The sequence below is a fragment of the Pseudomonas sp. NPDC087690 genome (genome assembly GCF_044743175.1).
Classification (GTDB): Bacteria; Pseudomonadota; Gammaproteobacteria; order Pseudomonadales; family Pseudomonadaceae; genus Aquipseudomonas.
Genome location: NZ_JBIUVX010000001.1, coordinates 852,639 through 910,309 on the forward strand (window position 1 = coordinate 852,639; position 57,671 = coordinate 910,309).

28 protein-coding genes and 1 pseudogene (2 of these 29 cut by a window edge) are annotated in these 57,671 nt (G+C 61.1%); 12 read left to right on the forward strand and 17 right to left on the reverse strand.

Features of this window, described 5'->3' with window-relative positions; genetic code table 11:
- The 3 genes from ACIPIZ_RS03915 to ACIPIZ_RS03925 all read right to left on the reverse strand — a co-directional run.
- On the reverse strand, positions 1–10,109 hold the 5' portion of the coding sequence (locus ACIPIZ_RS03915; RefSeq protein ID WP_401164117.1) for a non-ribosomal peptide synthase/polyketide synthase. The gene continues 7,735 nt to the left of window position 1, outside the view; the window shows 10,109 of its 17,844 coding nt (coding positions 1–10,109); it begins with the start codon at positions 10,107–10,109; its stop codon lies off the left edge, out of view.
- Positions 10,106–23,122 (reverse strand): amino acid adenylation domain-containing protein, encoded by a 13,017-nt coding sequence (locus ACIPIZ_RS03920; protein ID WP_401164120.1) that lies wholly within the window; start codon positions 23,120–23,122, stop codon positions 10,106–10,108. Before ACIPIZ_RS03920 ends, ACIPIZ_RS03915 begins: the two co-directional genes overlap by 4 nt.
- A gap of 257 nt (positions 23,123–23,379) precedes the next feature.
- Positions 23,380–29,790: an amino acid adenylation domain-containing protein gene (locus ACIPIZ_RS03925; RefSeq protein WP_401164123.1), complete on the reverse strand. Its 6,411-nt coding sequence runs from the start codon at positions 29,788–29,790 to the stop codon at positions 23,380–23,382.
- 487 nt (positions 29,791–30,277) lie between these two features.
- On the opposite strand from ACIPIZ_RS03925, the gene ACIPIZ_RS03930 reads away from it, so the two are divergent.
- The 7 genes and pseudogenes from ACIPIZ_RS03930 to ACIPIZ_RS03960 all read left to right on the forward strand — a co-directional run.
- A complete protein-coding gene (locus tag ACIPIZ_RS03930) occupies positions 30,278–31,072 on the forward strand; it encodes a helix-turn-helix transcriptional regulator (protein ID WP_064390462.1) in 795 nt (264 codons plus the stop codon).
- A 188-nt stretch (positions 31,073–31,260) separates the two neighbouring features.
- A complete protein-coding gene (locus ACIPIZ_RS03935) occupies positions 31,261–32,655 on the forward strand; it encodes an efflux transporter outer membrane subunit (RefSeq protein WP_105707775.1) in 1,395 nt (464 codons plus the stop codon).
- Between the two features lie 156 nt (positions 32,656–32,811).
- Entirely contained in the window at positions 32,812–33,417 is a 606-nt protein-coding gene (locus ACIPIZ_RS03940; RefSeq protein WP_008079652.1) for an SCO family protein, read from the forward strand.
- Positions 33,417–33,896, forward strand: a complete 480-nt coding sequence (locus tag ACIPIZ_RS03945; RefSeq protein WP_064390464.1) for a copper chaperone PCu(A)C — start codon at positions 33,417–33,419, stop codon at positions 33,894–33,896. The genes ACIPIZ_RS03940 and ACIPIZ_RS03945 overlap by 1 nt, the downstream gene beginning before the upstream one ends.
- Positions 33,897–34,036: 140 nt before the next feature.
- Entirely contained in the window at positions 34,037–34,411 is a 375-nt protein-coding gene (locus ACIPIZ_RS03950) for a hypothetical protein (protein ID WP_064390465.1), read from the forward strand.
- Complete coding sequence (locus tag ACIPIZ_RS03955) at positions 34,408–34,605, forward strand: helix-turn-helix transcriptional regulator (RefSeq protein WP_064390466.1); 198 nt, start codon at positions 34,408–34,410, stop codon at positions 34,603–34,605. The genes ACIPIZ_RS03950 and ACIPIZ_RS03955 overlap by 4 nt, the downstream gene beginning before the upstream one ends.
- A gap of 173 nt (positions 34,606–34,778) precedes the next feature.
- A pseudogene (locus tag ACIPIZ_RS03960) lies at positions 34,779–35,036 on the forward strand (MaoC/PaaZ C-terminal domain-containing protein); the annotation flags it as partial.
- 78 nt (positions 35,037–35,114) lie between these two features.
- Here ACIPIZ_RS03960 and ACIPIZ_RS03965 read toward each other — a convergent pair.
- The 4 genes from ACIPIZ_RS03965 to ACIPIZ_RS03980 all read right to left on the reverse strand — a co-directional run bounded on the left by ACIPIZ_RS03965 (position 35,115) and on the right by ACIPIZ_RS03980 (position 38,597).
- Positions 35,115–36,239: a hypothetical protein gene (locus tag ACIPIZ_RS03965; RefSeq protein ID WP_401164129.1), complete on the reverse strand. Its 1,125-nt coding sequence runs from the start codon at positions 36,237–36,239 to the stop codon at positions 35,115–35,117.
- Between the two features lie 56 nt (positions 36,240–36,295).
- Positions 36,296–36,823, reverse strand: coding sequence for a DUF2846 domain-containing protein (locus ACIPIZ_RS03970; RefSeq protein ID WP_401164132.1), 528 nt, complete (start codon positions 36,821–36,823; stop codon positions 36,296–36,298).
- A 40-nt stretch (positions 36,824–36,863) separates the two neighbouring features.
- On the reverse strand, positions 36,864–37,400 hold the full coding sequence (locus tag ACIPIZ_RS03975) for a hypothetical protein (RefSeq protein WP_224790846.1): 537 nt from the start codon (positions 37,398–37,400) through the stop codon (positions 36,864–36,866).
- Between the two features lie 180 nt (positions 37,401–37,580).
- A complete protein-coding gene (locus ACIPIZ_RS03980) occupies positions 37,581–38,597 on the reverse strand; it encodes an ABC transporter substrate-binding protein (protein ID WP_105707791.1) in 1,017 nt (338 codons plus the stop codon).
- Between the two features lie 408 nt (positions 38,598–39,005).
- On the opposite strand from ACIPIZ_RS03980, the gene ACIPIZ_RS03985 reads away from it, so the two are divergent.
- Positions 39,006–41,216, forward strand: coding sequence for an LTA synthase family protein (locus ACIPIZ_RS03985; RefSeq protein ID WP_401164136.1), 2,211 nt, complete (start codon positions 39,006–39,008; stop codon positions 41,214–41,216).
- A 67-nt stretch (positions 41,217–41,283) separates the two neighbouring features.
- Here the strand turns inward: ACIPIZ_RS03985 and ACIPIZ_RS03990 are convergent, their stop codons facing one another.
- Positions 41,284–43,320, reverse strand: a complete 2,037-nt coding sequence (locus ACIPIZ_RS03990) for a TonB-dependent receptor (RefSeq protein WP_401164139.1) — start codon at positions 43,318–43,320, stop codon at positions 41,284–41,286.
- A 334-nt stretch (positions 43,321–43,654) separates the two neighbouring features.
- On the opposite strand from ACIPIZ_RS03990, the gene katG reads away from it, so the two are divergent.
- Complete coding sequence (gene katG / locus ACIPIZ_RS03995) at positions 43,655–45,925, forward strand: catalase/peroxidase HPI (protein WP_401164142.1); 2,271 nt, start codon at positions 43,655–43,657, stop codon at positions 45,923–45,925.
- Positions 45,926–46,178: 253 nt separating this feature from the next.
- On the opposite strand, the gene pepN is transcribed toward katG, so the two are convergent.
- From pepN to ACIPIZ_RS04025, 6 genes are read right to left on the reverse strand one after another with little or no spacing between them, the layout of a single operon-like run.
- On the reverse strand, positions 46,179–48,836 hold the full coding sequence (pepN, locus tag ACIPIZ_RS04000) for an aminopeptidase N (RefSeq protein WP_122660371.1): 2,658 nt from the start codon (positions 48,834–48,836) through the stop codon (positions 46,179–46,181).
- A gap of 10 nt (positions 48,837–48,846) precedes the next feature.
- Entirely contained in the window at positions 48,847–49,677 is an 831-nt protein-coding gene (locus ACIPIZ_RS04005; RefSeq protein ID WP_007919231.1) for a DUF2797 domain-containing protein, read from the reverse strand.
- Positions 49,674–49,934: a YeaC family protein gene (locus tag ACIPIZ_RS04010; protein ID WP_007919229.1), complete on the reverse strand. Its 261-nt coding sequence runs from the start codon at positions 49,932–49,934 to the stop codon at positions 49,674–49,676. The genes ACIPIZ_RS04005 and ACIPIZ_RS04010 overlap by 4 nt, the downstream gene beginning before the upstream one ends.
- 32 nt (positions 49,935–49,966) lie before the next feature.
- Positions 49,967–50,836 (reverse strand): rhomboid family intramembrane serine protease, encoded by an 870-nt coding sequence (locus ACIPIZ_RS04015; protein ID WP_401164147.1) that lies wholly within the window; start codon positions 50,834–50,836, stop codon positions 49,967–49,969.
- Positions 50,833–51,804: a metallophosphoesterase gene (locus tag ACIPIZ_RS04020; protein WP_064390476.1), complete on the reverse strand. Its 972-nt coding sequence runs from the start codon at positions 51,802–51,804 to the stop codon at positions 50,833–50,835. Before ACIPIZ_RS04020 ends, ACIPIZ_RS04015 begins: the two co-directional genes overlap by 4 nt.
- Complete coding sequence (locus ACIPIZ_RS04025) at positions 51,804–52,694, reverse strand: NAD(+) kinase (RefSeq protein WP_003224174.1); 891 nt, start codon at positions 52,692–52,694, stop codon at positions 51,804–51,806. The genes ACIPIZ_RS04020 and ACIPIZ_RS04025 overlap by 1 nt, the downstream gene beginning before the upstream one ends.
- A gap of 115 nt (positions 52,695–52,809) precedes the next feature.
- On the opposite strand from ACIPIZ_RS04025, the gene ACIPIZ_RS04030 reads away from it, so the two are divergent.
- Positions 52,810–53,760 carry a DUF1853 family protein gene (locus tag ACIPIZ_RS04030; protein WP_401164149.1) on the forward strand — a complete coding sequence of 317 codons (951 nt, stop codon included), beginning with the start codon at positions 52,810–52,812 and terminating at the stop codon, positions 53,758–53,760.
- A 103-nt stretch (positions 53,761–53,863) separates the two neighbouring features.
- On the opposite strand, the gene ACIPIZ_RS04035 is transcribed toward ACIPIZ_RS04030, so the two are convergent.
- Positions 53,864–55,147 (reverse strand): arsenic transporter, encoded by a 1,284-nt coding sequence (locus ACIPIZ_RS04035; protein WP_401164151.1) that lies wholly within the window; start codon positions 55,145–55,147, stop codon positions 53,864–53,866.
- 169 nt (positions 55,148–55,316) lie between these two features.
- The gene (locus ACIPIZ_RS04040) at positions 55,317–55,874 is read right to left on the reverse strand and encodes an NADPH-dependent FMN reductase (protein WP_064390479.1); all 558 of its coding nucleotides are present in this window, start codon (positions 55,872–55,874) and stop codon (positions 55,317–55,319) included.
- A 183-nt stretch (positions 55,875–56,057) separates the two neighbouring features.
- Between ACIPIZ_RS04040 and ACIPIZ_RS04045 the strand changes: the two genes are divergently transcribed.
- Both ACIPIZ_RS04045 and ACIPIZ_RS04050 read left to right on the forward strand, forming a co-directional pair.
- Complete coding sequence (locus ACIPIZ_RS04045) at positions 56,058–56,288, forward strand: hypothetical protein (protein ID WP_064390480.1); 231 nt, start codon at positions 56,058–56,060, stop codon at positions 56,286–56,288.
- Between the two features lie 85 nt (positions 56,289–56,373).
- On the forward strand, positions 56,374–57,267 hold the full coding sequence (locus ACIPIZ_RS04050) for a LysR family transcriptional regulator (protein WP_122854512.1): 894 nt from the start codon (positions 56,374–56,376) through the stop codon (positions 57,265–57,267).
- On the opposite strand, the gene ACIPIZ_RS04055 is transcribed toward ACIPIZ_RS04050, so the two are convergent.
- On the reverse strand, positions 57,233–57,671 hold the 3' portion of the coding sequence (locus tag ACIPIZ_RS04055; protein WP_064390482.1) for a GNAT family N-acetyltransferase. It continues 176 nt past the right edge of the window; only the last 439 of its 615 coding nucleotides appear in the window; the start codon falls outside the window, past its right edge; its stop codon occupies positions 57,233–57,235. The two genes, ACIPIZ_RS04050 and ACIPIZ_RS04055, sit on opposite strands and share 35 nt — an antisense overlap.

A 57,671-nucleotide genomic window follows, 5' to 3' on the forward strand; every position in this document is an offset into this window, starting at 1 on the left:
TGCAAGTCTTGGTACAGGTCTTCAACGCGCAAGAGCAAACCGCTGTCGACCGGGGCAATCGACACCTGCGCGGTGTCGTCGACGGGGATGAAACGGCTGCGCAGGGTTTCGTGACGGGCCACGATCTGCGCCAGCGCCTTTTGCAAGGCATCGACGTCGAGGTGACCGCGCAAGCGCAAGGCGACAGGGATGTTGTACGCCGAGTTGCCACCGGCCATCTGCGCCAGGAACCACAGGCGTTGTTGGGCGAAGGACATCGGCAGCGCTTGATCACGCGGTGCCGGCACAATGTCCGGTAGCGCGCTGCGCCCGGCGCGGCTCAATACTTCGGCGACTGCGCTCAATTGCGCGTCGGCAAACAGCTCACTCAGCGCCAGTTCGACGCCGAGGCGCTGACGGATCAGCGAGACCATGCGCATCGCCAACAGCGAATGGCCACCGAGTTCGAAGAAGTGATCGTAACGGCCGACCTGTCCGACTTGCAGCACTTCGGCCCAGATCTGCGCCAGTGCGGTTTCCAGCTCGCCTTGCGGCACCACGTATTCGCGGGTGGGCAGTGCGGCCAGATCCGGTTTCGGCAACGCCTTGCGGTCGACCTTGCCATTGGCGGTCAGCGGCAAAGCTTCGAGCCGGACAAACGCCGTCGGCACCATGTAGTCCGGCAACTGCGTCAACAGCTGTGCGCGCAATTGGCTCACCGCCAGCGGTTCGATCTCGGCCTGCTCGGTGAAATACGCCACCAGTCGCGGCTGACCGGGTAGGTCCTCGCGGGCCAGCAGCACTGCTTCGTTGATCCCGGTGAGCTGATTGAGGCGGGTCTCGATTTCACCCAATTCAATGCGCATGCCACGGATTTTCACTTGGTCGTCGTTACGTCCCAAGTAGTCGAGCGAGCCGTCTTCGCGCCAGCGGGCAAGGTCACCGGTGCGGTACATGCGTGCATTCGGCGTGCGGCTGAACGGGTCGCGCAGGAAACGTTCGGCCGTCAGCTCGGCGCGGTTCAGATAACCCCGCGCCACGCCCGCGCCACCGACGTACAACTCGCCCATCACGCCCATTGGCACCGGGCGTTGCTGCTCATCGAGCAAGTAAATCGCCGCGTTCGCCACCGGTTGGCCGATGTGCAACGCCGCACCGACGTCGATACGCCCGGAAGTCGCGACCACGGTGGCCTCGGTCGGGCCGTAGTTGTTGATCACAGCAAAGCGCTGCTGACGGCTGAACTGACGCAAGCGATCGCCACCGATCAGCAAGGTGCGCAAGGTCGGGTGATCGAGGTTCTGGCTGAACGCATATTCGGCGACCGGGGTCGGCAAAAAGCTCACGTCCAGCGGCTGCGCACGCCACCAGTCGAGCAGTCCATCGATGTCTTCAGCGCCGTCGTGAGTCGGTGCCAGGTGCAAGGTCGCGCCCGCACACAGGGCCGGCCAGACTTCCCACGCCATCGCATCGAACCCAAACCCGGCAAGGCTTGAGGTGTGGCTGCCGGCGTGCAAGTCGAATGCTTCACAGTGCCAGTCGATCAGGTTGGACAGCGTCTGATGCTCGACCATGACCCCTTTGGGGAGCCCCGTCGAACCGGAGGTGTAGATCACGTACGCCAAGTGCGCAGCGCTCAAGTTCGGCAACGCCGGGTTGTGCTGCGCCTGCGCCGGCCATGCGCACAGGTCGACATCAATCACTGGCACGCTCAGCACCGGCAGTCGCTCGTGCAGATCGCTTTGCGTGAGCACCGCAACCGGCGCGCTGTCACTCAACAAATAGCTGATCCGCTCGGCGGGATGCGCCGGATCGATCGGCACATAGCCGGCGCCGGCCTTGAGAATGGCCACCAGCCCGACCAGTGTGTCCAGACCGCGACGGGCGACAATGGCCACGCGGTCATCGGCTGTCACCCCGATGGCGATCAAGTGATGCGCCAACGCATTGGCCTGACGATTGAGCTGCAAGTAAGTCAGCGGCTGCCCGGCAAACACCGCTGCCACCGCTTGCGGACGCTCGGCGACCTGCGATTCGAAGCGCTGGGCAATCGTCAGCCCGCGCGGGTAGTCAGCTTCGGTCGCATTGAAATCCACCAGCAACTGTTCGCGCTCTGCTGCCGGCAGGATCGACAACCGATCAAAACCCACATGCGGCGTTTGCTCCAGCGCATCAAGCAACGCGCTTAACGCACCCTGCATGTACCCGCAGATGCGCTGCGCATCAATGCCGGCCCCGGCCAATACCTTCAGGCGGAAGTCTTCGCCGAGGTCGTCAACGCTGAGGGTCAGGCGATAGTTGCTGTGCTCTTCGGCCTCGAGCAATTGCATACCGTGCCACGCCGCTTGCACCTCGGCAGATATCGGCCCGACCGGGGTGCTGTGACGATAATTGAGCAATGTGCTGAACAGCGACGTGCCCGCCGGCATCGCGCTGCATTGCTGCACCTGCGCCAGTTGCGCATGTTCATGGGCCAGCAATTGGCTCAGGCGTTGGTGGGTCGCCAGTGCGGCGCCTTTGACGCTATGAGTGTTCAGCTCGATGCACAGCGGCAAGGTGTTGATGAACACGCCGAGCGCGCGCTCCGAGCCTTCACCGCCCTGCAATCGGCCGAGCAATACCGTGCCAAACACCACGGCATCGCGCCCGGACAATTGCCCCAGCACCTGCGCCCAGGCGAGGTGCATCAGGCTGGCGGCGCTGACACCCAAGCGCCGTGCCTGTTGCCGGACGCTGTGGCTGAGTGTGTTTTCCAGCGTCAACTGCGCTTCTTGCGCGGGACCGTCATGGGCAAGATTTTGACCGTAGGGCAAGGTCGGTTCATCGATTGCGCCGAGCATTTCGCGGAAGAAGCTTTGGTGCTCTTGCTCACTCAGACCGGCCTGGGTGTGCGCCACGTAATTGCGATACGGCACCGGCTCGCTCAGTTGCCCGGCGTTGCCCAGCAGAAACGCCTGCATTTCGTACTGCAACACCTCGAGCGCCACGTGATCCATCACCAGATGATGGAACAGCAACAACGCCACCACACGCTGATTGGACACATCACGGCTGTACACCACGCGCATCAGCGGTGCCTCGGCGACCGGCATGCGATAGTTATCGATGGTGAATCGGCCACGCAACTGGCTCAGCACATCGCCCGCTTCGGCATCCGGCGCCAAGGCCTCGCAGCTCAACGAAGCCTGACGCCAGACCACTTGCACCGGCTCTTCAAGGCCTTCCCAGAACAGCGACGTGCGCAGAATGTCGTGGCGCTCGATCACCCGTTGCAGTGCTTCGGTGAAGGCGTGCAATCGCTGTTCATCGGCGAAGGCAAACTGCGCTTGCAGCACATACGGATCACCTTGAGCGGACGACAAATGATGGAACAGGATGCCCGTCTGCAGCGGCGCCAGCGGGTAGATATCCTGCACGTTGCGCGCGCCGCCGGGGACACTCGCGACGACTCGGTCGATGGTCGCTTGATCCAGCGCCACCAGCGGCAGCAGTTCTGGCGTGATGCGCGGGCAATCGGCCGGAATCAGGTTTGCCGGCACCACCGCTTCAGGCTCCCCGCCCACGGCCGCTGCCAAAGCGGCCAGCGTCGGTTGGCCGAACAGCACGCGAATATCCGCCGACAGGCCGGCGCGGCGCATGCGCGCGACCAGATTGACCGCCAGCAACGAATGGCCGCCCAGCTCGAAAAAGTGATCAAAGCGCCCTACCCGTTCGACCTTCAGCAACTCGGCCCAGATACCGGCAATGACGGTTTCGACTTCACCGAGCGGGGCTTCGTAGGCGCGGGTCAGCAGCGCCGACGGGTCAGGGGCCGGCAAGGCCTGGCGATCCAGTTTGCCGTTGGGACTCAGTGGCAAGGCCGGCAGATGCACAAACACGGCAGGCGCCATGTAGTCCGGCAAGTGCTTGAGCAGTTCGCTGCGCAGTTGATCGATGTCCAACGGCTCGCCGCTGTAGTACGCGATCAGGCGCTGATCACCCGGCACGTCTTCACGGGCCAGCACCGCCGCTTCGCGCACACCATCGACGTGCGCCAGATGTGCCTGAATCTCGCCCAGTTCGATGCGCAGACCACGGATCTTGACCTGATCGTCGTTGCGCCCCAGGTACTCGATGTTGCCATCGGCCAGATACCGTGCGACGTCGCCGGTGCGGTACAAACGCGCGCCTGGCTGATCGCTGAACGGATCGTCGAGGAAGCGTTCGGCCGTCAGCTCAGGTCGATTCAGATAGCCCCGCGCCACCTGTACACCGCCCAGATAGATCTCGCCGACCACGCCGAATGGCACCGGTTGCTGATGAGCGTCGAGGACATACACGCGGGTATTGCACAACGGTTTACCAATCGGCGGCGTGCTTTCCAGAACCGGCGAATCAGGCTCCAGCGTCCACACCGTGCTGTCGACGGTGGCTTCGGTCGGGCCATAAACGTTGTGCAGGCGCACCTGCGGCAGACGCTCGCGGACGCTGCGCACCAACGCACCAGTCAGCTCACCGCCGCCGCAGAACACATCGCTAAGGCTACGGCACTCGCCGACCTCCTCCACTTCAAGGAATTGCTGCAACAGCGCCGGTACGAACTGGATGACATTGATTTGTTGCTGACGAATCAGCTGCACCAGCGCGGCGGGATCACGATGATCGTCCGGGCCGGCGAGGACCAGGCGCATGCCGCAGGTCAACGGCCAGAACAGCTCCCAGACGGAAGCATCGAAACTCAACGGGGTTTTCTGCAACAGCGCAGCGCCGGTCGCCAGCGGACACAGGCTGGCGCTCCAGTGCAGCAAATTGCCCAGGTTGCGGTGCTCGACCATCACGCCTTTCGGGGTGCCGGTGGAACCGGAGGTGTAAATCACATAAGCCAGGTTCGCGGCACTCAGACCCGGTACCTGCGGATTGCTTTGCGCAAGGTCTCGCCAGGTGCACTGGTCGAAATCGACCAACACGCCGGCCCACTCGCCGATCAGCGCACGCGTCGGTGCATGCACCAGCACCGACACGGGCGCGCTGTCCTCGAGCATGTAAGCCAGACGCTCGGCGGGATATCCCGGGTCCAGCGGCACATAAGCGCCGCCAGCCTTGAGAATCGCCAGCAGACCGACCAGCAGCTCAGGCCCGCGCTCGACGCAGATTGCCACCCGCGAATCGCAGCCCACGCCGCACTGGCGCAAGTGATGCGCGAGGCGGTTGGCGCGGCGGTTCAACTCGGCGTAGCTCAAACGCTGCTGACCGGCCACCACAGCGTCAGCGTCGGGCGTGCGCAAGACCTGCGCTTCGAAGCGGCCGTGAACGGTCTGCTCAAGATCGTGTTTGACGGCGCTTGCGTTCAGATCAACCAGCAGATGCTGACGTTCGTCGTCGTCCAGCAATGCCACCTGCTCCAGTACCGCTTGATCGTTGCTGACCATGGCCTGCAACAGTCGCTGGAAGTAGCCGACGTAACGCTGAATCGTCGACTCATCGAACAGGGCAATCGCGTACTCCAGCACACCACGAATCCCGCCCGGCGCGTCTGCCAGCGTCAGCGACAGATCGAATTTGGCGAAGTGGCTCGGTTCGGCGACGCTTTGCAGGGTCAGGTCGCCGAGACTCAGACTGGCGCCATGGCCGCTGTCCCAACTGAACATCACCTGAAACAACGGACTGTGCGCCATGCTCCGCGCAGGCTTGGTGATTTCCACCACTTGTTCGAACGGCAGGTCCTGGTGCGCCTGCGCATCCAGCGTCCGCGCTTTGACCTGCGCCAGTAGCGCTTCGCTGCTCAACTCGCCCGAGGTATCGATACGCAAGGCCAGCGTGTTGACGAACATGCCGATCAGGCCTTCGATCTCGGCCCGCGTGCGGTTGGCCACCGGCGAACCGATGACCACCTCGGATTGTCCGGACAAACGACTCAACAGACTCGCCCAGGCACTGAGCATGAGCATGTACATGGTCACGCCGTGACGCTGGGCCAAGGCCTTGAGCCCGGCACTCAAGCGTTCGTCGAGCACCACGTCGACGGTACTGCCGGCGTAATCCTGCTGCGCCGGGCGCACGCGGTCAGTCGGCAACGTCAACAGCGCCGGCGCGCCGGCCAGGGTCTGGTGCCAGTATTCACTTTGGCGCTGCAGCACCTCACCGCTGAGCCAGCGCCGCTGCCACACCGCGTAATCGCTGTATTGCAGCGCCAGCGGCGGTAGCGGATCAGGCTGGCCGTGGCTGAAGGCCTGATACAGCGCCATCAGCTCACGGGTCAAAATCCCCATCGACCAGCCATCGGAGATGATGTGATGGAGGGTCAGCAACAGCACATGATGATCGTCGGCCAGCCGCACCAGCCGTCCGCGAATCAGCGCATCGTCCTGTAAATCGAACGGCCCCGAGGCTTCACCCTGAATCAGTGCCGCTAAGGTCTCGTCGGCTTGCGGGAGCTGGCGCAGGTCTTCAACGCGCAGCAGCAGACCGCTGTCGACCGGGGCGATCAGCACTTGCGCTGCATCGTTGTACTGGGCGAAACGGCTGCGCAGGGTTTCATGCCGCGCGACAATGCGCGCCAAGGCTTGTTGCAGCGCTTGTTCATTCAATTGCCCACGCAGACGCAGGCCGATGGGAATGTTGTACGCAGTATTGGCGCCTTCCATTTGTGCGAGAAACCATAAGCGCTGCTGAGCGAACGACAGCGGCAAGGCGCCGTCTCGGGCCACCGCGACAATCTCCGGTTGCGTGCTGCGCCCGGCCTGTGCCACGGCCTCGGCGACCGCTGCCAGTTCGGCGTTGGCAAACAGATCGCTCAGCGCCAGTTCCACGCCCAGACGCTGGCGAACCTGGGACACCATGCGCATCGCCAACAGTGAATGGCCGCCAAGTTCGAAGAAGTGATCCTGACGCCCTACTCGCTCGACGTGCAGCACCTGTGCCCAGATCTGCGCCAAGGCGCTTTCCAGCTCGTTGTGCGGTGCTTCGTATTCGCGGGTAAACAACGCCGCGCGCTCGGGTTTTGGCAGGGCCTTGCGGTCGACCTTGCCATTGGCGGTCAACGGCAGTGCGTCTAGTTTGACGAAGGCCATCGGCACCATGTAGTCCGGCAACTGGGTCAACAGATGCGCGCGCAGCTCGGCCACGGCCAGCGGTTCGACCTGGCTCTGCTCGGTGAAATACGCCACCAGTCGCGGCTGGCCCGGTTCATCTTCACGCGCCAGCAACACGGCTTCCTGAATGCCGGGCAACTGATTGAGGCGGGTTTCGATTTCGCCAAGCTCGATGCGTACGCCGCGGATTTTCACCTGATCGTCGTTACGCCCCAGGTAGTCAATCGTGCCGTCGGCGCGCCAGCGTGCGAGGTCGCCGGTGCGATACATGCGCGCATTCAGCGAAGTGCTGAACGGGTCATGAAGGAAGCGTTCGGCGCTCAGCTCGGCGCGATTCAAATAACCACGCGCGACCCCGGCGCCTCCCACGTACAACTCACCCATGACGCCAATCGGCACCGGACGCTGCTGTTCATCGAGCAGGTACACCGTGGCATTGGCCACCGGTTTGCCGATATGCAAAGCGTCACCCGCCTCGATTCGCCCGGAGGTCGCGACCACGGTGGCTTCGGTCGGGCCGTAGTTGTTGATCACGTCGAACTGCTGGTTGCGGCTGAACTGGCGCAAGCGGTCGCCACCAATCAGCAGTGTGCGCAGCGTCGAGTGTTCGAGGTTCTGGCTGAAGGCGTATTCGGCCACGGGCGTCGGCAGAAAACTCACGTCCAGTGGCTGCGCGCGCCACCAGTCGAGCAATGCATCGATATCTTCGCTGCCTTCGTGAGTCGGTGCCAGGTGCAGGGTCGCGCCAGCGCACAATGCCGGCCAGACCTCCCAGGCCATGGCGTCGAAACCGAAGCCGGCAAGGCTTGAAGTGTGGCGACCGGCGCACAGATCAAATGCACTGCAATGCCAATCGACCAGATTCGACAAGGTGCGGTGTTCGACCATCACGCCTTTGGGCAGGCCGGTGGAGCCGGAGGTGTAGATCACGTAGGCCAGATGGGCGGCGGTCAGGCCCGGCACCTGCGGGTCAAGGGTCTCGCTGAGCGGCCAGGTCAACGGGTCGAGATCGATCACCGGCACCGTCAGCGCCGGCAGACGCTCACGCAAAGTGTTCTGAATCAGCACGGCGACAGGGGCGCTATCGCTGAGCAAATAGTGCAGACGCTCGGCCGGGTGCGCCGGGTCGACCGGCACATAACCGGCGCCCGCCTTGAGAATCGCCACCAGCCCGACCAGCGTATCGAGGCCTCGGCGGGCGACGATGGCGACGCGATCGTCGGGCTTCACCCCGAGCGCGATCAAATGATGGGCCAGCGCGTTGGCATGCCGGTTGAGTTCGGCATAGCTCAGTTGCTCACCGAGGTATTGCGCGGCCACGGCTTCCGGCCGCTGCGCCACTTGCGCCTCGAAGCGTTGGGCAATGGTCAACGTTGCCGGGAAGTCGGCGTGGCTGGCATTGAATGCCCGCAGCACCTGCTCGCGCTCTGCTGCCGGCAGAATCGGCAGTTGATTGAGCGCGGTGTCCGGCGCCTGTTCCAGCGCGAGTACCAGACTTTCCAGGGCGCAGTGCAGGTAACCGCAGAGGCGCTGTGGTTCGACCTCGGTAGTGGCCAGTAATGTCAGGCTGAACGCATCGCCGAAATCATCGACGCTCAGGGTCAGTGGGTAGTTGGTGCGTTCTTCGGAGCTGATCGTGCTGATGCCTTCCCAGGCAGCCAGGGTCTCGGCACTCGCGGTCGCCGCCGTGTGGCTGTGACGGTAATTGAGCAAGGCACTGAACAACGGCGTCGGCGCGACCACGCCGCTGCAACGCTGGGCCAGTGCCAGCGGCGCGTGTTCGTGACGCATCAGCGTGGTCAGGCGTTTGTGGGTCGCCTCCACCGCCGCGCGCACGCCTTGCGCATCGACATCGACCCGCAGCGGCAAGGTGTTGATGAAGATCCCCAGCGCCCGTTCGGTGGCTTCGGCGCCTTGCATGCGCCCCATTAGTACCGTACCGAAGACCACATTCTGCTTGCCGGTGACCACCGCCAACACCTGCGCCCAGCCCAGATGGAACAAGCTCGCGGCACTCACGCCAAGCTGCCGAGCCTGCGCGCGCAGACGCTGGCCGAGCAGCGGATCGACCGGCAGGCTCAGCTCGGCGATACCGAGGCCGTCGCCCTGCACATCCTGCAAGCCATAGGGCAACGTCGGCTCGGCAATGTCCGCGAGCATCTCGCGGAAAAACGCCTCGTGCTCGGCTTCGCTGATGCCCAGCCGTGCTTGCGCGACGTAATTGCGAAATGGCACCGGCCGTCCTAGCAATTCGTCCTGACCGGTGAGGCAGGCGAACAGTTCGTGACGCACCACGTCGAGCGCCGAGTGGTCCAGGGCCATGTGATGGAAGAGTAATGTTGCGACTACGCGCTGACCGGCCTCATCCCATGCATAGGCCAGACGCATCATCGGTGCGTGCTTGACGTCGAGACGGAAATGCCGCGCATCGAAGCGCTCGTGCAATTGCTGCAGCACAGCGCTTTCGCCGTCTTGCACCACAACTTCTTCCATTGGCAGCTGCGCTTGGCGCCAGACCACTTGCAGCGGCACGTCCAGCCCTTCCCAATGCACCGCCGTGCGCAGGATGTCGTGGCGATCGATGACCTTTTGCAAGGCTTGAGCGAAATCCTGCAAACGCTCACGGCTGCTGAACGCGAAGTACGATTGCATGACGTACGGATCGCCCTGCTCGTTGCTCGCATGGTGATAGAGAATGCCTTCCTGCAATGGCGCCAGCGGGTAGATGTCCTGGACATTGGCGGCGCCACCCGGTACGTCGGCGATCAAGCGGTCGAGGGTTGGCTGATCGACTTCAGCCAGGGTCACCATCGCTGGCGTGATTCGCGTGCTGCCGGGAAGGATGCCGTTGGCCGGCACGTCGATCTGGCCGACCCGGCTGGCCGAGTATTGCCCGGCCTTGATCAGTTCGATCAGGGCCGGTTTGTGCTCGCGCAACGCGGCCAGCAGCGCCGTATCGCTCAACGCCTGTTTGTTGCCATTGACGCGCAATTGCTCATCGGTCACCGCCAACTGAATGTCTTTTGCCTTCAGGGTTGCCAACAGTTCGAGCACATTCACAGGACGATCTCCATTCTTTCCGTAATTGCGGCGTAGCCGGCCAGGGTCGGTTGTTCGAACAACGCCCTGACGTCGGCCTCCATGCCTTCCTGACGCAGCCGGCCGATCAGACTGACCGCCAGCAGCGAGTGACCGCCCAGCTCAAAAAAGTGGTCGTGACGCCCTACCCGTTCAACGTTGAGCAGTTCGGCCCAGAGCCGTGCGAGGGTGATTTCGACTTCACCGACCGGGGCTTCGTATTCGCGTGCTTTCAGCGATTGCTGATCCGGCGCCGGCAGTGCTTTGCGGTCGAGTTTGCCGTTGGGGCTCAGCGGCAAAGCGTCTATATGCACGAACACGGCAGGCACCATGTAATCCGGCAAGTGCTCGAGCAAATGACTGCGCAATACGTCGATTTCCAGCCGTTCACCGGTGTAATACGCGACCAGACGTTTGTCGCCCGGCACGTCTTCGCGGGCGACCACCACGGCCTCCTGCACACCTTCGATCCGGGCAAGCCGTGCCTGAATTTCGCCCAGTTCAATGCGCAAGCCACGGATCTTCACCTGATCGTCGTTACGACCCAGGTACTCGATGCTGCCGTCCGCCCGATAGCGCGCGACGTCACCGGTGCGATACATCCGCCCGCTCGGCTGGAACGGATCGTCGAGGAAGCGCTCGGCATTCAGCTCAGGTCGGTTCAGATACCCCCGCGCCACCTGCACGCCGCCGATGTACAACTCACCGACTACGCCTTGCGGCACCGGTTGCTGTTGCGCATCGAGGATGTACAGGCGGGTGTTGGCGATCGGTTTGCCGATCGGCGTGTTGTCCGGAGTCTGTTCGATAGGCCCGGCGCAGTTCCACGCAGTGACATCGACGGCGGCTTCAGTCGGGCCGTAGAGGTTATGCAACTCGCTGCCCGTTAACTGGAGTTTGAAACGCCGCACCAGACTGCCCGGCAGCGCCTCACCGCTGCACATCACCCGACGCACGCCGTCGCAGCGCGCGGTGTCGCTGTTGGCGAGGAACACGTCGAGCATCGACGGCACAAAGTGCAGCGTGGTGATGTGTTCACGCTCGATCACTTCGCTCAGGTATTGCGGATCCTTGTGCCCGTCGGGCCGCGCCATGACCAGTCGCGCGCCGGTCATCAACGGCCAGAAGAACTCCCAAACCGACACGTCGAAACTGAACGGGGTTTTCTGCAACACCGAATCGGCAGCCGTCAGGCGATAAGCGTCCTGCATCCACAACAAGCGGTTGGCCACACCGGCATGTTCGTTGACCACGCCTTTGGGCTGGCCGGTCGAGCCGGAGGTGTAGATCACGTAGGCGCTGTGTTGCGGCGTCAGATCCGGGATCTTCGGATTGTCGGCAGACAGCGATTGCCAGGTGTTCTGGTCGAGATCAATCATCGGTGCCGAGATGTCTGCCAGCAACTCGCGGGTCGCCCGGTGCACCAGCACCACGGCCGGCGCGCTGTCCTCAAGCATGTAGGCCAGACGTTCCGGTGGATAGGCCGGGTCGAGCGGCACATAACCGGCGCCGGCCTTGTTGATCGCCAGCAGACCGATGACCATTTCCAGACTGCGTTCGACGCAGATCGCCACCCGTGCATCCACTTGCACGCCGAGGCTGATCAAGTGCCGGGCCAAGCGGTTGGCGCGTTCATTCAGTTGCGTATAGCTCAATGCCTGTTCGCCGGCAACGATAGCCACAGCCTCCGGCGTACGCTGCACCTGCGCCTCGAACAAGCCATGAAGCGTCTGCTGCAAATCGTAATCGACGGCGGTGTCGTTGCGGCCGAACAGCAACGCCTGCCGCTCCTCCTCCGGCAACACCGTCAGGCGGTTCAGCGGTTGCTGGGGGGTGTGCTGCAACGCTGCAACCAGCGCGATCAGCGCGTTCTGCATGAACTGGCCGATACGTGCCGCACCGATGCGCGATGGGGTCATCACCGTCAGTTGGAAGCCACTGCCCAGATCGTCGACGTTGAGGGTCAACGGGTAATTGGTGCGCTCCTCGCCGGCCAGGGATTCGATGCCCTGCCAGGATTCACGCTTGGCGTTCTGACGGGCCTCACTGTCGCTGTGCCGATAGTTGAGCATTGCGCTGAACAACGGCGACGGCGCGGCGACACCGCTGCAACGCTGGGCCAACGCCAGCGACGCATGTTCGTGAGCCAACAGCGCACTGAGCCGCGCATGGGTCGCCTTGACTCCGGCGCGCACGTCGGACTCATCGACATCCACGCGCAATGGCAAGGTGTTGATGAACATGCCCAACCCGCGATCCGCGCCCGCCCCGCCCTGCATGCGGCCAAGCAGCACCGTGCCGAACACCACCCGTTCCTGGCCGGACGTTGCCGCCAGCACCCGCGCCCAGGCGAGATGGAACAGGCTGGCGACGCTGACGCCGAGCAAGCGCGCCTGACTGCGCAAACGCTGCGCCACCACGGCGGGCAGCGCTTGGCTGACTTCCTCGATGTCATTGCCGTCGCCGTGCACGTCCTGCAAACCGAACGGCAGTGTCGGTTCGTCGATGTCGCCGAGCATTTCGCGGAAGAACACTTCGTGCTCTTGCTCGCTGATGCCAAGGCGGGTCTGCGCGACATAATTGCGGTACGGAACGGCGGCCTCCGGCAATCGCTCATCGCCGCGCAGAATCGCCTGCATTTCTTCACTGACCACCGCCAACGCGGTGTGGTCCATGGCGATGTGGTGGAACAACAGCATGGCGACGACGCGCTGATGGTCCGCGTCGAGGGCATACACCAGACGCAGCAGCGGTGCCTGATCCAAGTCCATTCGCCAGTGCCGCGCATCGAAGCGCGCACGCAACTGATCGATGGCTTCACCCTGCGTGGGCGCCAACGCCACGGCTTGGACCGGTAGCTCGGCATGGCGCCAGACCACTTGCACCGGCGCCGCGAGCCCTTGCCAGACAATCGACGTGCGCAGGATGTCGTGACGCGTCATGACCTGACGCAGCGCCGCCGCGAACCCTTGAAAACGCTCGAGGCTGTCGAACGCCAGGCACGATTGCAGCAGGTACGGATCGCCCTGCGCGGCGCTGAGGTGGTGATACAGAATTCCCTCCTGCAACGGTGCCAGCGGGTAAATATCCTGCACATTGGCCGCGCCGCCCGGCACGGTCGCAACGATGCGCTCGACACTGGCCTGATCCAGTTGCACCAGCGGCAGCATGTCCGCAGTGATGTGCGTGCAATCGGCCGGAATCAGATTATCCGGCACTGCAACCTCGCGGCCACTGCCCACCGATGCCGCCAGCGCGGCCAGAGTCGGCTGGCTGAACAACACGCGCACGTCGGTGCTCAGATCGACCTGGCGCATGCGTTCGATCAACGTCACCGCCAGCAACGAATGCCCGCCGAGTTCGAAGAAGTTGTCGTGACGGCCAACCTGCTCGACGTTGAGGACTTCGGACCAGATCTGCGCCAGCGCGATTTCCACCGCACCTTGCGGCGCGGCATATTCGCGGCTCAGCCACGCCGTTTGATCCGGCTCCGGCAACGCCTTGCGGTCGAGTTTGCCGTTGGCGGTCAGCGGCAGTGCTCGCAGGCGCACGTAAGCGGCAGGCACCAGGGCTTGCGGCAACTGCGCTTGCAGATGGCTGCGCAAATCCTCGATCTCGACGCTCAGGCGTTCGGTAAACCATGCGAGCAACTGGCCGTCGCGCACCAGCACCACGCAATCCTGCACGGCCTCGTGAGCGCTCAACGCCGCTTCGATTTCACCCGGTTCGATGCGCACGCCACGCAACTTGACCTGATCATCGTTACGCCCCAGGTATTCAACGGTGCCGTCAGCGAGCCAGCGTGCGAGGTCGCCGGTGCGGTACATGCGCGCCTGCGGTTCGTCGCTGAACGGGTCGTCGAGGAAGCGCTCGGCAGTCAGCTCGGGGCGATGCAGATACCCGCGTGCCACACCGGCGCCGCCGACATACAACTCACCAGCGACGCCGACCGGGACGGGGCGCTGCTGGTCGTCAAGCAGGTAAACCTTCGCGTTGGCCATTGGCCGACCGATATGCAGCACTTGCCCGGCCTCGACCGCGCCGGAGGTGGCAACCACCGTGGCTTCGGTCGGGCCATAGTTATTGATCACCGCGAAGATCTGCTCACGCGGCAACTGCCGCAGCTTGTCGCCACCGATCAACAGCGTGCGCAAAGTCGGATGGCCGAGGTCGCGACTGAACGCATATTCGGCCACCGGCGTCGGCAGGAAACTCACCTGCAACGGCTGCGCACGCCACCACGCCAACAACTCGTCGAGATGCTCGTTGCTTACCGACTGCGGCGGCAGGTGCAGGGTCGCGCCGACACACAACGCCGGCCAGACCTCCCACGCCATGGCGTCAAACCCGAATCCGGCGACGCTCGACGTGTTGCTGCCGGTGCGCAGGTCAAAGGCCTCGCAGTGCCAGTGCACGAGGTTTTCCAGCGTCGCGTGTTCGACCATCACGCCCTTCGGCTGGCCGGTGGAGCCGGAGGTGTAGATCACGTAGGCAAGGTGCGCTGGCGTCAGCGTCGGCAGTTGCGGATTGCTCTCGGACAAGTGCTGCCAAGTGGGATGGTCCAGATCAATCAGCGGCACGGCGTCAAGCAAATCAGCCGTCGACGCCTGCGACAGCACCGCCATCGGCGCGCTGTCCTGCAACAGATAGGCGATGCGTTCTGCCGGATACGCCGGATCGACCGGCACATAACCGGCGCCGGCCTTGAGGATCGCCAGCAACGCGACGAGCATGTCCGGGCTGCGGCGCAGGCACACCGCGACGCGGTCGTCGGGTTGCACGCCGAGCCCGAGCAAGTGATGGGCCAGGCGATTGGCCCGCTGGTTGAGCTGCGCGTAGGTCAGGTGCTGCGTGCCTTGAACAACTGCCAGTGCATGCGGCTGCTGCTCGGCCTGCGCCTCGACCAAGCGCTGAATCGTCGCGCCACGCGGATAGGCCGCTGAGTGCTGGTTGAAGCCGACCAGCAAGTGTTCGTATTCCGCCACCGAAAGCACCGGCAAACGGTTGAGCGGACGTTGCGGCGCCTGCTCCAGTGCCGTCACCAGATGTTCGAGTGCGGTGTGCATGTAACTGCAAATCCGTTGCGCGCCGATCTCTGCGACCGCGAGCACATTGAGGGCGAAGGCTTCGCCCAGATCATCGACCGACAGGGTCAGCGGATAATTGCTGCGTTCCTCGCCGCCGAGCATGCGCACGCCTTGCCAGATGCCCTGGCCGTCGTGCGGCTGCTGCTCGGCGGCACTGTGTCGATAGTTGAGCAACGCGCTGAACAGCGGCGTCGAACCGGTCATGGCGCTGCAGCGCTGCGCCAGCGCCAACGAGGCGTGCTCATGGCCGAGCAGCGCCGTCAGCCGCGCGTGCGTGGTTTTCACCCCGGCGCGCACGCCTTCAGCGAGATCGACGCGCAGCGGCAAGGTGTTGATGAATACCCCGAGCGTGCGGTCGGCGCCCTCGCCGCCCTGCATCCGCCCCATCAACACAGTGCCGAAGACCACGTCGCGGCGCCCGCAGACCACGCCCAGCACCTGCGCCCAGGCCATGTGCATCAGGCTCGCCGGGCTGACGCCCAATTGCCGGGCCTGTTCACGCAAACGCAGATTGAGCGCGGCATCGACCGGCTGCAGCGCTTCTTCGATGCCACGCCCGTCGCCCTGAACATCCTGCAGGCCGAAGGGCAAGCTCGGCTCATCGATATCGCCGAGCATCTCGCGGAAGAACGCTTCGTGCTCCTGCTCATCAGCGCCCAGACGTGCTTGCGCCACGTAATTGCGGTAAGGCATCGGCGGCGTCAGCGTGTCGAGTTGATCGAACATCAACGCGTGCATTTCCCGGCCGATCACTTCCATCGCGGTGTGGTCGAGAATCGAGTGATGGAACAGCACGATGGCGACCACTTGCTGCTGCAACGGATCTTCGGCGTAGACCATGCGGATCAGCGGTGCCTGATTCAGGTCGAGGCGGTAATGCCGTGCATCGAAACGTGCGTGCAACTGTTCGAGAATGTCGCCGTCCTGCGCATCCAGCCCCACTTGCTGCACGACCATCTGCGCCTCACGCCAGACCACCTGCTGCGGGTTGGGCAGGCCTTCCCAGACCACGCTGGTGCGCAGAATGTCGTGACGGGCGATGACCTGCTGCAAGTGTGCGGTGAAAGTCTGCAAACGTTCGAGGCTGTCGAAGGCCAGACGCGATTGCAGCAGGTACGGATCGCCCTGCTCGGCACTCAAATGGTGATAAAGAATGCCTTCCTGCAACGGTGCCAGCGGGTAGATATCCTGCACATTGGCGGCGCCACCCGGTACCGTCGCGACGATACGATCAATGCTGGCCTGATCCAGTGTGGTCAGGGTCAACATGTCCGGGGTGATGTGTGTGCAATCGGCCGCAATCAGGTTGACCGGCACTGCGATTTCCCGACCACTGCCCAAGGCCCGCGCCAGCGCGGCCAGACTCGGCTGGTTGAACAGCACCCGCACATCGGCGCTCAGACCGGCCTGACGCATGCGCTCGATCAGGCTCACCGCCAGCAGCGAATGGCCGCCGAGTTCGAAGAAATTGTCGTGACGACCGATCTGTTCGATGTTGAGTACGTCGACCCAGATCTGCGCCAACGCTTTTTCGACCGGGCCTTGTGGCGCTTCATATGCACGGCTGAGCCACGCGTCCTGATCCGGCTCGGGCAAGGCCTTGCGGTCGAGTTTGCCGTGGGCGGTCAGCGGCAGGCTGCCCAGGCGCACGTAAGCCGCGGGCAATAAAGTGTCCGGCAGTCGCGCTTGCAGGTGCTGGTGCAAGGCGCTGATCTCGACCGACGCGATTTCAGTGAACCAGGCGAGCAAGCGTCCGTCGCGCACCAGCACCACGCATTCGCGGATCGCATCATGTGCGCTCAGCGCCGCCTCGATTTCGCCCAGCTCAATCCGTACACCGCGCAGTTTCACCTGATCGTCGTTGCGTCCCAGGTATTCGATATTGCCGTCGTCCAGCCAGCGCGCGAGGTCGCCGGTGCGGTACATCCGCGCGTGCGGCTCGTCGCTGAACGGATCGTCGAGGAACTGCGCAGCGGTCAGTTCCGGGCGATGCAGATAGCCGCGCGCAACTCCGGCGCCGCCGACATACAAATCGCCCTGCACACCGCTCGGCACGGGTTGTTGCTGACGGTCCAACAGATAAACCCGCGCATTGGCAATCGGCCGGCCGATGTGCAGAACCTGCCCGGGTTCGATGCGCCCGGACGTCGCCACCACCGTGGCTTCGGTCGGGCCGTAGTTGTTGATCACATCGAACGTCTGATCTCGCGGGAACTGGCGCAATTTATCGCCACCGATCAGCAATGTGCGCAGGGTCGGATGGCCCAATTCACGACTGAAGGCATATTCGGCCACCGGGGTCGGCAGAAAACTCACCTGCAACGGCTGCGCGCGCCACCATTCGAGCAGTTCATCGAGGTGTTCGTTTTTGATCGATGACGGTGGCAGATGCAAAGTCGCGCCGACGCACAACGCCGGCCAGACTTCCCAGGCCATGGCATCGAAACCGCAACCGGCGACGCTGGCGGTGTGGCTGCCGGCGTGCAGATCGAAAGCTTCGGCGTGCCAGTGCACGAGGTTTTCCAGGGTGCGGTGCTCGACCATCACGCCTTTCGGTTGCCCGGTAGAACCCGAGGTGTAGATCACGTAGGCCAGATTCGCCGGAGTCAGCCTCGACAGGGCCGGGTTGGTGTCAGGCAAGTGCCGCCAGTCGTTGGCGTCGAGATCGATCACGGGTACAGCGCCAAGCAGGTCGCGCGTCGAGGCCTGCGCCAGCACCGCGATCGGGTCGCTGTCCTGCAACAGGTAGGCGATGCGTTCAGCCGGGTATTCAGGATCAATCGGCACATAACCGGCGCCGGCCTTGAGAATCGCCAGCAGCGCAACGAGCATGTCCGGGCCGCGACGCAGGCACAGCGCAACACGGTCATCGACCTGCACGCCGAGGCCGGTCAGGTGATGGGCGAGGCGATTGGCGCGCTGATTCAGTTCGCGGTAGCTGAACTGTTGCTCGCCCTGCACCACCGCCAGCGCCTCGGGCCGCGCCGCGACTTGCGCTTCGAACAGACGCGGTACGGTCTGCGCGGGCGGGTATTCACGACCGCTGATATTGAAGCCGACCAGCACCCGTTGGCGTTCGCTTGGCGACACGATCGTCAGTTGCTGCAACGGCGCCGTCGGCGTGTATTCAAGTGCCGTGACCAGACTGTGCAACGCGGTTTGCAGGTAATCACAAACCCGCGCGCCGTCTACTTGCGGCACGGCTTGTACGCTCAAGCGGAAACCTTCGCCGAGGTCGTCGACGCTGACCACCAACGGATAGTTGCTGCGTTCACGCGAGCTAAGAATCTGCACGCCGTCCCACGCTACCGCGGCCGATTCCGGCGCACTGTGGCGGTAGTTGAGCAAGGTGCTGAACAGCGTCTGCGAACCGGCGATACCGCTGCAACGCTGGGCCAGTGCCAGCGAGGCTTGCTCATGACCGAGCAACTGCGCCAGGCGCGCATGGGTGCCACGCACGCCGCTCTCCACCGTCTCGACACCGACGCTGACGCGCAGCGGCAAGGTGTTGATGAACATGCCCAACGCCCGATCAGCGCCCTCTCCGCCCTGCATACGCCCGAGTAATACGGTGCCGAACACCACGTCCTGCTGACCGGAAACCTGCGCCAGCACCTGAGCCCAGGCTTGGTGCACCAGACTGGCTACGCTGACACCCAAGCGCCGCGCCTGCTCGCGCAAACGCTGGCCGAGGCCGCCATCAAGTTCCAAATGACTGTCGAGGATATCGCTGCCATCGCCGTGCACGTCCTGCAGACCGAACGCCACGGTCGGCTCGTCAATGTCGCCGAGCATCTCGCGGAAGAACGCCTCGTGCGCCTGATCATCGGCGCCGAGCCGCGCCTGTGCGACAAAGTGGCGGTATTGCACCGGCGGCGGCAAGTCGATGCTGCGGCCAAGCATGACGTCGTTCATTTCCGCAATCAGCACTTCCAGCGCCGTGTGATCGAGGACGATATGGTGCAGCAGAAGAATGCCGATCCAGCGCTCGTGCGGCTGATCTTCGGTGTAGACAAAGCGCATCAGCGGCGCGCGATTGAGGTCCAGACGGTAGTGGCGTGGATCGAAACGCGCCTGCATCTGCTCCAGCACGTCGCCGTCGAGTTCATCGGCATCGACGCGTTCCAGCGCCAGCGGCGCCTCACGGCAGACCACTTGCACGGCCTCTTCGAGCCCTTCCCAGACCACGCCGGTGCGCAGAATGTCATGGCGTTTGATCACACCGTTCAAGGCGCGAACGAAGGCTTTGATCTGTGGCAAACCGTCGAAGGCGAATTGCGCCTGCAACACATACGGATCACCGGCGCTGGTCGCCAGATGGTGATAGAGAATCCCTGCCTGCAATGGCGCCAGGCCATAGATGTCCTGCACATTGGCGATACCGCCCGGCACCGTTGCAACGACACGGTCGATCGCGGCTTGATCGAGATTGGCCAGCGGCAGCATCGCCGGAGTAATGCGCGTGCAACCCGGTTCGATCAGGTTGTCGGGAACGACGATGGCACGTTCGCTGTTCAAGTTCGCCGCCAGCGCTGCCACGCTTGGCTGACCAAACAGTACGCGCACGTCACAATGCAAATCCTGTTGGCGCATACGCTCGATCAGCTTCACCGCCAGCAGCGAATGACCACCGAGCTCGAAGAAATTGTCATGGCGGCCGACCTGCTCGACACCGAGTAATATCTGCCAGAGCCCGGCAATCAGGTTTTCCACTGCACCGACCGGCGCTTCGAAACCACGATAGGCGAAGGCGTCGCTGTCCGGGGCCGGCAGGGCTTTGCGGTCGAGTTTGCCATTGGCGGTCAGCGGCAAAGCGTCCAGACGCACGAAGGCGCTAGGGACCATGTACTCAGCCAGCGACACCAGCAGTTGATCGCGCAATTGCGCGACATCCGGTGCGGCGCCTTCGTCGGCCAGCCAATAGGCGACCAGACGCTGATCGCCGGGGCTGTCCTCACGGGCAATCACCACCGCTTCGCGCACACCTGCGCAGGCAGACAGGCGTGCTTCGATTTCGCCCAATTCAATGCGGAAACCGCGAATTTTCACCTGATCGTCATTACGCCCCAGGTATTCGAGGCTGCCGTCGGCGGCCCAACGCGCCAGGTCGCCGGTTTTGTATAACCGTGCATTGGCATTTTCACTGAACGGATCATTGATAAAGCGCTCGCTCGTTAGCGCCTCACGATTCAGATAACCGCGCGCCACCCCGGCGCCGCCGACGTACAACTCGCCGATCACGCCGACCGGAACCGGTTCATGCTGAGCATCGAGGACATACAGTTGCAGGTCGGGAATGCGCACACCAATCGGGCTGACGCCGACCAACAGAGCGTCGGCGGCCTGCAACGGTCGATAGGTCACGTGCACGGTTGTTTCAGTGATGCCGTACATGTTGACCAGCCGTGTACCGGCATTGCCGACCCGCGCGTACCACGGTTTGAGCAGGCCCGGCTCCAAGGCTTCGCCACCGAAAATCACTTCCCGCAAGGAATGCTGCAACTGGCTGCGACCCTGCGCGGCGATCAGTTGGCGGAAGGCGCTTGGCGTCTGATTGAGTACGGTCACACCGGTTTCGCAAAGCAATGCATAACAGTCGTCCGGCGAGCGGCTGACGGCTTGCGGGATCAACAGCAATTGCCCGCCGAACGCCAGCGCGCCCCAGATTTCCCATACCGAAAAGTCGAAGGCGAAGGAATGGAACAGCGCCCAAATGTCTTGCTGATTGAACTGGAACCAGTCATCGGTGGCAGAAAACAGCCGCACCACGTTGCGGTGCTCGACCATCACGCCTTTGGGCAAACCGGTGGAACCGGAGGTGTAGATCACATACGCCAGATGCGCCGGGGTCAGCCCGGGAATCTGCGGATTGCTGTCGAGTTCGGCCTTGAGGTGAGCGCTGTCGAGGTCGATCTGCGGCACCTCGAGAGCGGCCACGCGATCACGCGTCGCCGCTTGCATCAGCACCGCCACCGGGGCGCTGTCCTGCAAGGTGAAACTGATTCTGTCGAGCGGATAAGCCGGATCGATCGGCACGTAACCGGCGCCGGCCTTGAGCACGCCGAGCAGGCCGATGATCATTTGCGGGCCGCGTTCGACGCAGATGGCCACACGATCATCGGGACGAATGTTCAGCGCCAGAAGGTAATGGGCGACCTGGTTGGCACGGCGATTGAGCTCGCCGTAGCTGAGTGCCAGCCCGTTGAACATCAGTGCTGTGGCGTCAGGTCGAGCCTGTGCGTGGGCTTCGAACTGCTGGTGGATCAGTGGGGTTTCGAGGAACTGCGTCAGCGGTAGATTGGCGCCACGCAACAGGTGTTCGCGTTCGCTGGGCGGCAGAATGTGCAGCGTATGCAACGCTGCATCGGGCGAGTTTTGCAGGGCTGCGACCAGACTTTCCAGCGCGGTGTTCAGGTAAGCCGCCACGCGTGTGGCACCCAGCGCCGCATCCGCCAACGCAGTGATGCGCAAATCCACGCCGAGGTCATCGATATTGATGGTCAGCGGATAGTTGGTGCGCTCGCGGGCACCCAATACCTGCACACCGGGGGCGATGTCGACCACGTCAGCGACTTCTTCGACGCTGCTGTGCCGGTAGTTGAGAATCGCGCTGAACAGCGGCGTTGGCACCGCGACGGCGCTGCAACGTTGCGCCAAAGCCAGCGAAGCTTGCTCGTGGGCCAGTAAAGCGGTCAGGCGCCGATGAGTCGCCAGCACGCCAGCGCGCACGCTTTGCCCACCGACATCAACGCGCAGCGGCAAGGTATTGATGAACATCCCCAGCGCCTGCTCGCCGCCCTCGCCCGCGTCCATCCGTCCCAGCAACACGGTGCCGAACACCACCGCCGTGCGTCCGGACAATTGCCCCAACACCCGCGCCAGCGCCAGATGCAACAGGCTTGCCACGCTTACGCCGAGCTGCCGCGCCTGCTCGCGCAACTGCCGGCTCAAGTGGCTGGCGAGCATCAACGAGGCTTCCTCGATAGCGTGGCCGTCACCCTGCACATCCTGCAAACCACACGGCAGTGTCGGCTCGTCGATGTCGGCGAGCATCTCGCGGAAAAACGCTTCCTGCGCCTGCTCATTGCCGGCACTGCGCGCCATGGCCAGATGATCGCGATACGGCACCGCCGCAGGCAGTTGCGCAGTCTGCCCGAGCAGACAGGCCTGGATTTCCCGACGCAGCACATCCAGCGCGACGTGATCCATGATCATGTGATGAAACAGCAATAACGCAACGACTCGGCCCTGCGCGGGATCCTGCGCATAGACCATGCGCAGCAGCGGCGCTCGCTGCATATCGAGGCGAAAGTGCTGCGGATCGTGACGCTCGAGCAACTGCGTGAGCACATCGCGCTCGCTGTCGACGCTGATTGCCTCACACACCAGCGGCGCCTCGCGCCAGACCACCTGCACCGCTTCGTCGAGATATTCCCAGACAAACGAGGTGCGCAGAATGTCGTGACGCTTGACCACCCAGCGCAACGCGTCGGCGAAGGCGTCCAGCCTCTGCTGGCTGTCGAACACGAACCGCGCCTGGGAAATGTAAGGATCACCGGCAGCCGCCGAGAGATGGTGATACAGCATGCCCTCCTGCAATGCGGACAGCGGATAAATGTCCTGCACGTTGGCCGCACCAGCCGGCACTGTGGCGACGATGCGGTCGAGGGCATCCTGCGCCAGGTTCACCAGTGGCAGCATGTCCGGGGTGATGCGAAAGGCCGGGCTCAGCCAGTCGCCGCCATGCTGGGCGACCAGTTCCAGCAATTGCGCCTTGTGCGCCGAGAGGCTGTCCCACAACGCGTCATCCAGCGCGTCGTCGCTGCCCAGAATGACCAGGTCTTCATCTTCCTGTTGAAGGCGGATCGCATGGGTGGAAATAACAGCCATCAGTTCGCTGAAATGCATGAGGTAACCTGCTGTAAATACGGAAAAAAGGAGCGCGCAGCAGCGAGTCCGTGCACGCGGCGCGCAGCCTGGAAAAACTAAAACATCGGGGCGTGGGTGTCTGACATGGGAAGCGGGGACAAGCCGCCGGCGTGAGCACCGCAAGCCCCCTGTGGGAGCGAGCCTGCTCGCGAAAGCGGTGGGTCAGTCAACATCATCATTGACTGAACCAACGCCTTCGCGAGCAGGCTCGCTCCCACAGGGTTTGTGTCCGAGGATCAGAGACGGCGTTTGCGGCTGAGGCTGGGGATGGTGGTCTGGGCGATTTCGACCTGCCTGGCCTGCCGCGAGGTCTGTGCCGCCAGCGCGGCCAGTGTCGGCTGGCTGAACAGCGTTCGCGCGTCGACATGCAGCCCGGCCAGACGCATGCGCGCCACCAGACTGACCGCCAGCAACGAGTGCCCGCCCAGCTCGAAGAAGTTGTCGTCGCGCCCCACCTGCTCGACCTTGAGCACCTGCGCCCAGATCTGCGCCAAGGCACTTTCCACGTCGCCTTCGGGCGCGGCATAAGGCCGGCTGAGCAGCGCCTCCGCCCCCGGTTGCGGTAACGCCCTGCGATCGATTTTGTCGTTGGGCGTCAACGGCAGCGCCGCCAGCAGCACGTAAGCGCCGGGCACCATGAACTCCGGCAACTGCGCCAGCACATGCGCGCGCAATGCTTCAAGCGTCGGTGCAGCCAGCTCGGCACGGACGCTGTAATAAGCCACCAGTCGCTCATCGCGCACCAGCACCACGGCTTCGCGGATGGCCGGATGCTCAAGCAGCCGCGCTTCAATCTCGCCCAGCTCAAGACGAACCCCGCGCAGCTTGACCTGAAAGTCATTGCGCCCGAGGAACTGGAGATTGCCGTCAGCGCCGTAACGCACCAGATCCCCGGTGCGATACAAACGATCTCCGGCCACGAACGGGCTGTCGATAAAGCGTTCGGCCTGCAGTTGCGGCAGCCCCAGATAGCCCCGCGCCACGCCCACTCCGCCAATGTGCAAATGCCCGCTGACGCCAAGCGGCACCGGTTGATCGCAGGCATCAAGGACATACAGCCGCGTGTTGCTCAGCGCCTTGCCGATCGGCACCGGTGTCGGCGGCAGCGGCTCGCCGGGTTCCAGCGTCCAGCCGCTGCTGTCGACCGTGGTTTCGGTCGGCCCGTAGACGTTGTGCAGGCGCACCCACGGCAGGCGCTCACGCACTTGCCGAGCCAGCGCGACGGTCAATTCGCCGCCGCCGTTGAGCACGTCGGTGAGGCTGGTGCACTGGCTGACGTCGTCCTGTTCGATGAACTGCTGCAACAGCGCCGGCACGAATTTGACCACGGTGATGTTCTGCTCGCGAATCACTTGCGTCACATAGGCCGAATCGCGATTGCCATCGGCGCGCGCAAGGACCAGGCGCATGCCCGAGCACAGCGGCCAGAAGATCTCCCACACCGAACTGTCGAAACTGTACGGGGCCTTTTGCAGCAACGCGCCGTGTTCGGTGGGCGGCGCAAGTTGCGAGCCCCAGTGCACCATGTTGCAGGCACTGCGGTGCTCGATCATCACCCCCTTCGGCGTACCGGTGGAGCCGGAGGTGTAGATCATGTAAGCCAGATTCGTCGCGTCGAGACCCGGCACCTGCGGATTATCGTGCGGCTGGTCCTGCCAGGCGCCGAGGTCGAGATCGAGCAGCGGTACGCCGGGTTCGCTGAGCAGATCACGCGTCGCGGCATGTACCAGCAGCGCAACCGGCGCGCTGTCCTGCAGCATGTAGTTCAGGCGTTGCAGCGGATAATCGGGATCGAGCGGCACATAAGCACCGCCAGCCTTGAGAATGCCCAGCAGACCGACCACCAGTTCCGCCCCGCGCTCGACGCAGATCGCTACCCGCGCATCCGGCTGAACGCCCAGCCCGCGCAGATGATGGGCCAAGCGGTTGGCCTGCTCGTTCAGCTCACGATAGGTCAGGCACTTCTCGGCAAATTGCACCGCAACGGCATCCGGTTTACGCACAACCTGTTGTTCGAACAGTGCCTGCAGCGGCTGCTCCATCGGGCAATCGATTGCCGTATCGTTGAACTCGACCAGCAGCTGGTGCAGCTCTTCTTGCGGCAGCAACGGCAGACTGTTCAACGGCCGTTGCGGGGTAGTTTCCAACGCCTCGACCAAACCGTTCAAAGCCGCCTGCACGTAAGCGCAAATCCGTTGCGCGCCAATGTTCGACAAGGTTCTGGTGGTAAGGCGCAACCCCGTGCCGAGGTCATCGACACTCAAAGTAAACGGGTAATTGGTGCGCTCTTCGTTGGCCAGCGTCTCGATACCCTGCCAGGTCTGGCGGGAGGTTTTTTGCTCGACATCATCGCTGTGCCGGTAGTTGAGCAAGGCGCTGAACAGCGGCGCGGGTGCGGCGACGCCACTGCAACGCTGGGCCAGCGCCAGAGAAGCGTGCTCATGGCCAAGCAAAGCACTCAGCCGCGCATGAGTGGATTTCACCGCGTTGCGCGCGCCTTCGCCGACATCAACGCGCAGCGGCAAGGTGTTGATGAACACCCCCAGCGCACGGTCGGCGCCCGCGCCACCCTGCATGCGGCCCATCAGCACCGTGCCGAACACCACACTTTGCTGAGCGGACGTCGCCGCCAGCACCTGCGCCCAGGCGAGGTGGATCAGGCTGGCAACGCTCACGCCGGCCAGACGTGCCTGCTGCTGCATGCGTTGATAGAGTTCGGGCGCCACGGCTTGCTCGGCTTCTTCGATGTTGCTGCCGTCGCCCTGGACGTTCTGCAGCGCGAACGGCAAGGTCGGTTCGTCGATGTCACCGAGCATCTGCCGAAAGAACGCTTCATGCTCCTGCTCGCTGACGCCCAGGCGCGTTTGCGCCACGTAGTTGCGGTACGGCACCGGTGCTGCCAGCGGTTCGCCGTGCCCGGACAGACTGGCGTGAATTTCTTCGCGCATCGCCTCCAGTGCGACGTGATCCATTGCCAAGTGGTGGAACAGCAAGATGCCGACCACGCGGTTATGCGCGGAATCGCGGGCAAACATCAGGCGCAGCAGTGGAGCCTGACTCACATCGAGGCGATAGCGCCGCGCGTCAAAACGCTCGTGCAATTGATCGATGATCGCGCCGTGAGCAGGATCCAGTTCGACCTCCTGCACCGGCAAAATCGCCTCGCGCCACACCACCTGCACCGGTGACGTCAGCCCTTCCCAGACCACTGCCGTGCGCAGGATGTCGTGGCGCGCCATGACCTGACGCAACGCAGCGGCGAAGGCCTCGACCCGCTCGATGGTGTCGAACGCCAGCAGTGATTGCAGCAGGTACGGATCGCCCTGTGCGGCGGTGATGTGGTGATAGAGAATGCCTTCCTGCAACGGCGCCAACGGGTAGATGTCCTGCACATTGGCGGCACCGCCCGGCACGGTTGCGACGATACGCTCGATCATCGTTTGATCGAGTTGCACCAGTGGCAGCAGGTCCGGCGTGATGTGCGTGCAATCGGCGGCAATACGGTTGGCCGGCACCGCGACTTCGCGGCCGCTGCCCTCCGCCGCAGCCAGCGCGGCCAGTGTCGGCTGGTTGAACAGCACCCGCACATCGCTGCTCATGCCGATCTGACGCATGCGCTCGATCAGGCCGACGGCCAGCAACGAGTGGCCGCCCAGCTCAAAGAAATGATCGTGACGCCCTACCCGTTCGACCTGCAGGACTTCGGCCCAGATCTGCGCCAGGGCAATTTCGACGTCACCTTGTGGCGCCTCGTATTCACGACGAATCAACGCTTCCGGCCCCGGTGGCGGCAGGGCCTGGCGGTCAAGCTTGCCGTTGGCCGTCAGGGGCAGACTCGCCAGACAAACGTAAGCGGCCGGCAACATGGCGGCTGGCAAGCGCGAGGTCAGGTGCGCATGCAGTTGCAGGATGTCCAGCGATTCACGTTCGGTGAACCACGCCAACAGTTGGCCGTCACGCACCAGCACCACGGCTTCCCTCACAGCATCATGGCTGGCGAGTGCCGCTTCGATTTCACCCAACTCGACACGCACACCACGGACTTTGACCTGGTCATCGTTGCGACCGATGTATTCAAGATTGCCGTCGGCGCGCCAACGGGCGAGATCGCCGGTGCGATACATGCGCGCATCCGGCTGCGCACTGAACGGGTCGTCGAGGAAGCGTTCGGCCGTCAACTGCGGGCGATTCAAATAGCCCCGTGCAACCCCGGTGCCGCCGACATACAACTCGCCAATGATGCCGATCGGCACCGGGCGCTGTTGATCATCGAGCAGGTAAGTCGTGGCATTGCTGACTGGTTTGCCGATGTGCAACGCCTGCCCCGGTGCGATCAGTCCTGAAGTGGCAACCACCGTGGCTTCGGTCGGGCCATAGTTGTTGATCACCGCAAACGACTGCGCCCGGTTGAACTGGCGCAGGCGATCGCCGCCGATCAGCAAGGTGCGCAAGGTCGGATGATCGAGTTGTTTGCTGAAGGCGTATTCGGCAATCGGCGTGGGCAAGAAGCTGACGTCCAGCGGCTGCGCACGCCACCAGGCGAGCAGCGCATCAATGTCTTCGCTGCCGTCGCTCGCGGGTGAAAAATGCACCGTCGCCCCGGCACACAACGCTGGCCAGACCTCCCACGCCATCGCGTCGAAACCGAACCCGGCCAGGCTCGACGTGTGCTGCCCTGGGCCGAGGCCGAAAGCCTCGCAGTGCCAGTCGACCAGATTGCACAAGGTGCGGTGCTCGACCATCACGCCCTTGGGCAACCCGGTCGAGCCCGAGGTGTAAATCACGTAGGCGAGGTTGCCAGGATTCAGCCCGGCCACCTCAGGATTGGTGACGCTGTCGAGCGCCCACTCGCGCCGATCAAGCTCAATCACCGGCAGCGCTGTGGCAGGCAAGCGCTCGCGCACATCACTTTGCGTCAGCAGCGCCATCGGAGCGCTGTCGCTGAGCAGATAACTCAGGCGCTCGGGGGGATGCGCCGGGTCAATCGGCACATAAGCGGCGCCAGCCTTGAGAATCGCCAGCAGCCCGACCAAGGTTTCCAGGCCTCTGCGGGCAACAATCGCCACCCGGTCATCGGGCCGTACACCGAGGCCCAGCAGATGATGGGCCAGCGCATTGGCTTGCCGGTTCAGCTCGGCGTAACTCAGCGACCGCCCCTGATAAGTCGCGACTACGGCGTCCGGCTGTTCAGCCACGCGCGACTCGAAGCGTTGATGAATGGTCTGGTTTTGCGGATAGCTGACTCGGGTGTCATTCCACTCATTCAACCGGGCGAGTTGTGCCGGGCTGATCAGGTTGAAATCGGCGACGATCCGTTCAGGAGACTCCAGGCCTTGCTCCAGGATCAGCACCAAGTGCTCGGTGAACGACGCGATCTCGTCTGCCGTGAAATAGGCCGGCGAGTACACCAGATGCAGCCAGGCCTTGTCGTTGTAGCGGTTACTGCGCAGGTGAATGGCCAGCGGTGTCGCTTCGTGCTGGTTGGAGACCTTGACCACGTGCCCCGGCGCATCGCCGTAACGGTAGTCATGGTCGTCTTGTTCGTAGGACACCGACAGCTCGAACAGTTGCGAGCGGTCTTCACGCAACAGGCCCAGCGCGCGGTTCATCTCGCTCAGTGGATAGCGTTGATGGCGGAAATCCTGCTTCAGGCCAGTGCCGATCGCCTTGATCAAATCGCCAAATGACAGTGTTCGGCCAAAGCCCATGCGCATTGCACTGACTTGGGTGAATAACCCTAGAGTGCCTTTGAAGCGGGCACCGGAGCGATTGAGGATCGGCAAGCCGACCACCCACTCGTCACGTTGGGCAGTACGACTGAAATACACGTGCAGCGCAGCCAGCAGTACATGAAACGCCGAGCCGCCCAACTGCCGTGACGTGTCTTTCATGCGCTCGTGCAACAGCGTCGGAAAAGCCTCGACATGGATTTGGCCTGGCGCCATTTCAGCGCCGAGGGGTTCGCGATGACAGGGAGTCAACAAGGGTTCGGGAATGCTGCGGTACTTGTCCAGCCAGTAGCGTTGATCGAGTTCGTAACGCGATGACTGCTGGTAGGACGCATCATCGTCGATGAAGCCGACATAGGACGGCGCCGCTACGTTTGGCTGCTCGTCACGGCACAACGCGCTGTAGATTTCACCCACCGACTTGAACAGCAGACCGAACCCCCAGCCATCGATGATCAAATGATGGGCCTGCGCCGCCAGCCAGTGACGGTGACGATCAAGGCGAATCAGGCTGAAACGGAACAACGGCTGTCCGCTCAATGTGTAAGCCTGCGCCATGTGCTTTTCCACCAGCGCCTGAGCGGCCGACCGTGGATCGCTGTGCTGGCTGAAATCATGCAGCGGCATGGCCACCGGCAAATCCTGCGCAAACTTCTGCAGCGGCAACCCATCGTGACCAACGTCCGTTGACAGAACAATGCGCAAGGCATCGTTTGCGGCTACCAGCCGTTCAAGTGCCGATTGCAGCAACAGCGGGTCCAGCGGCCCGCTCAGTTCGACATAACCGCCAATGTTATACAGCGGCGAATCTCCGCGACTCTGTTGGTCCAGCCAGATATCCCGCTGGGCGGCAGTCAGAGGGTACGTCTCGACAGGCGCGGACTGATCGTCCGCCACGTTGGCAGAAATAGGCGGCATAAGATCCATCTCATGTAATTTGCCGCGTATTCAAGCATCGGCCCCCGCACCGACATGACACCTGAAACCCGGACAACCACAACGTCTGCACGCACCTGTTTGATCTTACTGTCGCGGTAAGCGCAGGCACTGACTACAAGTTCGGAGAGGAAATTCTGAAAAGCTTGTAGGAAAAGAACCACATAGCAACGCCGCCATTTGCCTGAGCGCCGCCGATCGGCCATGGCCAATCCCCGGTTTTCGCGGCCTCTGCATGACTGAACAGTCACTTGCGACCCGTCGCCGCTCATCGGCCCCGCCAGAACCCCGGCGCCAGGATTCAAAAATAGTGGCACTTTGTGTCCCTGTTTTCCCCTACAGACGTAGGACAAATCCATAGGCTTAAATCCTGCTCCGGATCATGTTCAAGGAGAAATGACTGCGTGGGCGGCTTTTACACAGACGGCAGACGATTCAGTGATGGCTCTGAACCAGGGATGACAAGGATATGAATCTGACCGGCAGCATTCGCAACATGGAAAACCCGCTTTTTTATTGGCAACTGGGAGAACTGATTGCAAGCACGGGCGACGATCACTTCGCCACCAACATGTTCCAGCTGGTCGACACGCTGGTACCGGTCAACCGTGTCGATCTGAGCGAGTGGACGCTGGATGAGCGTCAGGCCAGCGTGGTCGAGATCAAGCCGTTGGGCAGCGCCGGCCAAGTGCAGACCTTCCCGCCGCCCGCCCCGTTGCAGCGACCGGACGATCATCCGTTGTTGCAGAAGATGATCGAGATGAACGACTCACTGTTGATCCAACTGAAAGCCTCGCTCCAGCCACGCCATCCGCAGCACAGCGTCCACCAGTGCAATCTGGTCTCGCGCACCTCGAATCGCCGATGCGTCATCTCGTTTTTCCGACCACACACCCAGCGCGTGTTTTCCCTGCCGGAACTGTCATTTCTCAAGAGCCTCTCCGACACCTTGCTGCCGCTGATCGAGCGCCATGCGCAGATCAGTCGGCAAATCCTCGCCCGACAACCGCGCCAGCCATTGGCTGAACTGGATCAGGCCCCGTTGGCGCAGGTATTTGATGAGCGCCTGGGGCTGAGCGGCATTGTGCTCTCGGTGCGCGAAAAGGAGGTGTGCCTGGGGCTCCTGACCGGTGGCACGGTGCCGCAGATGGCGCAACAGTTAAGGGTCAAGAACAGTTCGATCGAGACCTATCTCAAGCGCGCCACCGCAAAACTGGGGGTCAGTGGCCGACATGGGCTGGCGAAATGGATGGCCGGGGCCTGAGCCTGTTCAAAATCCCCCACTGACTTCCCCCCCCTGTAGGAGCTGCGGCACGCTGCGATCTTTTGATTCTGCTTTGTTTAAAAACAAGATCAAAAGATCGCAGCGTGCCGCAGCTCCTACGGGGGGGAGGGTCTGGCTTACGGGTTATTCACTCCAGGCATCCGCTCTTTCATGAACGAGGCTGTTTGATGTTGACGTTGCGATTTTCTCTGCTGTCCTTAGCTATGTTGATGGCCGGCTGCTCCTTGATACCCGACTACCAGCGGCCCGCTTCACCGGTTGCCGCGCAATATCCGCAGCCAACGCAGGCAGCAACGTCCAGCGAAGACTGGCGCACGCTGTTCAACGACCCTGCCCTGCAGCAACTGATCGAAAGCGCCTTGGTCAACAACCGCGACCTGCGCGTCGCGGCGCTCAACGTCGAAGCGTTCCAGGCGCAGTACCGCATTCAGCGTGCCGACCTGTACCCGGCGGTGTCGGCCAATGCCAGCGAATCACGCCAGCGCATGCCGCCGAGCGTGACCCAAGGCAAAGCGCTGATCAATTCAACCTACGCGGTCAACCTCGGCATCAGTGCCTACGAACTGGATTTCTTCGGCCGGGTGCGCAGTCTCAGCGAGCAGGCGCTGCAAAGCTGGCTGGCGACCGAGCAGGCGCGGCGCAGTGCGCAATTGAGTCTGGTGGCCAACGTCGCCAATGCCTACCTGACGTGGCGCGCCGACCAGGAACTGCTGGAGCTGACCCGCGACACCCTCGTCGCCGACGAGCAGAGCCTGCACCTGACCACGCGCAATCGCGATGCTGGCAAATCTTCGGCACTGGAACAGGCTCAGGCGCAAACCAGCGTCGACAGTTCACGGGCCAATCTGGCGCGCTATCAGCGCCAGGTCGCGCAGGATCTCAACAGCCTGACCTTGCTGGTCGGCACACCGGTGTCGCCGTCCTTGCCCGGGCAACCACTGGCCAGTGATCTGGTCGAGCAACTGCCCGCCGGCTTACCCTCGGACTTGCTGCAACGACGCCCGGACATTCTCCAGGCCGAATACAAACTCAAAGCCGCCAACGCCAATATCGGTGCGGCGCGGGCGGCGTTTTTCCCCAGTGTCAGCCTGACGGCGAACGCCGGCACGTCCAGTCGCGACCTTTCCGGACTGTTTGGCGGCGGCTCGGGTGCCTGGACGTTTCAGCCGCAGATCAGCCTGCCGATCTTCAACGCCGGCAGCCTGCGCGCAAGCCTCGATTATTCGAAATTGCAGAAAGACGTCGCCGTCGCCGAATACGAAAAATCGATTCAAACGGCGTTTCAGGAAGTCGCCGACGGGCTGGCGGCGCGCGCCACCTATCAGCAGCAATTGCAGGCGCAACGCGATCTGGTCGAGGCCACGCAGACCTATTACAACCTCGCGCAGAATCGTTACAAGAACGGTGTCGACAGCAGCCTGACGTTCCTCGATGCGCAGCGCTCGCTGTTCAGTTCGCAGCAAGGATTGATCACCGACCGTCTCGCGCAACTGGTCGCCGAGGTCAACCTTTACACCGCGCTGGGCGGCGGCTGGCGGGGAGATGAGTCGCGCGTGCAGTGAGCCTACGTCACTTTTTCTTACACCTTTTGTCGCTCGATCCCACACCGCACGGCGATCCGCAGCCGTCGTCTGGTCTCAGTTTGGTATCATGCGCCGCTTTTACGGTTAACCCCCCGCCAGTCCTGCCGACTGACGGGCTGCAAAAGGCGGTATTAGATGACGGCTTTGTTGACTCGCCGCAAGGTGCTTGCGGGAATGGGCGTGCTCGGGCTCGGCCTGCTCGCCGGCTGCGACACCCGCGGCCAACTGTCGTACAAGTACGGCAAGGATCTGAGTAACAAGATCATGGGGCGCACCTTCAAACTGAAGAACACCGATGGCGAAACCATGACGCTGTCGAGCTTTCGCGGCATGATGCCGATGGTGTTCTTCGGTTTCACCCAGTGCCCGGCAGTCTGCCCGACCACCCTTGCCCGCGCGGCGAAAATCAAGAAGCTGATGGGCGCCGATGGCGACCGTTTGCAGGTGATCTTCATCAGCCTCGATCCAGAGCGCGACACGCCGGAAATCCTCGACGCCTACATGAAGGCCTTCGATCCGACCTTCGTTGCGCTGTACGGCACGCTTGAGGAAACCGCGGCCACGGCCAAGGAATTCGACGTGTTCTACGAGAAAGTCCCGGCCGGCGACACCTACACCATCTCGCACACCGCCACCAGCTACGTTTATGACTCCAACGGCGGTCTGCGCCTGGGTCTGTCCACCTCGCTTTCGGCAGAACAATGCACGGAAGATTTGCTTACTGTTATGGAGGTTTGCTGATGCAACCTGTTCTGAACCACATCAAACGCGCTGTCATCGGTTTTTCTCTGCTGGGTCTGGCATTCCAGGCGACTGCAGCGACCAAAGTCGACGATGCCTGGGTTCGTGCCACCGTGCCGACCCAGTCCGCCAGCGGTGCATTCATGACCCTGACCGCCGACAGCGACAGCAAGTTGCTCAGCGTCGCGACACCCGTGGCCAAAGACGTGCAGATCCACGAAATGACCATGAAGAATGACGTCATGAGCATGGGCCCGGTGAAGTTCGTCGAGCTGCCAGCCGGCAAAGCCGTCAAGCTAGATCCGAACGGCTACCACGTGATGCTGATGGGCCTGACCGGTCAGCTCAAGGAAGGCGAAAGCGTGCCGCTGACCCTGACCGTCGAGAACGCCAAAGGCGAGAAAGAAACCATCGAAGTCAAAGCGCCGGTTCGCGCGCTGACCAACATGGAAGGTCACGATCACAGCAAAATGCACTGATCGCACTGACTGAAACATCTGCGGGGCGGCATGATTGATGATCATGCCGCCCCGTTTTTTTTGAACTGATGGAAAGCGTGCTTTACATCAAGGAATGCTTCAGCGAGGATGTAAAAGGTCTTTTACATAGGAAGTGAAGAATGAACCGCTACTACCTCGAACTGGGCGCCGCATTGGTTCTCTACGTGTTGGTGTTGAGCCTTTCCCTGATCGCCAGCCAATACCTGCTGGATGCCAACATTTTTCTGCGATCCGTAGTGGCACTGACCCCGATCCTTCCGGCAGGCCTGATGTGCTGGGCCATCGTGCGCAACATGCGCCGCATGGATGAAATGCATCTGCGCATCCAGTTCGAAGCGCTGGGCTTCGCCTTCGCCGCCTCGGCACTGTTGACCTTCAGCTACGGTTTTCTGGAAAACGTCGGCGCCCCGCATATTCCATGGACATGTGTGTGGCCGGTGATGGGGCTGATGTGGATTGTCGGCCTGCAAATTGCGCGACGCCGCTACCAATGAAAAACCGCCTCAAGGAATTGCGCGCCGAGCGCAAATGGTCGCAGGTCGATCTGGCGGAACGCTTGAACGTTTCGCGCCAGACCATCAATGCGATCGAAAACGAACGTTACGATCCGAGTTTGCCGCTGGCGTTCCAGATCGCCCGGACATTTGAAATGCCCATAGAAAGCATCTTCGACGACGGTGAAGCCTGACACGATCCCCCTGTAGGAGCTGCGGCACGCTGCGATCTTTTGATCCTGCTTCTTGAAAATCAAAATCAAAAGATCGCAGCGTGCCGCAGCTCCTACAGGGTTTGAGGTCAGTGGGCGATGCACACGGATTTCAGCTCGGTGTAAGCCTCGATCACGGTTCGACCAAACTCCCGTTCGTTTCCGCCGCCCCCGGCCCGGTGTTGGCCAACTATGGCCTCGACACCTTGCGCTTCATCAACCCGGTAGGCATCGGCGACACCATCCAGGCGCGCCTGACCTGCAAACGCAAGATCGACCAGGGCAAGAAGAGCCCGCAAGGCATTGCGCAAGGAGTGGTGGCGTGGGATGTGGAAGTCACCGACCAGCTCGGTGATCTGGTGGCCAGTTATGACATTTTGACGCTGGTGGTGAAGCGCGAAGAGACTAATTAAACCGGCAGGAAAAGACCTACCAATTAAACTTTGAAGCCCGGATTCCACTCCGGGCTTCATACAACTAAAAACGACCAGCTAGACAGTCGTAAGGGTTGAGTGTTGAGTTGGCCCAAGAGTTGTAAACTCGACTCCGCTGTAATCCTTCACAGAAATCAAAGTTAAAAACCGACTCCATGACTCACTCAGCTCATCCCCCACAGTAAAAATCGGCTTATCAATATCAAAAGAGCTTTTCACGGTTTCGTTATACATTTTCTCAAGCAACAGCAGCGTTACATGCTCTAGCGACCTCAACGACTCCAACATATGCTGAGGATTACAAAATGTCGAACCATATTTATACACAGTACCCCAATCCTGCATCAGAAAAGTATTCTTCGAGTGAAAACCATTCAAACATAGCAAACTGCACAATCGCTGATGCGCGAGATCTATACCCGCATAGATACTAACAACCTCAGAAACATAAAGTCCTGGGTAATTAGTTCGGATTGAATCTTTATTTCGCAATCGCGTCAGATTCTTGATAATAGCATCCCACTCACCCCTGACATCTTTCAGAAAATCTTCCGAGATCCGAGAGTCTGCACCGCTTTCAGGCGAAGAAAGGTGAAACGATCTCCTATAAAGCTCAAGTGGAAAGCGAACATTAATTTTTGACTGAATAAGCGCCTTTGTCGGTTTTGTGCCATAGACAAATTCCAGATCGACCTCAAAACCTTCAACCGTTTTAAACTGGTCAACCATGAACTTTAAATGACCGTAATAAGCGTCGGACAAATTCTTCTTTTCGGACTCGCGAATCTGCTTTTCCGTTTGAATTGTACGATGCACATTATTAACAATAGCAGCCATTGGGATAGCGGAAGCCAGAAACAGAAGTGGCAACTTGCTGATTTCAAGAAAATTTGCAAACCCATTAGAGCTGAAATCCAGCCCATGCCCCTTCCAGACCCAAAGGCCAATAGCGGCAAAATAGTAAATGGGCAACAGAATAGAAATCAGAAATAACGGCTGACTGAACAAATCTCGATCATCAAGCCTGAGCCAACCTGCTCGGTGCGCGCCAGACAAAAAAACCAGCGTAAAAACAACAGTTGCAACAAAGAACAATTCGCGTAGTTCATATGATACAAGCAGCCACTCAAACAAGCTTACAACCAAAAAATACAATACCAACCAAACGAGTTTATTCAACATCTAATCGACTCCTTCCTTGAGCGACCTAGCGGCCCTTCTTTGCTAGCTTTAAGCTTTCAGATTTTAGACACAGGAGCAGGCACCTGCTGACACCACTTGATCGTCCGCAACGCTTCTTCCGCAGGTACCAATGCATAACGGAAGTAGAAATGCGCGCCCGAATAATAGGCGTCGTTCACTTCACCCAGCGCATGGTCATCGCTGAACGCCCGGGAACTGGTCTCATCGGCGATGAAATAGACATGGCCGCTTTCGACGTTCAAGTCGAAGCGTTTGTTGACGCTGCTGCTGACAAATGGCGGAGTAGTCGACTCGATCCGGTAGGAACCGGCCGGCACGGTTGTCCGGAAAAACCCGCCGGAAGGTAAAACTCCGACGGCGTTTCCATTGATCGTAATCGTCGGGGTCACGAAGTAACCGACACTCGCGGCAGGCCGATAGAAGTACAGTGTCGCCTGCTCCGGTTGCGCCTTTTCCACTGCAGTAAAAAATGGTTGTCCCTTCAAATCAGGCCCGGCGGCACAGCCGCTGAGCAGGGTCAGGCTGGCCAGCAGGCCAACCCAAAGTAGTGCGGTGCGATTCATCAATTTATTCCTTGGAAAAAAGTGCCCGGCCGATGGTGCTTCAAAAAACGCAAAGCCCTTTGCCGTTGTCTTTGGCATCAGAGGTGGGCCACGGTTTGAAAGCGCTTTCGGAGGTCAGATTGATGATCGTGCGGCTTTGCAGGATCGGGTATTTACCCTTGAGGCGCTCGACGGTTTCTTCGGCATCATTGACGTTGGACAAACAGTACGTCAGCGCATTGGCGTAGAGATTACCGATGTAAAGCGTCTGCCCTGCCTTCACGGTGAATACCGTCGAGGACGGCCGGGCAACGGCGTGCCCCATATAGAACTGATAGTTCCAATCGATGAATTCGTAGCGTCCTGGCGGCACCTCGTACATGAACAGATGCCCCAGCAGGTTCGGGGACGGCTGGTCGTCTTCGTTGTACAGCGTGGTCAGGGTAATGGCTGTGTCTGGCTCTCCCTGCTGTTTGATGTTGACCGTCAGGCCGTGCGGCTGAGTCAGATAGCCTTCGATGATGGAGCCGATAATCACAGCCTTGGCCGGATCCGGCGCGCGCTGACCGTCGTATCGCGCCGTCGTGCACCCGTTCAATACGGCAACACTTAGAGTGATAGCCCCCCAGGTTGCCAATGTGCTGCAAACTTTCCGTAGCATTCTTTAATACCGTGCCTGTCAAAAAATCCATGCGTTGCGCCGAATCAGATGATTCGGCGCACGTTGACCACTGGTATCGCCCGGTGAAGATGATTCTTGAGGCTTCATGCCATTCGCTCAACTACCCGCGCCGTCATGCGCCTCTTCAAAGAAATAATCCTTCCAGCTGTCGGCCTTGTTCTTCAGCACGCCCAGCTCCTGCAACTTCTCGGCATAGATGAAGGTGCGCTGCGGCACCACGGTGAAATCGATTTCCGGATCCTTGACGATTTGCTCGACCAGGGCCAGCGGCAGTTTCGACTGCTCGACACGAATGTACGCCTGAGCCGCCGCCGGCTTGTCAGCCTTGATGATCTTCTCGGCCTCGGCCAACGCGTCATAGAACGCCTTGTAGGTTTTCGGGTTTTCGTCGTGGAATTTTTCCGTGGTGTACAGCACGTTGAACGTCGCCTGGCCGCCAAGCACGTCATAGGAGCTCAGCACTTTGTGCACGTTGGGATTCTGCAACGCCTGGTACTGGAACGGCGGGCTGGAGAAGTGCGAGTTGATCTCAGAGCCGCCGGCAATCAGCGCAGCCGTCGCATCGGGGTGCGGCAGGCTGACCGAGATATCGTCGAATTTCTTGTACTGCGCGTCGCCGAATTCCTTGGCGGTTTCGATCTGCAAGGTGCGCGACTGGAAGCCCACGCCGGCGGCAGGCACGGCAATCCGGTCCTTGTCAGTGAAGTCCTTGAGGGTCTTGATGTTCGGATTGTTGGTCAGCAGATAGTTGGGCATTGAGCCCAGTGCGGCGATGGCTTTGACGTTCTGTTTGCCTTTGGTGCGATCCCACACGGTGAGCATCGGCGGCACGCCGGCAGACACCACGTCGAGCGATCCCGTGAGCAATGCTTCGTTCATCGCCGTGGCGCCGGAAATGCTGTTCCAGTCGACCTTGATGTCGAGACCCTGCTCTTTGCCGTGTTTTTCGATGAGGTTCTGGTCGCGCACCACATCGAGAATCAGGTAACCGATGCCGAATTGTTGAGCGATGCTGATCTTGCCCTCAGCTTGAGCGCCGGTGCTGAACAAGGCACTCGCGGCCAGGGAAGCGGCCAACAGAGTCAGTGCGGAACGTTTGAACGGTGTGGCCATGACAACCTCGCAGCATGGGGGTGGTGTGCTGAAAGGCCTGACTTTATCGCTATAAAAAATAGAAATTAAATATCTTTATCGCATATCGATAGCACGGGTTGTTGAGCGCAATGAGCCTGCGGGCTTTTGATTCCGAGGTTTAGAAAGATCGCAGCGTTGCGCTGTTCTTACATTGGATACCGGTGATGATTTGGCGGCATAAACAGCCTGAAACAATAAATCCGTCGGTAGCAATATCGCCGATTGCCGTTTGACCCGAGGGCCGATCAGGGCTGCAGGCGCGACGTCACCTTCGAGAGCTCGCGCACCAGCGCATCAGTCGAGCGTTTAAAAGGGCGATCAGACAGCCCACCCTTGGTATCATCGAGCACACTTTTATGACGACTTAATGGCTGGAAGGTCTTTTTTGTGAGCGCTCTTTTTAACCGGTTGCGGCAGCCGCATGCCCGCCTCTTTTCGTTGATATTTCTCGTGCTGATTGTGCCGGTGTGCCTGCGTGCGGCACTGGGCTGGTCGGCACCTCTGGGTTATTTGTCGGACCTGGCCATTGGCAGCCTGCTGGTCGTGTTGCTGCATCGCCGGGCGTGGTGGCTGGCCTTGCCGGTGTTGCTGTTCTGGGGACTGCTGGCCGTGGCGACCGCTGAACTGGTCAGCGCCGTCGGTCGTCTGCCGACGCCTTCCGACATTCATTACCTGATCGATCCGCAGTTCGTGGAAAATTCCACCGGTGGCGGGCTGGCGCATCCTGCGCTGGGTATCACCTTGCTGCTGGCCCTGCTGTTCTGGTTGGCAACCCGGTTTGCCAACCGCGATCTACCGCGCCCGCCCCTGCCACGCGCCGCCTGGAGCGCACCGCTGGTGTTGTTCGCCGCGCACTGGGGCGCGCAGAACCTGTGGCCGAGTGAAGCGGATCCGTGGCGCCAGTACAACCTGCCGCACCAGTTGCTGGCTACTGAGGTCGCCGATCTGCAGATTCGGGGCGAGGAATGGCTGGACGGCGATGTCGAAGAACCCGCGCCGGCCATGGCCGGTCTCACCGACGTCGACCTCAACGGGCAGAAACTGCTGGCCGCCCCTGGGCAAGCGCGCAACGTACTGATCATCGCCCTGGAAGGCATTCCCGGCGCCTACATTCGCGCCAACCGCGAAGCCATCGGCAGTCATTATCAGGAAGACCTGATGCCCAACCTCAGTCGCTGGGCCGAGCGCGGCATGAACACCCCGGATTACGTGCTGCATACCCACCAGACCATTCGCGGTCTGTACTCGATGCTCTGCGGCGACTACGACAAACTCAACAACGGCACGCCCAAAGGCGTGGAGATGCTGACCCTCAACGAACGCAATCAGGCGTGCCTGCCGGCGCAACTGCGTGAACACGGCTTCAGCACGCACTATCTGCAAGGTGCCGGGCTGCGCTTCATGGCCAAAGACAAGATCATGCCGCACATCGGTTTCGATGCGACGCACGGTCTGGAGTGGTTTACCAACAGCAACTACCTGGAATTCCCGTGGGGCAAGGATGACAAGGCGTTTTTCGAAGGCGCGCTGGATTATGTCGGCCAACTGAAAAAGCAGAAGAAGCCGTGGATGCTGACATTGCTGACCGTCGGCACGCATCAGCCCTACTCCGCGCCCGAGGAATATCTGGAGCGCTTCGAAACGCCAAAACAGGCCGCCGTCGGTTATCTCGACGATGCGCTGGAGCAGTTTCTCAGCGGCCTCGAACGCCAGGGCGTTCTGAAAGATACGCTGGTGGTGATCACCTCGGACGAATCCCACGGCATCGACGGCGTGCGACTGGCTTCTTCGTGGGGCTTCAATCTGACCCTGGCGCCGGAGCAAGCGCAACTGCCACGACTGAACAAAGGCGTTTATGGCCACGTCGATCTGAGTACGTCGATTCTCGATTACTTCGATTTGCCGGTGCCTTCCGCGCTGAGCGGTCGCTCGCTGTTTCGCGATTACGACAGCGGCCGCGAAATCATGTCGTTCACCAACGGCAAGCTGCGCTATCACAACGGTCAGGGGATCTTTTCCGAGTGCGACATGCCGCGTCGCTGCCGCTACTACGAAAGCGCCGGGTTCATCGCCGAAAATGCCCTCTATAAAGGTAACTACAGCGGCCACCCGGCCCGGCAGATCGCCGCCCGCGCCAATGCCCTCGACCTTTCGCTGCTGCGCACACCGCTCAATCATCGCTATCAGTTCGGCAGCACCAACGTTATCCCGCTGCAAGCGCAGATCAAGGATGACTGGGCCGACAACCTGATCGGCGCGCAATACCTGGAAATGCCCAAAGGCTCGCACACCCGCGTACGCCTGACCGTGCGCTCGGTCGATCCGCAGCAGGCCGCGTACATTCAGCTCAAGGCCAAGGAGTTTGAACAGGATGTGCAGATCGGTCTGCCGCAGGAGATGGTCGCAACCGCCGAGCAGCCACTGCAAATGAACTTCAGCTTCGACAACCCGCAAGAGCGCAAAGCATTTTCTTTCCATTTGCTGGGTTATGGCCTGGGCGCGGTTGAAGTGACGGATTTCAGTGTGATTACGGAATTGCCGGGACAAGAGGATATTCTTGACGACGTGCCGGAGGACGACACGGCCCAATCCACCTGACAACGTCTGTGTAGGAGCTGCCGCAGGCTCGGGCCGCGACAGCTCCTACAGTGGCAATCAGTGATTATCAGAACGTTGTGCGCAACCCGACCTGAATGCTGCGCCCTTCTGCCGGCGCAATGTCGCGCAGAATCGAACTGGCGTAACGCACGGTTTGATTGGTCAGGTTCTCGGCATTGACGAAGGCCAGCCATTGGCTCTGGCCGACATCAAAGTGATACCCGACATTGGCGCCCAGCGTCGTGTAGCCATCGGTGCGGCTTTCGTTAGTCGGCACGCGATGCTGTGAACTGGCGTGTTCAACATCGATGCGCGCCTGCCACTTGTCCAGCTCCCACAGCAGCCCGCTGTTCAACCGCAGCGGCGCGATGCGTGGCAAGTCTTCGCCGGTATCGAGGTTCTTCGCGCGGGTGTAGTCGCCGGACAGTTCCAGGGCAAACTTGCCCAAGGCGTTTTCGCCAAGCGTCCAGCGATCCTGCGCTTCAATACCGCTGAAGCGCGCTCGTACGCCGGAGTAGGTATATTCCGGGATGCCGTTGACGTCCTCTTCGCCCTCGTCATTCAGCGTTCGGCCCGTGCCGAGCAAGCCGATGTAATTGGAGAAGTGGCTGTAGAACACACCGACACTGCCCTTGTGCGTACCATTGTCGAAGCGCAGCGCGAGGTCACTGGACACGGCTTTTTCTTTCGACAGCCCGGCATCGCCGACTTCATAAGTGCCGGTCGCGACGTGGGCACCGTTGGCGTACAGCTCGTAGAACGTCGGGGCACGTTCGGTGTAGCCCAGCGTCGCAGCCACCGACCAGATCGGCGTCAGCGTGTACACCGCGCCAGAGGAAAGACTGCCAGCGGTGAAACTGCTGGAGCGGTCGGCGTTGGCAAAGCGCTCGTTACCCTTGGCGTCCGGGTCGACCGTGGTGTGCTCAAGGCGTCCGCCGAGGGTGAACAGCAGTCGGTCGGTGGCTTGCAACTCTTCAAGAATGAACAGCGCAGCGGCATCGGTATCGGTCTGCGGCACGAACGCTTCTTCGCCGAGTGCCGAGAACTCGTTGCGGCTGACCTGCGCACCGATCACACCGTTGAACGGCCCCAATGGCTGATGCCGCGCTTCGACACGCGCCTCGTAACCTTTGTTCTTGAACGTCGTACCGACCTCGCCGCCTTCGATTTCGCGATGCTCGTAATCGGTGTAACCGGCATCCAGTTTGATCGAGCTGAATGGCCCATCGAGATTGCGTATCTCCGAGGCGAAGGCGTAGTGCTCCTGTTGCATGCGGATGCGCACGTCTTGTTCAGCGGGCGAACCGTAATTGGAGTCGTAGTTGCTGTAGGACAGGCCGGCGTATCCGTCATCCCAAGTGTAAGACCCGCCCACCGCGCCGCCGTCCTGGCGACCATCGCTGTTGGCCAGTCGATGCTTTTTCGAGTCGCCGTCGTCGTTTGCGCGTTCGCCAGCGGTTTTCGCGTAACCGGGGATTTTCAGATCATTGAACTCGCGGGCACTGGCGTCCAGGTGCAAGGCGAACTGACCGTTACCGGCCTCGAGTTTGCCGGCGCTGCTTCGCGTGGTGTCGGCACCGCCGTAGCGCAACTCACCGGCGCCATGGATTCCGTCGATAGCCTCGGTCGGAATGCGGTTATCAAAAGTGTTGACCACTCCGCCAATGGCGCTGCCGCCGTATAGCAGGGCTGCTGGGCCCCGGATGATTTCAACACGCTCGATGTTGACCGGGTCCAGCGGCACCGCGTGATCGTAAGACAGCGACGAAGCATCCAGCGCGCCGACGCCGTTGCGCAGGATGCGGATGCGGTCACCGTCCTGGCCGCGGATGATCGGCCGGCTCGCACCCGGACCGAAGTACGACGAGGACACGCCGGGTTGCTTGTTCAGGGTTTCACCGAGGCTGCCCTTCTGTTGAAACGTGAGGTCGTCGCCGCTGAGCACCGTCGATGGCGAAGCGAGTGTCTGGCTGCCGAGCGGATTGCCGGTGATGACTTGCGGTTGCAGCTCGAGGGTGTCGGCGGCGAACACCGGCGCTGCAAAAAGCAGCGCCGCAGCCAACGGATTGAGGCGTCGTTGCAGGGGGTGGGAACGGGCAGGCATTGCAAAATTTCCATGCGCTGAATAGTGAGGATCGCTGCCAGCGTTTTGCTTTAACGCTGGTAGAAACAGAATGAAACGAATTTTATGTTATACAATAACATTTCTTCCTGTCATCCCGATTTTCACTTTTTGTTTTTTGCAGAGGCTCAACAACGCATGTTTCAAGCAGGCAGTCGCTATCGGCTGATCCGTGAAGTGCTCCGAAAAACGCTGAAAGACTTTGCCTATAACCCTCCAATAGTCGGCCTATTAGCTGACTCTCCAAGTCGGGTCTAGCCTTACTAGTCCGAAGTCGGCACGAGCCGGCCGTAGCAGACCTGATAAGGACCCGAACATGGCAAACGAATCGAAATGCCCGTTCAACCACGCCGCCGGTGGTGGTACGACGAACCGTGACTGGTGGCCGAATCAACTCAACCTGAAAATCCTCAGCCAGCATTCGCCCAAGTCCGACCCGCTGGGCAAGGATTTCGACTACGCCAAAGCCTTCAAGAGCCTGGATTTCCAGGCGCTGAAACAAGACCTCACCGCATTGATGACCGACTCTCAGGACTGGTGGCCGGCCGACTTCGGGCACTACGGCCCTCTCTTCGTGCGCATGGCCTGGCACAGCGCCGGCACCTATCGCACCGCCGATGGCCGTGGTGGCGCCGGCTCGGGTCAGCAACGCTTTGCGCCGCTGAACAGCTGGCCGGATAACGTCAGCCTCGACAAGGCCCGCCGTCTGCTGTGGCCGATCAAGCAGAAATATGGCCGTAACATTTCCTGGGCGGATCTGATTGTCCTCACCGGTAACGTCGCGCTGGAATCCATGGGCTTCAAGACCTTCGGCTTCTCCGGTGGTCGCCCCGATGTGTGGGAGCCGGACGAGGACGTTTACTGGGGTTCGGAACACGAATGGCTCGGCGGCGACAGTCGCTATGGCAAGGACAAGGCGCCGATGCAGGAGCCCGGTGACGGCACACTGGTGGCCGAGCCGGACTTGCACGGAAAAGAGGAAAGCCGCACCGATCAGGGCGAACGCAATCTGGAAAACCCCCTCGCCGCCGTGCAAATGGGCCTGATCTACGTTAACCCTGAAGGTCCTGAAGGTAATCCGGACCCGGTGGCCTCGGCCCACGACATCCGCGAAACCTTTGGCCGCATGGCCATGAACGATGAAGAAACCGTGGCACTGATCGCTGGCGGTCACGCCTTCGGTAAAACCCACGGCGCCGGCCCTGCCGACAACGTCGGGCCTGAGCCGGAAGCGGCCGGCCTCGAAGAACAAGGTCTGGGCTGGCGCAATGCGTTCGGCACCGGTAAGGGCGCCGACACCATTACCAGCGGTCTGGAAGTGACCTGGACGACCACGCCAACAAAGTGGAGCAACAACTACCTGGAAAACCTGTTCGGTTTTGAATGGGAACTGACCAAAAGCCCGGCTGGCGCCCACCAGTGGATTCCGAAAAATGGCGGCGGTGCCGGCACCGTTCCGCATGCCCATGATCCCAGCAAAAAGCTTTCGCCGACCATGCTCACCTCCGACCTGGCGCTGCGTTTCGACCCGGCATATGAGCAGATCTCCCGCCGTTTCCTCGCCAACCCTGAGCAACTGGCCGACGCCTTCGCCCGCGCCTGGTACAAACTGATCCACCGCGACATGGGCCCACTGTCACGTTACCTCGGGCCGGAACTGCCGAACGAAGAACTGCTTTGGCAGGATCCGATTCCTGATGTCACTCACCCGCTGATCGACGACAGCGACGCCGCGGCACTGAAAAGCAAAATCCTTGAGTCGGGCCTATCCGTTTCGCAACTGGTCTCGACGGCTTGGGCGGCACTGTCAACGTTCCGTGGTTCGGACAAACGCGGTGGCGCCAACGGTGGACGTCTGCGCCTGGCACCGCAGAAGTTCTGGCAGGCCAACCAGCCTGAGCAGTTGGACAAGGTGCTGAGTACGCTTGAAGGGATTCAAAACCAGTTCAACGGTGGTGCCGCCGGCAAGAAAGTCTCGCTGGCCGACCTGATCGTGCTCGCAGGCAACGCCGGCATCGAACAAGCGGCGAAAAACGCCGGTCATTCTGTTAGCGTGCCGTTCCATCCAGGGCGTACCGATGCCACTCAGGAGCAGACCGACGTCGAGTCGTTCGGTTTCCTTGAACCGATTGCCGATGGTTTCCGCAACTACAGCAAAGGCAAATACACCGTTTCGGCCGAAGCACTGCTGATCGACAAGGCGCAACTGCTGACGTTGACCGCGCCGGAAATGACCGTGTTGCTCGGTGGTTTGCGGGTGTTGAACACCAACGTTGGGCAGAGCCGCCATGGGGTGTTTACGGCGCAGACTGAAGCGCTGACCAATGACTTCTTCACCAACCTGCTGGACATGGGGGTGGAGTGGAAGCCGACTTCACGGGATGCGGATGAGTTTGAAGGGCGTGAACGCAAAAGCGGGAACGTGAAATGGACGGCGACAAGGGTTGATCTGGTGTTTGGTTCCAATGCGCAGTTGCGGGCCTTGGCCGAGGTGTACGCCAGTTCGGATGCGAAGGAGCAGTTTGTTAAGGACTTCGTCGCTGCCTGGACGAAGGTGACGAATCTGGATCGGTTTGATCTGAAGTAATTTTTCTGGAAATGAAAACGCCGCATTATTAATGCGGCGTTTTTTTATGCGTACGGCTTAGGGAGTTGTGTTGATGCATAAATCCTACCCCCTCACCCCAGCCCTCTCCCCCAAGGGGGCGAGGGGGAAAGGGAGCAGATCGGGGGCCGTTCAAAACCTGAGTTCGACTCCGGACTTTCAGGTCGGCGTACAGCGCAAAGACACCTCGGTCAGTCCCCTCTCCCACTGGGAGAGGGTTAGGGTGAGGGGCCCATCAAGCCAGACTCTTGCTCACCACCTCATACACATCACTCGACAACTGCCCCGACGCCCGAATCCGCTCCAGCTCGCCTTTCATCAACGCCTGACGCGCATCGTCATATTTGCGCCAGCGCGTCAGCGGTGCCAATTGGCGAGAAGCGATTTGCGGGTTGAACCCGTTCAACTCAATCACCAGATCCGCGAGGAAGCGATAACCCGAACCATCCGCCGCGTGGAAGTTGATCAGGTTCTGCCCGGCAAACGCGCCGACCAGCGCACGCACCTTGTTCGGGTTCTTGATGTTGAACGCTGGGTGCTGCATCAACGCTTTCACGCGCTCCAGACCGCCTGGCAGAGTGCTGCCGGCCTGCACGCTGAACCACTGATCCATGACCAGCGGGTTGTCCTTGAAGTGCTCGGCGAAACTGGCCAGCGCCAACGCCTTCTGCTCTTCGAACGGTGAGTTGACCAGTACCGCCAGCGCTGTCAGGCGCTCGGTCATGTTGTCGGCCGCTTCGAACTGCTCCAGCGCCGCCGCCAGTACTTCCGGCTTACCACTGAGCATCAGATAAGACAGCGCAATGTTCTGCAGCGCGCGACGAGCAAAGTGCTCGGCCTCGGCCACATACGGGGTTTTCTTCGACAGGTCGCGGTTGGCCTGATAACGCAGCCACAGCGCCTCGAACAACCCTTCGGCCAATTGCTTGCGTGCGAACTCACGGGCGATATGGATCGCATCGACGTCAGCCACTTCGCTGATTTCAGTGAGGTACGCCTCACCTGGCAGCGAAAGCATTTCAGCGACCATCGCCTGATCCAGCGATTCGTCCGACAGCACCGTACGCAGCGCCGAGACCAGACGCGGATCGAGTTTCAGGCTCTCGCCCTTCTGCTGCTGGCCGATCAACTCTTGCAGGACCTGCACCGACAGTTGCTGACCGGCATCCCAGCGGTTGAAGCCGTCGCTGTCGTGCTGCATCAGGAACATCAATTGATCGCGGTTGTACGGGAAGCTCAGCTTCACCGGCGCCGAGAAGCCGCGCAGCAGCGATGGCAGCGGCTGTTCGGCGATGTCGACGAAGGTAAACGTCTGCTCGGCTTCGGTCACCGAGATCACGCGGGTGGTGCCTTGCGCCGCTGCTTCGCCGCTAAGACGCAGGGCAATCTCGTTGCCTTTGCTGTCGAGCAGGCCGAGTTCGACTGGAATCACGAACGGCAGTTTTTCAACTTTGTCCGGGGTTTCCGGGCAGCTCTGGCGGAAGGTCAGGCTGTAGGTTTTCGCGGCGGCGTCATAAGACTCGCTCACTGCCAGACGCGGTGTACCGGCCTGGCTGTACCAGCGCTTGAATTGGGTCAGGTCGACGCCGTTGGCATCTTCCATCGCTTTGATGAAATCGTCGCAGGTGACCGCTTGACCGTCGTGACGCTCGAAGTACAGATCGCTGCCCTTGCGGAAGCCTTCGGCGCCGAGCAAGGTGTGGATCATGCCGACCACTTCCGAACCCTTTTCGTACACGGTCAGGGTGTAGAAGTTGGAAATCTCGATGAAGCTGTCCGGACGCACGGCATGGGCCATGGGACCTGCATCTTCAGCAAACTGGTGAGTCCGCAGGTACGCCACATCCTGAATGCGCTTGACCGTGGCCGAGTTCATGTCGGCGGAGAAACCGGAATCGCGGAATACGGTGAAGCCTTCCTTCAGCGACAGCTGGAACCAGTCGCGGCAGGTCACGCGGTTGCCCGACCAGTTGTGGAAGTATTCGTGCGCGACGATCGCTTCAACGCGCTGGTGCGCGGCGTCGGTCGCGGTTTCGGCGCGGGCCAGTACGGCGCTGGAGTTGAAGATGTTGAGGCCTTTGTTCTCCATCGCGCCCATGTTGAAATCGTTGACGGCGACGATCATGAAGATGTCCAGATCGTACTCGCGACCGTAAACCTCTTCGTCCCAGCGCATCGACTTCTTCAGGCTGGTCATCGCGTGCTGGCACTTGTCGATGTTTTCCGGCTCGACGTAGATGCGCAATGCGACGTTGCGGTCGGTCATGGTGGTGAAGCTGTCTTCAACGCACCACAAATCACCGGCCACCAGCGCGAACAGGTACGCCGGTTTCATGAACGGATCTTCCCAGGTCGCCCAGTGCCGGCCGTCTTCGCCCGGACCCGAGGCGATCGGGTTGCCGTTGGAGAGCAGCACCGGATAGCTGTGCTGCTCGGCGACCACGGTGGTGGTGAACTTGCTCATCACGTCCGGGCGGTCGAGGTAATAGGTGATCTTGCGGAAACCTTCCGCCTCGCACTGGGTGCAGAACATCGTGCCGGACTTGTACAGGCCTTCCAGTGCGGTGTTGGTTTCCGGGTGGATCTTGACGCTGGTGTCGACCGTGAAGGTTTCGGCGGTAGGCTGCAGGGTCAGATGATTCTCGGACAATTGATAGTCAGCAGCGCCAAGCTCTTTATCGGCCAGGGTCACCGAGAGCAATTCCAGTTGCTGACCATCGAGCACCAGCGGTGGCAGGCCCGGGCCACGGGCCGGGTTGCGGCGCATCACCAACTGCGCGTGCACCAGGCTGTGATCCTCGAACAACTCGAAGGTCAGGTGTGTTTCGTCGATCAGGTACTCGGGCGCCTGATAGTCCTTCAGATAAATCATCTTCGGTTGTTCGGTGCGCATGCTGAAGTCCTTATTGATGCACGGCGAGCTGATAAGCCGTGTACTTGCGAATGTTGATCACGCCGGTATCGAAGATCAGGTACTGGCCCTTGATCCCTAACAGGGTGCCTTCGGCAATCGGGTTCTTGTCTAGGTTGAAGCTGACGATTTTGGCCGGGTATTGCTCGACCGGATAGCGGATTTCGAGAGGTTCTACATCGGCAATCGTCTGAATAGCTTGTAGGCCGAATCGCTCCTGCAAACCTTGCAGGCCTTCGGCGCAGCTTTCAAACAGCTGATCACGCACCTGCGCCAGATCCACCGCCGCCGCATCGCCCTTGAGCAACGCGCGCCAGTTGGTTTTGTCGGCCACTTGGCTACGGAACAAATCTTCGACGAAGCCCGATTGCTGCCTTGTCGACACGCGCATGATCGGCAACGCCTGACATGCACCCTGATCGATCCATCGCGTCGGCAGTTGCGTAGCACGAGTGATGCCAACCTTGATGCCCGACGAATTGGACAGGTAAACCACGTGATCGGTCATGCAGAACTGCTCGCCCCACGCTGGATCGCGACAGGTGCCGGCGTCATAGTGGCAGCGCTCCGGGCTCATGATGCACAGGTCGCACTGCGCCAGCTTGGTCATGCACGGGTAGCAGTAACCCTGGCTGAAACTGGTTTTGGTCTTGCGCCCGCAATGGGTGCAGTGGATCGCCCCCAGGTATTCCAGACGCACCGTGGTGCCGATCAACGGGTTGACCGGCACCTCGACGTCATCCAGACGAAACGCGTATTGCACGTTCGGCCCGTCAAGGCGCGCCGACATTTTGCTGATTGCACCGCGGCCAATCTCGATCAATGGATGGCATCCGACTTGAACAGGATGTTCGGCACTTCGATCGACTTCGATGCACATTCCTGCGGGCCCATGTAACCGGTGCGCTGGTCTTCAGGCAGATTCTGGATTTCCCAGGCGATCATCGCCTGCAGCGACAGCTCGCGCTGTTCGGCGGTGAGCTTGCCACCGTCGGACCACTTGCCGATTTCCACGGCCAGTTTCAGGCTCTCGTAGATGTCCGGGGTGATGTTGTTGATCATGTCGTTAAAAGAGGACATCAGGGTCTCCGTGCTCTTTATCTGCTGAAAATTTAGGCGGCCAGTTTACGGCGGTTATACAAACCGCCCAACAAACCGGTGAAGCATCCGATGAGTAACCCGCCGACATGGGCGGCGTTGGCGATTTCGCCGAAACCGATCATCGAGATCAGCCCGGACATGCACACCAGCAACCACACCAGCATCATCACCAGCACGCCGCGCGGCAGGCGATAGGCCGGGTTCGGCGACAGCAGCTGGAAGATCCAGCAATGTCCGAGCAAGCCGTACAGCACGCCGGACAGGCCGCCAAACAAGGTCGCGCCGCTCCAGACAAACTGCGCGTAGTTGGACACCAGGCTGAACAGCAGCGTCAGGCCGATCAGGTTGATGCTGCCCTGACGCGACTCGATGCGCCGGCCCAGCTCCCAATACCACATGCCGTTCATGGCCAGGTGCAGGATGCCGAAGTGGATCAGCATCGGCGTGACCAGTCGCCACCACTGCCCCGCCGCCAGACTCTCGGCCAACGGCACGAAATGGATGTATTCGCCGACCACCTGAAAATCGAGGAAGGTCAGCCAGCGCAACGTCTGCAGGTTTTCGCCGAGGTAGGTCAAGCCACCGACAACCAGGCACAACAGCAGAATGAAACCGGTGGCTTTGGCGTACTTCAATTGCTCAGCGAAGCTTGGGCGCTTGACGGTCTGCGCAACAGGGATGTCCAGTTGCTGATCAGGATCGCCGGCCGGGAAGCGTTCGTACAGCGAACGCACGTCTTCGCTGATCTCCGACGGCGCCCACAACACCTGTTCGCCCGCCTCTTCGCTGACCCGATGCGGGACCTGCATGCGTTGCAGCAGTTTGACGAAACCGCTCAAGTCCACCGCCAATGGCAGACGCAATACCGCTACCGCACTCATTGCAGCACCTCCGGCCGCTCGACATCGACCCAGACAAATTTATGCGGATCCAGACGTGTTTCCTGATCCAGACGATAGGCGACCAGTTTGCCGTAGAGCACCGCGCTGTAATCCAGACACGCAAGGTTCGGGCGGATCGGCGCCGGTTTGCCGCTGCGCCAATAGTGGCCGACGAACAGCAATGGCTCGTCGACGCCGTAGCGCAGCAGGGTGTTTTTTTCGCTGGAGGTCAGCGGTTTCTGCGCCACCGGTTCTGGCAGAGCATCAGGCTGGAAGACAATGTCGCCGTAGGTTTTCGGGTCGTCTTCCCAGAACTTGGTGCGGAAGAACGAACGCACCAGGCCATCGCCACTGGTCATGGTCAGACCATCCGGCAGGCGCATGTCGGTGCCGCGTAACAGACGATCGAACACGGTGCAGGCGAAACTGCCGGGCACGGCGGACGCCTGAAGAAAGTGTTCGTCAATGCAGCCATTAGCGAATTGCGCGCGCAACGGCTCGATCAGACCGGCATCCCAACAGGCATGCACAACACGGAAGCGTCCGGCGTCAACAAACAGCGGCAGCTCATAGAACCAGCGCTGAAAATCATGCCAGTCGCCAGGATGGTCTTCGAACTGGGTCAGGGTTTCATGCAGCAGGCGCGCGTGGCGCGGCGTGTGTTCGCGCACGAACTGCTTGCCGCTGCCCGGTGGCGCCGGGGTGCTCCAGCCCAGCGCGTTGAATTCGTGGTTGCCCATGATGCACAAGGCCTGACCGGCCTCGACCATGTCATGGACAATATGCAGCGCCTCGCGAATGCGCGGGCCACGGTCGATGATGTCGCCGACGAACACGGCCATGCGCGATGGATGCCGCCAGACCCCGCCCTGCTTGTGGTAACCGAGTCGGTCAAGCAAGTGTTCGAGGGTCAAGGCGCATCCGTGCACGTCACCGATCAGGTCATAACTGCGCGCGGGATCGAGCATCAGTCGCCTCCACCACCCAGCTTGCTGCCCCAGCCGAGCTTGGTGCGGCAGACTTCGTAGTAGTTGTGGTCGAGCGGGTGAATCAGCCGCAGCTTCTGCGCTTTCTTGCTGACGGTGATGGTGTCGCCCGGCGCGCAGGTGAAGTGGTTCTGCCCGTCGCAGGAGACTTGCGGGTAAATCTGCATGTTTTTCGACACGACGATTTTCAGCTCACTGTTGCCATCGACCACAATTGGCCGGCTCGACAACATATGGGGGTACATCGGCACGATCACAATGGCATCGAGCTTGGGATGCATGATCGGCCCGCCGGCAGACAGCGCGTACGCGGTAGAACCGGTCGGTGTCGCGACGATCAGGCCGTCGGCCTTCTGGCTGCAGACGAACTGGCCGTCGATGTACAGCTCGAACTCGATCATCCGCGTCGATTTGCCGGGGTGCAGCACCACGTCATTGAGCGCATCGCCCTGACCGATGGCCTCGGCATGCCGGCGCACTTCGGCTTGCAGCAGGAAGCGGTTTTCCACCAGGTAGTGGCCGTCGAGCACCTTGGCGACTTCGACTTCCAGCTCATCCGGGCGAATGTCTGTCAGAAAACCGAGGCTGCCACGGTTGATCCCCAGTACCGGAATATTGTGTTTGGCCAGCGCCCGTGCGGCGCCAAGCAGGCTGCCGTCACCGCCGACGACGATGACCATGTCGCAGACTTCGCCGAGCATCTTGCGCGACGAGGTTTGCAAGCCGTGGCCCGGCAGGACTTCGGCGATGGTGTCTTCGAGGATCACATGCAGGTGACGATCGAGCAGAAAGCGTTTCAGTCGGCGGACGGTATCCAGCACCTGGGAACTGCCCAGGCGACCGATGATGCCGATATTACGAAATTGCTCCATGGGACCTCTGCGGACAATCGAAAACGCGAAAAACCCGATTATGGGCGAAAGCGCCGGTTAGACAAAATCCTTTCAGCCTCAAGGGTGCGCTCGTGTTTACGGCTATGCTCGCAAGATGATCCTATTTCCAGATTTGCTGCAGTTGCCTCACCAATTACGCCACCCGGAAGTGCGCGATCTGGCGTGGGTGATCCTCGCCCCGCCGATGCTCGCCACCACGCCGTGGCCGCAGCGTCATCCGCTGGCCGGCAGCGATTGGGTGGCCGACCCTGAACGCCTGGAGCACTGGTTGCGTCAGCTCGACCGTGACAGTTATGGCTTGCTGCATTGGTTGTCGCAGGCACGCACGCGACGTCTGGGCCTGTATTACGAACGACTTTGGCAGTTTGCCGTGGAGCATGCGCCGGGCATTGAGCTGATTGCCGCCAACCTGCCGATCCGCCGCGAGGGCCACACACTTGGCGAGCTGGACATGCTTCTGCGTGACCGCGATGGCGTGCATCACCTGGAATTGGCGATCAAGCTCTACCTCGGCCCGCAGAATGGCGACGGTCACGACCCGGCGCAGTGGCTGGGGCCGGGCTGTCATGATCGACTGGACCGTAAACTGGCGCATCTGGCCGAACATCAGTTGCCGATCTCGGCGCGCGCGGAAAGCCGTGAGGTGTTGGCGGCGCTGGATATCGAGGTGTTCAGCGCGCAACTGTGGTTGGGCGGCTATTTGCTTTACCCGTGGCCCGGACAGGCTGAATCACCGAGCGGCGCACATCCGCAGCATTTGCGCGGCAGTTGGTTGCATCAGAAGGATTGGCCGGCGTTTGTGGCGCAACGTCCGGCGGGACGCTGGCAACCCCTGCCCCGGCATGCCTGGCTGGCACCAGCGCATTATCCGGCGGATCAGACCTGGACTTTGGAGCATTTACGGATGTGGCTGGAAGATCTGGAACCACTGGCCCCGGCGCAGTTGCTGGTGCGCCTGACCGAGAATGCGCGGGGGGAATGGGAAGAGGCTGAGCGCTTGTTTCTGGTATCGGATCTTTGGCCGAATGTACCCGGCCAGGCCTGAGTTTTTTGTCGCCTGTACCGGCCCCATCGCGAGCAGGCTCACTCCTACATTGGAATGCGTTCCCCTGTAGGAGTGAGCCTGCTCGCGATGGGGTCACCTCGGTCTACAGGGACAGCCGCACAGCCAAAGCCGCCAACGTCACCAACAACACCGGCACCGTCAACACGATCCCGACCCGGAAGTAATACCCCCAACCAATGTTAATGCCCTTGCGCTCCAGCACATGCAGCCACAACAACGTGGCCAGACTGCCAATCGGGGTAATCTTCGGACCCAGATCGCTGCCAATCACGTTGGCATAGATCATCGCCTCCTTGACCACCCCGCTCGCCTGACTGGCGTCAATCGACAACAAGCCAATCAACACCGTCGGCAAGTTATTCATGATCGACGACAGCAACGCCGTCAGCACACCGGTGCCCATGGCCGCGCCCCACACGCCGTGACCTGCGAAGACATCCAGCCAACCGGCCAGATACCCGGTCAGCCCGGCATTGCGCAGACCGTAGACCACCAGATACATGCCCAACGAGAAAATCACGATCTGCCACGGCGCTTCTTTCATCACCTTGCGCGTGGAAATCTTGTGGCCGCGGGCGGCGATACCCAACAGCAGCGCGGCGCACGCGGCGGAAATCGCGCTGATCGGAATGCCCAGCGGCTCAAGGGCAAAACAGCCGATCAACAGAATCGCCAACACCGCCCAACCGGCATAGAACGTGGCTTTGTCGTGGATCGCGGTTTCTGGGTGCTCAAGCTGCTCCGGGTCGTAGGCCTTGGGAATGTCGCGACGGAAGAACCACAGCAACATGCCCAGCGTCGCCGCCACGCTGACGAAGTTGACCGGCACCATTACCGCCGCATAACGGTTGAAGCCGATGTGAAAGAAGTCCGCCGAAACAATGTTGACCAGGTTCGACACTACCAGTGGCAGGCTCGCGGTGTCGGCGATAAATCCTGCACCCATCACGAACGCCAGGGTCGCGGCCGGGGAAAAGCGTAGCGCCAGCAGCATCGAAATCACGATCGGCGTGAGAATCAGCGCCGCGCCGTCGTTGGCAAACAACGCCGACACCAGTGCGCCAAGCAGCACCATAAAAGCAAACAACTTGCGTCCGCTGCCCCGCCCCCAACGCGCCACGTGCAGCGCCGCCCAATTAAAGAACCCGGCTTCGTCGAGCAGCAGGCTGATAATGATCAGCGCGACGAAGGTGCCGGTGGCGTTCCAGATGATCTGCCACACCAACGGAATGTCGCTGAGATGAACGACGCCGAAAATCAGCGCCAGGATTGCGCCAAGCGTCGCACTCCAGCCGACGCCGAGGCCTTTGGGTTGCCAGATGACAAGGGTGATAGTCAGCAGGAAAATCAGTGACGCAGCGAGCATCCGCAACAGCCTTCAAAGAGTGAGGTAAAAAGGCCACGACGAGTGCGGAGCCAGAAAGATAACCTGTGGGAGCGAGCCTGCTCGCGAAAGCGCACTGTCAGTCGCCATTGATGCAACGGCTGACGACGCCTTCGCGAGCAGGCTCGCTCCCACAGGGGATTCGGTGAAGTTACTTCTTGTGTTGCTCTACGAATTGTCCGTACGCATTGATAAAACTCTGCAGAAAAGGTTTCACCGTTTCGCTCAACTTGCCCGCCTCATCAAACGCCGAGCCCGCGCCGCCCAGATAAGCCTCCGGCTGCTGCATGCACGGCACATTGAGAAACACGAACGACTGGCGCAAATGCTGGTTGGCGCCAAAACCACCAATGGCACCGGGCGAGACACTGATCACCGCCCCCGGCTTGCCACTCCAGACAGCCTTGCCATAAGGCCGCGAGCCAACGTCGATGGCATTCTTCAACGGCGCCGGTACTGAACGGTTGTACTCGGGCGTGACAAACAGCACCGCGTCGGATGAACCCACTTTTTCCCGGAAAGTACTGTAGGCTGCCGGCGGTGAATCACCGTCGATGTCTTCGTTATAAAGTGGCAGATCGCCTATCTCGACAATCTCAAGCTTGAGGTTCGCCGGGGCCAGCTCCGCCAGCGCCAGGGCGACCTTGCGATTGATCGATGCTTTGCGCAGGCTACCGACCACTACCGCGACGTTGTAGACATTGCTCATGGAAGACTCTCGATTGTCCGTGGGAGGAGCGAGTAGTTATAGATGATTCGGTGACGATTCCACCAGCACCCGAGGGAAATTCCCGCGTGTTGATTATTTTTTTCCTGTAGGAAAACTTACAGGCCTTGATGGCGGTCTACCAAGCCGCAAATCAAGCGTTTTATCTCCAGAGGTTCTAAGCAGATGGCAGCAGTACTCGTCGGTCAGTTCCATGCAAGAGATGCGGAAGGCCGCGTTTATTCCGTGCATGAGTTCCAGGAATCCAACCCGTCGGTAGACGGTTCCACTGGTTCGGAGCCTATTTACAAACTGGCCATTGGCGATCGCGTCAACAAGGTCAACGAGAACGAGTTTCTCCTGGTTCAGTCAGGGATCACCCTGATCCGTGAGCCTGAGCCAACCGTCGCTTCATAACTCATCGTTATGAGCAGAAGTCATATGCGCAGACTTGGGGTAGGATTCAGCCACTGACCCCACCTGCTGAACATGGACTTCACGCATGCGTTTACGTCATATCGAAGTGATCCAGGCGCTCTTGCAGACCGGTCACCTGGGCACCGCCGCCGAATGGCTGCAGTTGCCGGTGGCCGAGGTCGAAGAGCGTTTGCGCGAAGCCGAGAGTCAGTTGGGGTTCATGCTGTTCGCCAGCGTACGCGGGCGCCTGCAATCGACGCCCGAAGCGCGGGCATTGCAGGTCGAAATCGCCCACGTCTACGACGCGCTGGAGCCAGTGCAGCGTTTGGCCAGCAGTCTCAAGCAATACCTCGCCCCGCCCCTGCGCATCATCGGCACCCCACCGCTGGCGCAACAATTACTGCCACAAAGCCTCGCCGCCCTGCGCCGACGTCTGCCGGATGCGCCGTGCAGCCTGCTCAGTGCACCGACCCGCGACATCGTCCGCAACCTGTTGCTGCGCGAAAGTGATCTCGGTCTAAGCCTGCACGACCCCGAACATCCCGACATTGATTGCCAGCCACTGGCCCAGGGCAAGCTGCAATTGCTCGCGCCTCATGGCTGGCTACAACCGAAACAGAAATACATTTCCCTGCAGGACCTGGCCGGTCAGGCCATGGTCGGCCTCGAAGGCCAGGACCCACTGAGCCCGGCGCTAGAAAACAAGCTCCAGGCCCTGCGCCCCGCACCGAGCATCCAGACCCGCGTGCAAACCCATCAGATGATGCGCAGCATGGTCGAGGCTGGCGAAGGCCTGGCCATCGTCGATCCGTTTACCGCAATGGGCGCGCGCGCCGCCGGGCTGGATGTCTGCCCGCTGTCGCCGGCCGTGCCGATCAGCCTGTACGCCCTGACCTTCAAGCACGCCGCGCCATCAGCGGCGATTCAGACTCTGCTCACCATCGTTACGGAACAAGCCGAGGCGATGCTGGCGAGCTGACGGGACTCTCCAGCGGATTATCGAACAATCGATACCAGAACAGCGCTACTTCGGCGGTGTTCGGATCAATACCGCGATAGCGCAACTGGTCAATACCACCAATCACATAACCGCAGCGCTCGTACAATCGACAGGCACCGAGGTTGTTGTTCTGGGTTTCGAGCATGATCCCCGGCAGCTTTTTCTTGCGACTCCAGAACTGCGCGACATCCAGCAACGCCTTGGCCACGCCATGCCGCCGCGCCGGCGCGTGCACCGCCAGCTCATCGATATGCGCAAAGCCATTCCAGTTGGTACTGATCACCAGATGACCGACCGGCTCATCGTCCAGATAGGCCATGAAAATCGCGCTGTCAGGCGCGTCACGGTAACTGCTGAACTCCTCGGGGTCGATGCCGTAGCAC

What these genes read in the sequence shown, in the direction of transcription:
- ACIPIZ_RS03945 (WP_064390464.1), top strand. Translation starts at nt 33,417, where the DNA reads ATGCAACCTGTTCTGAACCACATCAAACGCGCTGTCATCGGTTTTTCT.
- ACIPIZ_RS04015 (WP_401164147.1), bottom strand. Translation starts at nt 50,836, where the DNA reads ATGAGTGCGGTAGCGGTATTGCGTCTGCCATTGGCGGTGGACTTGAGC.
- ACIPIZ_RS03965 (WP_401164129.1), bottom strand. Translation starts at nt 36,239, where the DNA reads ATGTTGAATAAACTCGTTTGGTTGGTATTGTATTTTTTGGTTGTAAGC.
- ACIPIZ_RS03970 (WP_401164132.1), bottom strand. Translation starts at nt 36,823, where the DNA reads ATGAATCGCACCGCACTACTTTGGGTTGGCCTGCTGGCCAGCCTGACC.
- ACIPIZ_RS04035 (WP_401164151.1), bottom strand. Translation starts at nt 55,147, where the DNA reads ATGCTCGCTGCGTCACTGATTTTCCTGCTGACTATCACCCTTGTCATC.
- ACIPIZ_RS03980 (WP_105707791.1), bottom strand. Translation starts at nt 38,597, where the DNA reads ATGGCCACACCGTTCAAACGTTCCGCACTGACTCTGTTGGCCGCTTCC.
- ACIPIZ_RS04010 (WP_007919229.1), bottom strand. Translation starts at nt 49,934, where the DNA reads ATGTCCTCTTTTAACGACATGATCAACAACATCACCCCGGACATCTAC.
- ACIPIZ_RS03930 (WP_064390462.1), top strand. Translation starts at nt 30,278, where the DNA reads ATGAATCTGACCGGCAGCATTCGCAACATGGAAAACCCGCTTTTTTAT.
- katG (WP_401164142.1), top strand. Translation starts at nt 43,655, where the DNA reads ATGGCAAACGAATCGAAATGCCCGTTCAACCACGCCGCCGGTGGTGGT.
- ACIPIZ_RS04025 (WP_003224174.1), bottom strand. Translation starts at nt 52,694, where the DNA reads ATGGAGCAATTTCGTAATATCGGCATCATCGGTCGCCTGGGCAGTTCC.
- ACIPIZ_RS03955 (WP_064390466.1), top strand. Translation starts at nt 34,408, where the DNA reads ATGAAAAACCGCCTCAAGGAATTGCGCGCCGAGCGCAAATGGTCGCAG.
- ACIPIZ_RS03950 (WP_064390465.1), top strand. Translation starts at nt 34,037, where the DNA reads ATGAACCGCTACTACCTCGAACTGGGCGCCGCATTGGTTCTCTACGTG.
- ACIPIZ_RS03925 (WP_401164123.1), bottom strand. Translation starts at nt 29,790, where the DNA reads ATGCCGCCTATTTCTGCCAACGTGGCGGACGATCAGTCCGCGCCTGTC.
- ACIPIZ_RS03990 (WP_401164139.1), bottom strand. Translation starts at nt 43,320, where the DNA reads ATGCCTGCCCGTTCCCACCCCCTGCAACGACGCCTCAATCCGTTGGCT.
- ACIPIZ_RS03935 (WP_105707775.1), top strand. Translation starts at nt 31,261, where the DNA reads ATGTTGACGTTGCGATTTTCTCTGCTGTCCTTAGCTATGTTGATGGCC.
- ACIPIZ_RS04050 (WP_122854512.1), top strand. Translation starts at nt 56,374, where the DNA reads ATGCGTTTACGTCATATCGAAGTGATCCAGGCGCTCTTGCAGACCGGT.
- ACIPIZ_RS04020 (WP_064390476.1), bottom strand. Translation starts at nt 51,804, where the DNA reads ATGCTCGATCCCGCGCGCAGTTATGACCTGATCGGTGACGTGCACGGA.
- pepN (WP_122660371.1), bottom strand. Translation starts at nt 48,836, where the DNA reads ATGCGCACCGAACAACCGAAGATGATTTATCTGAAGGACTATCAGGCG.
- ACIPIZ_RS04040 (WP_064390479.1), bottom strand. Translation starts at nt 55,874, where the DNA reads ATGAGCAATGTCTACAACGTCGCGGTAGTGGTCGGTAGCCTGCGCAAA.
- ACIPIZ_RS04045 (WP_064390480.1), top strand. Translation starts at nt 56,058, where the DNA reads ATGGCAGCAGTACTCGTCGGTCAGTTCCATGCAAGAGATGCGGAAGGC.
- ACIPIZ_RS03940 (WP_008079652.1), top strand. Translation starts at nt 32,812, where the DNA reads ATGACGGCTTTGTTGACTCGCCGCAAGGTGCTTGCGGGAATGGGCGTG.
- ACIPIZ_RS04030 (WP_401164149.1), top strand. Translation starts at nt 52,810, where the DNA reads ATGATCCTATTTCCAGATTTGCTGCAGTTGCCTCACCAATTACGCCAC.
- ACIPIZ_RS03920 (WP_401164120.1), bottom strand. Translation starts at nt 23,122, where the DNA reads ATGCATTTCAGCGAACTGATGGCTGTTATTTCCACCCATGCGATCCGC.